This is a genomic window from Dyadobacter sp. HNCC25DJ185 (assembly GCF_056895195.1).
On the sequence record NZ_JBXHAR010000005.1, the window covers coordinates 57,672 to 115,342 of the forward strand.

53 protein-coding genes (2 of these 53 cut by a window edge) are annotated in these 57,671 nt (G+C 46.5%); 27 read left to right on the plus strand and 26 right to left on the minus strand.

From position 1 onward, the window contains the following. The 4 genes from AC1XUF_RS15240 to AC1XUF_RS15255 all read right to left on the minus strand — a co-directional run. A protein-coding gene (locus tag AC1XUF_RS15240) for a redoxin domain-containing protein (RefSeq protein WP_483342667.1) crosses the window boundary here: on the minus strand, window positions 1-658 show its 5' portion. 464 nt of this gene lie to the left of the window's left edge; 658 of the gene's 1,122 nt are visible here — the first part of the coding sequence; it begins with the start codon at window positions 656-658; its stop codon lies off the left edge, out of view. Window positions 659-747: 89 nt separating this feature from the next. Then, window positions 748-1,767 carry a M56 family metallopeptidase gene (locus AC1XUF_RS15245; RefSeq protein ID WP_483342668.1) on the minus strand — a complete coding sequence of 340 codons (1,020 nt, stop codon included), beginning with the start codon at window positions 1,765-1,767 and terminating at the stop codon, window positions 748-750. A gap of 1 nt (window position 1,768) precedes the next feature. Beyond that, complete coding sequence (locus AC1XUF_RS15250) at window positions 1,769-2,134, minus strand: BlaI/MecI/CopY family transcriptional regulator (RefSeq protein WP_483342669.1); 366 nt, start codon at window positions 2,132-2,134, stop codon at window positions 1,769-1,771. 194 nt (window positions 2,135-2,328) lie between these two features. Beyond that, on the minus strand, window positions 2,329-3,216 hold the full coding sequence (locus AC1XUF_RS15255; RefSeq protein WP_483342670.1) for a helix-turn-helix domain-containing protein: 888 nt from the start codon (window positions 3,214-3,216) through the stop codon (window positions 2,329-2,331). 408 nt (window positions 3,217-3,624) lie between these two features. Here AC1XUF_RS15255 and AC1XUF_RS15260 point away from each other — a divergent pair, with 408 nt between their 5' ends. From AC1XUF_RS15260 to AC1XUF_RS15285, 6 genes are all read left to right on the plus strand, one after another. Continuing rightward, window positions 3,625-6,846 (plus strand): SusC/RagA family TonB-linked outer membrane protein, encoded by a 3,222-nt coding sequence (locus AC1XUF_RS15260; protein ID WP_483342671.1) that lies wholly within the window; start codon window positions 3,625-3,627, stop codon window positions 6,844-6,846. Between the two features lie 17 nt (window positions 6,847-6,863). After that, window positions 6,864-8,297, plus strand: a complete 1,434-nt coding sequence (locus AC1XUF_RS15265) for a RagB/SusD family nutrient uptake outer membrane protein (protein ID WP_483342672.1) — start codon at window positions 6,864-6,866, stop codon at window positions 8,295-8,297. Between the two features lie 52 nt (window positions 8,298-8,349). Next, window positions 8,350-10,251: a hypothetical protein gene (locus AC1XUF_RS15270; protein ID WP_483342673.1), complete on the plus strand. Its 1,902-nt coding sequence runs from the start codon at window positions 8,350-8,352 to the stop codon at window positions 10,249-10,251. Window positions 10,252-10,341: 90 nt separating this feature from the next. Then, complete coding sequence (locus AC1XUF_RS15275) at window positions 10,342-11,424, plus strand: bile acid:sodium symporter family protein (RefSeq protein WP_483342674.1); 1,083 nt, start codon at window positions 10,342-10,344, stop codon at window positions 11,422-11,424. Further along, the gene (locus AC1XUF_RS15280) at window positions 11,414-12,511 is read left to right on the plus strand and encodes a phosphotransferase family protein (protein WP_483342675.1); all 1,098 of its coding nucleotides are present in this window, start codon (window positions 11,414-11,416) and stop codon (window positions 12,509-12,511) included. Before AC1XUF_RS15275 ends, AC1XUF_RS15280 begins: the two co-directional genes overlap by 11 nt. Continuing rightward, on the plus strand, window positions 12,508-13,242 hold the full coding sequence (locus tag AC1XUF_RS15285; RefSeq protein WP_483342676.1) for an HpcH/HpaI aldolase family protein: 735 nt from the start codon (window positions 12,508-12,510) through the stop codon (window positions 13,240-13,242). The genes AC1XUF_RS15280 and AC1XUF_RS15285 overlap by 4 nt, the downstream gene beginning before the upstream one ends. Before the next feature lie 92 nt (window positions 13,243-13,334). Here the strand turns inward: AC1XUF_RS15285 and AC1XUF_RS15290 are convergent, their stop codons facing one another. After that, complete coding sequence (locus tag AC1XUF_RS15290) at window positions 13,335-13,643, minus strand: alpha/beta fold hydrolase (protein ID WP_483342677.1); 309 nt, start codon at window positions 13,641-13,643, stop codon at window positions 13,335-13,337. Next, window positions 13,627-14,028: a DUF1398 family protein gene (locus AC1XUF_RS15295; protein WP_483342678.1), complete on the minus strand. Its 402-nt coding sequence runs from the start codon at window positions 14,026-14,028 to the stop codon at window positions 13,627-13,629. Before AC1XUF_RS15295 ends, AC1XUF_RS15290 begins: the two co-directional genes overlap by 17 nt. On the opposite strand from AC1XUF_RS15295, the gene AC1XUF_RS15300 reads away from it, so the two are divergent. From AC1XUF_RS15300 to AC1XUF_RS15315, 4 genes are read left to right on the plus strand one after another with little or no spacing between them, the layout of a single operon-like run. Continuing rightward, complete coding sequence (locus AC1XUF_RS15300; RefSeq protein WP_483342679.1) at window positions 14,007-14,369, plus strand: VOC family protein; 363 nt, start codon at window positions 14,007-14,009, stop codon at window positions 14,367-14,369. The genes AC1XUF_RS15295 and AC1XUF_RS15300 overlap by 22 nt on opposite strands. A 9-nt stretch (window positions 14,370-14,378) precedes the next feature. After that, entirely contained in the window at window positions 14,379-14,825 is a 447-nt protein-coding gene (locus AC1XUF_RS15305; RefSeq protein ID WP_483342680.1) for an EVE domain-containing protein, read from the plus strand. Then, on the plus strand, window positions 14,809-15,273 hold the full coding sequence (locus AC1XUF_RS15310) for a MarR family winged helix-turn-helix transcriptional regulator (RefSeq protein ID WP_483342681.1): 465 nt from the start codon (window positions 14,809-14,811) through the stop codon (window positions 15,271-15,273). The genes AC1XUF_RS15305 and AC1XUF_RS15310 overlap by 17 nt, the downstream gene beginning before the upstream one ends. A 54-nt stretch (window positions 15,274-15,327) precedes the next feature. Then, entirely contained in the window at window positions 15,328-16,197 is an 870-nt protein-coding gene (locus AC1XUF_RS15315) for an SDR family oxidoreductase (protein WP_483342682.1), read from the plus strand. Between the two features lie 305 nt (window positions 16,198-16,502). On the opposite strand, the gene AC1XUF_RS15320 is transcribed toward AC1XUF_RS15315, so the two are convergent. Genes AC1XUF_RS15320 through AC1XUF_RS15330 form a run of 3 tightly spaced genes read right to left on the minus strand, consistent with a single transcriptional unit; the run spans window position 16,503 to window position 18,819 of the window. Beyond that, window positions 16,503-16,907 carry a nuclear transport factor 2 family protein gene (locus tag AC1XUF_RS15320; RefSeq protein WP_483342683.1) on the minus strand — a complete coding sequence of 135 codons (405 nt, stop codon included), beginning with the start codon at window positions 16,905-16,907 and terminating at the stop codon, window positions 16,503-16,505. A gap of 30 nt (window positions 16,908-16,937) precedes the next feature. Then, window positions 16,938-17,738: a helix-turn-helix domain-containing protein gene (locus tag AC1XUF_RS15325; protein WP_483342684.1), complete on the minus strand. Its 801-nt coding sequence runs from the start codon at window positions 17,736-17,738 to the stop codon at window positions 16,938-16,940. A 46-nt stretch (window positions 17,739-17,784) separates the two neighbouring features. Then, the gene (locus tag AC1XUF_RS15330; protein ID WP_483342685.1) at window positions 17,785-18,819 is read right to left on the minus strand and encodes an SDR family oxidoreductase; all 1,035 of its coding nucleotides are present in this window, start codon (window positions 18,817-18,819) and stop codon (window positions 17,785-17,787) included. Window positions 18,820-19,456: 637 nt separating this feature from the next. On the opposite strand from AC1XUF_RS15330, the gene AC1XUF_RS15335 reads away from it, so the two are divergent. Then, window positions 19,457-20,713, plus strand: a complete 1,257-nt coding sequence (locus AC1XUF_RS15335) for a hypothetical protein (RefSeq protein WP_483342686.1) — start codon at window positions 19,457-19,459, stop codon at window positions 20,711-20,713. Window positions 20,714-20,786: 73 nt separating this feature from the next. Continuing rightward, a complete protein-coding gene (locus AC1XUF_RS15340) occupies window positions 20,787-21,194 on the plus strand; it encodes a hypothetical protein (RefSeq protein WP_483342687.1) in 408 nt (135 codons plus the stop codon). Between the two features lie 475 nt (window positions 21,195-21,669). Here AC1XUF_RS15340 and AC1XUF_RS15345 read toward each other — a convergent pair whose 3' ends face one another. Continuing rightward, entirely contained in the window at window positions 21,670-24,033 is a 2,364-nt protein-coding gene (locus tag AC1XUF_RS15345; protein WP_483342688.1) for a TonB-dependent receptor domain-containing protein, read from the minus strand. A 628-nt stretch (window positions 24,034-24,661) separates the two neighbouring features. On the opposite strand from AC1XUF_RS15345, the gene AC1XUF_RS15350 reads away from it, so the two are divergent. Continuing rightward, window positions 24,662-25,126: a hypothetical protein gene (locus AC1XUF_RS15350; protein WP_483342689.1), complete on the plus strand. Its 465-nt coding sequence runs from the start codon at window positions 24,662-24,664 to the stop codon at window positions 25,124-25,126. A 395-nt stretch (window positions 25,127-25,521) separates the two neighbouring features. Here the strand turns inward: AC1XUF_RS15350 and AC1XUF_RS15355 are convergent, their stop codons facing one another. The 3 genes from AC1XUF_RS15355 to AC1XUF_RS15365 form a co-directional block, all read right to left on the minus strand. Then, complete coding sequence (locus AC1XUF_RS15355; RefSeq protein ID WP_483342690.1) at window positions 25,522-25,938, minus strand: LIC_13387 family protein; 417 nt, start codon at window positions 25,936-25,938, stop codon at window positions 25,522-25,524. Between the two features lie 14 nt (window positions 25,939-25,952). Beyond that, on the minus strand, window positions 25,953-26,501 hold the full coding sequence (locus AC1XUF_RS15360) for a DUF5655 domain-containing protein (RefSeq protein WP_483342691.1): 549 nt from the start codon (window positions 26,499-26,501) through the stop codon (window positions 25,953-25,955). Between the two features lie 72 nt (window positions 26,502-26,573). Continuing rightward, window positions 26,574-27,401, minus strand: coding sequence for a helix-turn-helix domain-containing protein (locus tag AC1XUF_RS15365; protein WP_483342692.1), 828 nt, complete (start codon window positions 27,399-27,401; stop codon window positions 26,574-26,576). Between the two features lie 330 nt (window positions 27,402-27,731). On the opposite strand from AC1XUF_RS15365, the gene AC1XUF_RS15370 reads away from it, so the two are divergent. Together AC1XUF_RS15370 and AC1XUF_RS15375 are read left to right on the plus strand one after the other, a co-directional pair. Then, window positions 27,732-28,490: an AraC family transcriptional regulator gene (locus tag AC1XUF_RS15370; protein ID WP_483342693.1), complete on the plus strand. Its 759-nt coding sequence runs from the start codon at window positions 27,732-27,734 to the stop codon at window positions 28,488-28,490. 97 nt (window positions 28,491-28,587) lie between these two features. Further along, window positions 28,588-31,056 carry a TonB-dependent receptor domain-containing protein gene (locus AC1XUF_RS15375; RefSeq protein WP_483342694.1) on the plus strand — a complete coding sequence of 823 codons (2,469 nt, stop codon included), beginning with the start codon at window positions 28,588-28,590 and terminating at the stop codon, window positions 31,054-31,056. 67 nt (window positions 31,057-31,123) lie between these two features. Here AC1XUF_RS15375 and AC1XUF_RS15380 read toward each other — a convergent pair whose 3' ends face one another. Continuing rightward, a complete protein-coding gene (locus AC1XUF_RS15380; protein ID WP_483342695.1) occupies window positions 31,124-32,305 on the minus strand; it encodes a chromate transporter in 1,182 nt (393 codons plus the stop codon). After that, window positions 32,305-33,288, minus strand: coding sequence for a DUF1259 domain-containing protein (locus AC1XUF_RS15385; RefSeq protein WP_483342696.1), 984 nt, complete (start codon window positions 33,286-33,288; stop codon window positions 32,305-32,307). Before AC1XUF_RS15385 ends, AC1XUF_RS15380 begins: the two co-directional genes overlap by 1 nt. 263 nt (window positions 33,289-33,551) lie before the next feature. On the opposite strand from AC1XUF_RS15385, the gene AC1XUF_RS15390 reads away from it, so the two are divergent. From AC1XUF_RS15390 to AC1XUF_RS15405, 4 genes are read left to right on the plus strand one after another with little or no spacing between them, the layout of a single operon-like run. Further along, entirely contained in the window at window positions 33,552-33,830 is a 279-nt protein-coding gene (locus AC1XUF_RS15390; RefSeq protein ID WP_483342697.1) for a hypothetical protein, read from the plus strand. Window positions 33,831-33,871: 41 nt separating this feature from the next. Continuing rightward, window positions 33,872-34,951, plus strand: a complete 1,080-nt coding sequence (locus AC1XUF_RS15395; protein ID WP_483342698.1) for an efflux RND transporter periplasmic adaptor subunit — start codon at window positions 33,872-33,874, stop codon at window positions 34,949-34,951. Beyond that, complete coding sequence (locus AC1XUF_RS15400; protein ID WP_483342699.1) at window positions 34,948-36,207, plus strand: ABC transporter permease; 1,260 nt, start codon at window positions 34,948-34,950, stop codon at window positions 36,205-36,207. The genes AC1XUF_RS15395 and AC1XUF_RS15400 overlap by 4 nt, the downstream gene beginning before the upstream one ends. After that, complete coding sequence (locus AC1XUF_RS15405) at window positions 36,204-36,884, plus strand: ABC transporter ATP-binding protein (RefSeq protein WP_483342700.1); 681 nt, start codon at window positions 36,204-36,206, stop codon at window positions 36,882-36,884. Before AC1XUF_RS15400 ends, AC1XUF_RS15405 begins: the two co-directional genes overlap by 4 nt. Before the next feature lie 91 nt (window positions 36,885-36,975). Here the strand turns inward: AC1XUF_RS15405 and AC1XUF_RS15410 are convergent, their stop codons facing one another. The 10 genes from AC1XUF_RS15410 to AC1XUF_RS15455 all read right to left on the minus strand — a co-directional run bounded on the left by AC1XUF_RS15410 (window position 36,976) and on the right by AC1XUF_RS15455 (window position 44,597). Next, window positions 36,976-37,563: an NAD(P)H-dependent oxidoreductase gene (locus tag AC1XUF_RS15410; RefSeq protein ID WP_483342701.1), complete on the minus strand. Its 588-nt coding sequence runs from the start codon at window positions 37,561-37,563 to the stop codon at window positions 36,976-36,978. A gap of 123 nt (window positions 37,564-37,686) precedes the next feature. Further along, window positions 37,687-38,571: a hypothetical protein gene (locus tag AC1XUF_RS15415; protein WP_483342702.1), complete on the minus strand. Its 885-nt coding sequence runs from the start codon at window positions 38,569-38,571 to the stop codon at window positions 37,687-37,689. 125 nt (window positions 38,572-38,696) lie between these two features. Continuing rightward, window positions 38,697-39,158 carry an Hsp20/alpha crystallin family protein gene (locus tag AC1XUF_RS15420; protein ID WP_483342703.1) on the minus strand — a complete coding sequence of 154 codons (462 nt, stop codon included), beginning with the start codon at window positions 39,156-39,158 and terminating at the stop codon, window positions 38,697-38,699. A 295-nt stretch (window positions 39,159-39,453) separates the two neighbouring features. Continuing rightward, window positions 39,454-39,699 carry a hypothetical protein gene (locus AC1XUF_RS15425; protein ID WP_483342704.1) on the minus strand — a complete coding sequence of 82 codons (246 nt, stop codon included), beginning with the start codon at window positions 39,697-39,699 and terminating at the stop codon, window positions 39,454-39,456. Window positions 39,700-39,820: 121 nt separating this feature from the next. Further along, on the minus strand, window positions 39,821-41,083 hold the full coding sequence (gene hemA / locus AC1XUF_RS15430) for a glutamyl-tRNA reductase (protein WP_483342705.1): 1,263 nt from the start codon (window positions 41,081-41,083) through the stop codon (window positions 39,821-39,823). Then, the gene (gene adhP, locus AC1XUF_RS15435) at window positions 41,076-42,110 is read right to left on the minus strand and encodes an alcohol dehydrogenase AdhP (RefSeq protein ID WP_483342706.1); all 1,035 of its coding nucleotides are present in this window, start codon (window positions 42,108-42,110) and stop codon (window positions 41,076-41,078) included. The genes hemA and adhP overlap by 8 nt, the downstream gene beginning before the upstream one ends. A gap of 357 nt (window positions 42,111-42,467) precedes the next feature. Further along, a complete protein-coding gene (locus tag AC1XUF_RS15440; protein ID WP_483342707.1) occupies window positions 42,468-42,602 on the minus strand; it encodes a hypothetical protein in 135 nt (44 codons plus the stop codon). Window positions 42,603-42,631: 29 nt separating this feature from the next. Further along, window positions 42,632-42,823, minus strand: coding sequence for a hypothetical protein (locus tag AC1XUF_RS15445; RefSeq protein ID WP_483342708.1), 192 nt, complete (start codon window positions 42,821-42,823; stop codon window positions 42,632-42,634). A gap of 108 nt (window positions 42,824-42,931) precedes the next feature. Further along, the gene (locus AC1XUF_RS15450; RefSeq protein ID WP_483342709.1) at window positions 42,932-43,600 is read right to left on the minus strand and encodes a BON domain-containing protein; all 669 of its coding nucleotides are present in this window, start codon (window positions 43,598-43,600) and stop codon (window positions 42,932-42,934) included. 130 nt (window positions 43,601-43,730) lie between these two features. After that, window positions 43,731-44,597, minus strand: a complete 867-nt coding sequence (locus AC1XUF_RS15455; RefSeq protein WP_483342710.1) for a universal stress protein — start codon at window positions 44,595-44,597, stop codon at window positions 43,731-43,733. Between the two features lie 20 nt (window positions 44,598-44,617). Between AC1XUF_RS15455 and AC1XUF_RS15460 the strand changes: the two genes are divergently transcribed. The 8 genes from AC1XUF_RS15460 (at window position 44,618) to AC1XUF_RS15495 (ending at window position 56,347) form a co-directional block, all read left to right on the plus strand. Then, entirely contained in the window at window positions 44,618-46,474 is a 1,857-nt protein-coding gene (locus AC1XUF_RS15460) for an alpha-amylase family glycosyl hydrolase (protein ID WP_483342711.1), read from the plus strand. Window positions 46,475-46,512: 38 nt separating this feature from the next. Beyond that, complete coding sequence (locus AC1XUF_RS15465; protein ID WP_483342712.1) at window positions 46,513-47,031, plus strand: P-loop nucleotide/nucleoside kinase family protein; 519 nt, start codon at window positions 46,513-46,515, stop codon at window positions 47,029-47,031. Continuing rightward, window positions 47,024-48,037 (plus strand): phosphotransferase, encoded by a 1,014-nt coding sequence (locus AC1XUF_RS15470; RefSeq protein ID WP_483342713.1) that lies wholly within the window; start codon window positions 47,024-47,026, stop codon window positions 48,035-48,037. The genes AC1XUF_RS15465 and AC1XUF_RS15470 overlap by 8 nt, the downstream gene beginning before the upstream one ends. A 91-nt stretch (window positions 48,038-48,128) precedes the next feature. Beyond that, the gene (locus AC1XUF_RS15475; protein WP_483342714.1) at window positions 48,129-49,010 is read left to right on the plus strand and encodes a DUF6544 family protein; all 882 of its coding nucleotides are present in this window, start codon (window positions 48,129-48,131) and stop codon (window positions 49,008-49,010) included. A gap of 201 nt (window positions 49,011-49,211) precedes the next feature. After that, complete coding sequence (locus AC1XUF_RS15480) at window positions 49,212-49,823, plus strand: RNA polymerase sigma factor (protein ID WP_483342715.1); 612 nt, start codon at window positions 49,212-49,214, stop codon at window positions 49,821-49,823. A 199-nt stretch (window positions 49,824-50,022) separates the two neighbouring features. Then, entirely contained in the window at window positions 50,023-51,084 is a 1,062-nt protein-coding gene (locus AC1XUF_RS15485; protein WP_483342716.1) for a FecR family protein, read from the plus strand. A gap of 140 nt (window positions 51,085-51,224) precedes the next feature. Further along, window positions 51,225-54,713 carry a SusC/RagA family TonB-linked outer membrane protein gene (locus tag AC1XUF_RS15490; protein WP_483342717.1) on the plus strand — a complete coding sequence of 1,163 codons (3,489 nt, stop codon included), beginning with the start codon at window positions 51,225-51,227 and terminating at the stop codon, window positions 54,711-54,713. A 38-nt stretch (window positions 54,714-54,751) separates the two neighbouring features. Then, the gene (locus AC1XUF_RS15495; protein WP_483342718.1) at window positions 54,752-56,347 is read left to right on the plus strand and encodes a RagB/SusD family nutrient uptake outer membrane protein; all 1,596 of its coding nucleotides are present in this window, start codon (window positions 54,752-54,754) and stop codon (window positions 56,345-56,347) included. A 91-nt stretch (window positions 56,348-56,438) separates the two neighbouring features. Here AC1XUF_RS15495 and AC1XUF_RS15500 read toward each other — a convergent pair whose 3' ends face one another. After that, window positions 56,439-57,671, minus strand: partial view of a PAS domain-containing protein gene (locus AC1XUF_RS15500; protein ID WP_483342719.1) — the 3' portion only. The gene runs 2,076 nt beyond the window's last position; 1,233 of the gene's 3,309 nt are visible here — the last part of the coding sequence; its start codon lies off the right edge, out of view; it ends in the stop codon at window positions 56,439-56,441.

Sequence of the window (57,671 nt, forward strand, 5' to 3'; positions counted from 1 at the left end):
TGTAGTGAGCTACTTTTGAACGTTCATATATTCGCAGCAAAGAGTCTGCTGTATACAGATCTTTTTCCTGATGGGTACTGATAAACCGGTTTAATTGATTGATACTTGCGGCGGCAAGGGGATACTTTAACATCAACTGCCGAATGGCAATTTTTTCCTTCTCATATAATTTGGCCTCATTGTCTTCAGCTTGTCTGATTGCAGCAGTATCGTTCCGGCCTTTTGCTGTATTTAACTCGGTAGCAACCGATTCATAATCCGATGCAGAATAGATTTCATCGAATTTTTTACGGATGTATTCTTCTTCGGACCCGGTAACTTGGACGGACCACATAGCATTGGCGTCGCCACTTATGTGCATGGGTACGTTTTCGACGTAAAAGCCGGTACTGCGTCTTGCCGGGCCGACCTGCAGGATAAAATAAGTGGGCTCAGCGACCGTACCTTTGAAGGCAAACTTCCCGTCTTTATCGGCCATGACAGAATCCTGCCATGGTTTCCCCGAAAAAACAGATTCACCGCTAAGGTATAGCATTTGGTCTCCTGCGTTTTTTAGCTGACCATTGATGACGAATAGTGGTAGGCTCGTGTTAACTTTTTGTCCTAACGAAATGCTGCTATTTATAATAAGAAGCGCCAAAAATAATCTGTATTTCATATAATTCGCTTAAAGGTTGGTATAGACTTAAAATGGCACGTTCTTTAAACCTGGCAGATCTTCCCGGAAATTTGGAGATGTAGGCGATGCTATTTGCCTTGTTTCATGATCAACTGAGGACTTCCTAGTTCATGTTTAAGAAAACGCAGTTCTCCCGTTAGCTGTTGATTTTCTGCCCTTACCTGTAGTTGCAGAAATGCTGGGTCAACCATCTGCTTGTAAAAAGCATAGTGGCCGGCAATGTGGAGCTGAAAGGTATTTACCAGGCATAAACACGCAAGGGCCAAAGCAGGTACAATTCCATGCCAGGCTTTACTTATAGCTGAAGGTTCAGGCCGGTTCATTTCTACGATCCTTTTGCGTAGATCGTTACAGGTATAAAGGTTCGTGAGCCTAGCCGATGACTTATTCATACTTAACTTCAGAAGGCTATACTGGTATTGTTTTCGATTAGTGCCCAATCGAATAACTTCTTGGTCGGCTATGTACTCGAGATTCTGTTGGATGGCTTTACCAAGCATTAATATCACAGGATTAAACCAGAATAATATCGCTAGTATTCTTGCAACTACTATATCTATGGTATGCCATTGCCGGATGTGAATTTTTTCGTGGCGCAGAACCATCTCAATATCCTCTTTCGAATGTATATGAGGATTTAAGTAGATACACCTCCAAAAGCTAAATGGAGGTAGATCCTCTTGCAGCTCCCGGACTTGAACCCCAGGCACTTCGAGAATCTTAGAATGACTGTGAAGCCGTCTGAGTGAGAGAGCTTGCAGCAATAATCGCGCTGAAAGCACGACTAACCCACCTGTATATATGTATAAAAAAAAGCCTTGTTTCTGAATACCAATAAATTTGTCATATACCTTTATTAAAGCGCTTTGATCAGCTAAACGGGCTATTGCCGTATCCAGATACGGGAACTCTCTTACCAGCGGATTGATGTCCAGCAACAATAAAATGACCGGAATGATCAAGCCTGATATAAGATATGACCTGTTAAGCTGGTATCGGGTAGACCGGACCAAAATCGTTCGGTAAAGAAGATACCAAATGAGCATCATGGCATTGCCAATCAGTAGCTTTAAAAAAATTGGCGCCATCTCAGTCTGTGTTGTTGTTTTCGATCAGATTAATAATTGAATGCAATTCTGCGGTGCTAATTACTTTTTCAGAAGCAAAAAAGGATACTAGTTCTTTATAAGATCGTTTAAAATAATGGCTGATAATATCCCTCATCATCCATTTCTGATACTGTTCTGATCCAATAATTGGGTGATAAAGGTTAATGCCCCCAATCTTCCTTACCGACAAAAACTGTTTCTTTTCAAGGTTTTTAATTGTCGAAGCTGATGTGGTATATGCTGGCTTCGGATCGTCTATGATTCGAAGGAAATCACTTATAATGCCGCCATTAACTTTCCAAACAGCGCGCATTGCTTCTTCCTCCTGAATTGTTAATCTATCCATGTAATTACGAAATATTCGTAATATTACGAATATTTCGTAATTAAGGCAAGTATGCAGAATTTTTTTAATAAAGATATCCTGGCGCTAACTTCGTCCCGGTTTCCCGCGCCCGGAAGCCAGGCCTGTCGAACGGTTTCATTGGTCATCAAGTATCAAGTGATATATTTGATAATCAATTTGTTGTATAGTCTTTTTTATAAGACCCTGTTGTCGTCATTTAAATATTGCCGCCTGTATTCCTGGGGCGTACGTCCGGTGATTCTTTTAAAGTGTTCGAAAAAATTGGACTTATTATTAAATCCGCATGCATAGCATACATTCTCAATCATCGAAGCCTCATTTTCGATCAGCATTCGCTTGGCATGGCTGATCCGCACCTGGATCAGAAAATCATGAAAAGTCTTTTGCGTCATTTTTTTAAAGTAGCGGCAAAATGAGGTGACACTTAGGTTCGCAACTGATGCAACATCTTCCAGCGTAAGCTCCTGGTTGAATTTTTTCAAAGTGTAGTTGTATACATTGTTGAGTCGCTCATTTTCTTTGGTTGTGGATTTTTGGATTTCCTGCTGTGAAGCAATGGGAATCATTTCATCGTTGTCGACGAGCAGCTCGAGCATAGAAAGTATACACAGTACCCGCTGAAGGCCAGAGGCAGAAACGGATTTATTCATCAGCGTGATGATCTCGTTCTTCACACTGCCGGAAATCACAAGACCGGATTTGGCCTTTTGGTATAGATTCAGAATGGGCGCTGCTTCCTTCATCAAAAGGAACTCTTTGCCGATAAAATCCGGCAGGAATTGTACAACAATGGCTTCAGCTGTCACCGATTCGTCTTTTTTAAAATAGGCCTCATTGCACCGCCACATATGCGGAATGTTCTCTCCCAAAAGTAACAGCTCTCCTGCGTCGAAGTTGCTGATGTTATCTCCAACAAACCTGACGCCCTCTCCGCGGATGATGTAATGAAACTCAAGTTCCGGATGGTAATGCCATACTGTCCCGAAGTTGGGTAGCGTGTGGTGACGCACAATGTGCCCTTTTTGAACATCCCTGGGGACGAGAAAGAACTGTGGTTTCATGGTCAGGTAGAAGTTTCTGAGGTAAAACTAGAACATTTCTGATACTTTGAAGTTCAAAAGCGGGTCTGTTGATGCCAGAAGTCGGTGTTTTGTTCACCAATGGATAATTTTTTGGATAAAAAGGGTAATTTTTTGAACCTCCATGGATCGCCATTCATGCAATTTTGTATTGACATAATACAACAATGTAAATGGCCAGGATCCGGCGCGTTTTATATTGACACTTGCCTTTTACCGGAACGGCAGCTGACGTATATGTAAAGGCGTTGGCAAGTTTTGGCCACTGAGCTCAGGGTTGCCATCTTTCAATCCGCTTTCCTTGAATTTGGTATTTGTTTGCAGGCGGACGATGCGCGTCCGTCCGGCACGTGGTTGTTTTTTTATGAACCTCTAATTCTAATTAAATATATGATGGCAATACTACATGAATGCCCCTCAATCTTCAAACGGCACCGGCAGCTAAACCGCCTGTGGCAATCCTTATGTTTTCTGGTGTGCTTTGTTACTTTTCAGTTTTCAGCATTCGGGCAGCAGGAACTGGCTGTTTCTGGTACCGTCTTCGATGGAATCTCGGGAACCACACTGCCGGGCGTAAACGTGTTGTTGAAAAATTCACAGCAAGGTACCACAACCGATGTTGACGGTAAGTTCAAAATCGCAGTTCCCAGCTCGGGTGCCATCCTTATTTTTAGCTACGTAGGCTATGAATCGCAGACGATTACCATTACCAGCCAGACTCCGGCATTGGAAATCAGGCTAAAAGCTGATCAGAAAGCGCTGGACGAAGTAGTGGTGGTGGGTTACGGCTCGCAGCGTAAAAAGGATGTGACAGGATCGATTGTCAGGATAACGAGCGATAAATTTTTACAACCTTCCACGAATAGTTTTGATCAGATGCTTCAGGGGAAAGTCCCCGGCGTTCAGATCAGCCAGACCACGGGTGCGCCAGGGGGGAACGTGAATATCCTGATCCGTGGTGTGAGTTCAATCACTGGCGGCACCCAGCCATTGTATGTCATAGATGGTTTCGCGATCGGATCTGGTGGCGGAGGGTCCGATATGAGAAGCTATGGAAGCTCGTCGTTCTCTGCGGCCGGTATGGCGGGGAACACAGCGAACCGAGTTAATCCGCTGTCATCAATCAATCCGTCTGATATCGAGTCCATTGAAATTCTGAAAGATGCGTCTGCTACGGCTATCTATGGATCGCGGGGTGCGAATGGGGTCGTTATTATTACCACAAAGCGGGGTTCAGGTGAAAAATCCCAGATCAGTTTGGATGCTTCGTATGGATTTCAGGAAGTCGCCAACAAGCTTAAACTGTTGAACGCTAAGCAGTATGCCAGCTATTTCGCAGATGCGCGCGACAACGCCCGTGCCTATGAAGGAGGATCTGTGAATGACCCGAACGAAGTGCGCTCAGCCGCTACCAGGGTAAGGCCGGAGTTCCGGAATCCGGAATCTCTCACAACCAATACGGATTGGCAGGATGTTCTGTTCAGGGTTGCACCGGTCAGGAATGTCCAGTTGTCGTCGACCGGCGGGAGCGAAAAAGCGAAATACTTCATTTCAGGCGGGTACTTTTCTCAGGAGGGGATTATCATCAATTCGGACTACAACAGATTTAGCCTGAGAGTGAATGTCGATGCCCAGGTAACGAAGCGGGTAAAAATTGGCACATCTACGTCCGGATCTTTCGGGTTCGGGCGATTCGCCAATACCGAATCGCACTACGGGCAGGGGGGCCTTTTGACCAATGTGCTTTCGGCGTCACCGACCATCCCGGTATATGATGCAAATGGAAATTATTATTTTAACCAGGCAGATGTGACGGATGGTCTTGGTTTCCTGGCAAATGTGCTGGCCGTCAGTGAGGGTACACAGGACAGGCGTAAGGCGATGAATATCTTTACCAATAATTTTGTCGAAATCGGATTAACCGATGCCCTGGTTTTTAAAAGCTCCATCGGGGTGAATTTCGGAGCGAATACGATCAGACTTTGGCGGTCTTCGGCTGTCCCCAATTTTACCAGTCTGAATTATCCGGCTACCGCAGGCGTGACAAAAACAGAATCTCTGGACTGGTTGAACGAAAATACCCTGACATACTCAAAGGTTTTCAGGAACAAGCACTTTCTGAATGCAGTGGGAGGTTTTACAGCCCAGAAAAACAGCGTTGAGCGTTTGTCCGCGGGTGCAGCAGACTTCCCTTCCGAGTACGTGCAGTATTTATCAGCAGGTATCGTGAACGCCGGAACGCATTTCAACAGCGAATGGTCGCTGCTTTCGATGATGGCCCGTGTAAACTATTCGTTTTCGGGCAAGTATCTTTTCACGGCTACATTGCGGCGTGATGGAAGTTCCAGATTTGGAAGCAACAACAAATGGGGCGCGTTTCCGTCGGTCTCCGTCGGCTATAACATCTCGGAGGAGGACTTCATGAAGAATGCCAGGTTTATCAGTAATTTAAAGCTGCGGGCTAGTTACGGGATTTCAGGAAACAACCAGATAGGAAATTATACGCACATCGGATTGCTTTCCGGAACTCGTTATGTAGAGAATAATGCGCTAAAACCAGGCCTGGTTCCAAGCAGCTTGTCCAACGACGACCTGACCTGGGAAAAATCCAGACAAACTAATCTTGGACTGGATTTGGGGCTGTTCGCCGACCGAATCGCGCTGACGCTGGATGTTTACCGGGATCTGAAGACGAATTTGTTGCTGGCTGTTCAGTTGCCTGCGGCATCAGGGTTCAGCAGCTCTACCCAGAACATCGGTGACATTCAGAACAAAGGGATGGAAATTGGATTGAGGACAAATAACCTGAAATTCAAAAAGTTTGAATGGAACAGCAGCGTCACTTTAAGCGCAAATAGAAATAAGGTGCTGAAGCTAGCAACGGAAGGGGGACGAATAGCTAACTCAGCCTACCAGATCACAGAAGTCGGGTCGCCGATATCAAGCTTTTATCTGCTCAACACATTGGGTGTGTTCATGACCAAGGCCGAACTGGATGGAGCAGCCCTGCAGCATCCCAAAACGCAGGCCGGGGATCTTAAATTTGAGGACGTCAACGGAGACGGGGTGATTAACCAGAATGACCGTAAAATCATGGGAAGTCCCTGGCCTGACTTTACCTGGGGTTTTGACAATAACTTTTCCTGGAGGAATCTGAGCCTGAGCGTGTCCCTGGTAGGTTCTCAGGGCGCATATACATTTCTCGAAACAACACTGCTTGGATCCGGCGGGGTTCAGAACGCACTCGCGATCGAAGATCAGCGATGGAGGTCCGAAGACAATCCGGGTAACGGTATCATACCCAGGGCTGTCAGAAATGGCTATGCCACCAGCTCCGGCGGTAATGTCTCCCGCTATCTGTTTGACAATTCGTTTACGAGGATACGCAACGTGAATTTTGGTTTTGACTTGCCGAAAGAAGCCGCTTCGCGTTTACATCTGAGTAGTCTTAACATATACCTGAATGCGGCCAATTTGTTTACGTTCACCAAATACCCGGGTTATGATCCTGAGTCCGGTTCAGCAGGGGATAATGTTGTCAACACCGGAATAGATTTACTGAACTATCCGTTGCCACGGACCTACACGCTTGGAATCAGGTTTTCCTTTTAACCCACAAAACAAACATCATGAAAAACTACTTCCTACCGATATTTCTTGCGGCTATACTGACGTCATGTTCTGATTTTCTGGATCTGCAGCCCGAATTTCAAATCAATGAAAAGTCATTTTACAAGACGGCAAAAGATTTTGAAACTGCGCTTACGGGCAACTATGCCGGTCTCCAGGGACTGCACAACGGGCCTTTCCTGAATGTGGGAGAGCTCACTACCGATAATGCAAGAATTGAATGGTCTTCGCCTACACAGGCCGAAGCGGAATGCGACGAAGTGAATCTAACGGCGTCTAACGCAATCCTGAGTACCATCTGGACCAGCTGTTTCGCCATTATCTCCAATTCGAACAACCTATTGACCAGGCTTGACGAGGTAAATCTCGATGAAGCCCAGAAAAAGCAGTTCAGAGGAGAAGCGCTCTTTCTGAGGGCATACAATTACTTTTATATGGTAAGGATATTCGGCGATCTGCCCCTGGTGACGGTTGCTTTTCGAAGTCCGAATGAGATTATGTCTTTCGATATGTCCAGAAAACCAGCCAACGACATATATAGTTTGATCGTTGCGGACCTGACAGAAGCAGCAACATTGCTCATGGGCGTGAATAGTCCCAGCAAATCCCGTGCGTCCGCAGGCGCGGCCAAGACATTGTTGGGCAAAGTTTATCTGACCACGAGACAGTACGACAAGGCAAGGGATGTGCTTAAGGAGGTGGTAGACATGAAGCTTTACTCGCTCAGTACGGATTATCGCAAGCTGTTTACAGGCAATAACGATGATCTTCCTGAATCTGTTTTCGAGATAAAATATCTGTCCGGCAACCTTGGAGAGGGTAATTCATTTTCCAATATATTCTTTCCTTCCCGTTTCGATCTGGGCATGTTTCCGGGGAATATGCAGGGCTCGGGTCGGCTGGTCCCAACGAAGGAGGTCGCAAATGCTTATGAAGCTGGCGATGTGAGAAGAAATGTATCCATCGGCGATTCCGTTCGCCTGGTGTCAGGGAAATATGAAAAGGACCTGCATGGGTTGAAATTCGTTGATTTTTCAACCGGACTTGTCGGCGATGGCGGCGTTAATTTTACTTCGTTGCGCTACGCCGACGTCTTACTGATGTATGCAGAAGCATTAAACGAAACCGGCGGTACGGAGTCTGCCCATACCTATATCAATCAGGTCCGGACGCGTGCTGGGCTGCCTGCGCTGGCAGGATTGTCCCAGGCTGGCTTCACCCTGGCAGTAGAAAGAGAACGGAGGTCGGAGTTTTTGCTCGAAGGCCACCGCTGGTTTGATCTGGTACGGACAGGACGTGTAAAAGAAGTGATGAACAAGTACTTCAGGGATGCCGGGCTGAGCTATTCGGTTGCAGATCATGAACTTGTCATGCCGGTTCCTTTACGTGAAATTGATATTAATCCGCAGCTGCGCCAGAATCCGGGATTTTAATCCGCATGGGTTCAGCACCTCTTAAAGTCAGTAGTTAATATTCAACAAAACAATGATGGTATATAAAACAAGTCTGATTGCTGTATTGCTGCTGGTCGGCGCGTCATTTTTATTGATTTCCAACAAAGGAAGTAAGAAAATGAAAGAGACCAGAAACGGTAAAGCAATAGCACCCGTCATCGACATCCAGCCACAGCTAAGGCGCATGCACGATGTAGATAGCGTTAGAGCAGAAATACAGGAAATAAAAAAACTTGGTTTTGACAGAGTGTACATGGTTTTGTGCAACCCCGGCTACCCGGCATTTTCTGATCCGGGTATTGCAGCGACTCCTCTTGATAAAAATACAGGTAACAGAACGCTCGAATCCATCATTAAACTTGGAGACCCGAATTGGGTGTACCTCAATGAAGTAAAAAAAGCGGGACTGGAAGCCTGGGCGATTATAAAACCCTATGAGTCGGGTACAGGCAGCACAATTCCGCATGGGGGAAGGGCTCCGATGAGTCTCGCACAAATTGAGACCATAGGAGGTCAGCATGTCTATTTTGATAACCTTTTGTCCAAAAGACCTGACCTGCGGGTGATGAGAAAGCCCTTACCGGGGTCTATTCTCGCTCGTCTGAACGAGCCTGTAAAGGAGCTGGAGATTGCATTCTGCCTGGATGCGTTCAATAGCAAAACCGCCGTGGACAAGTTTTTCAAATTTGAGGGCATCAACGATACGGAGCTTAAGATACCAGACATTGGCGTTTGGACCAGTCGTGAAAACGGCCAATACAAAAAAGTTGACAACAACTTGACAGTGCAGACTAAAATTGAAGAGAGAGATATTTATGACGCCAACGAAAATCTATTGGCCACGAACAAAAGGCATCTTGTGATCCGGGTTAAAGGTTTGAATATTCCAAAAGAAGAGCCCTATATGGCTTTGACTTTGGAAAATGGCGGGAAGCTCTATACGATCCCGTACTCCATGATAAAAGCGTATTGCAGCTCCGGAGAAATTCCCGTGACGATAAGCCAGCACGCCAGGGCAACGATGAGCCAGACAGAGAGGGAGAAACCCTATAAAGACCGGGAATGGGGGCTGGAGCGACAACCGGTGACGGGTGCTGCGGCCAGGAGTTCCTTTGCCGACTGGGGTTTTGAATTTGAGTGGCACGGAGCTGGTTTCTGGGGGGATGGCTGGACAAACAATCCGGTATTTGGGGTTGCCAGAGGCAAGCGGGAGTACATGAAAGGAACTCCTTGCGAGGCCTATCCTGAAGTGAGAAATTATTGGCTGGATCAGGTAAAACGAGCTATGGATATGGGATTCGACGGCATCGACTTTCGACTTCAGAATCACTCGGGTATGGTGGCCGACTATGTCAATTATGGCTACAATGAACCGATTGTCAAAAAATACAAGGAGCAATATGGAGTTGATATCCTAAGAGACAAGGCTGATCCGCTCAAGATCATGAAAATCAGGGGAGACTATTTTTATGCATTTTTGCAGGAGGCAGCCGGGGTTATTCATTCAAAAGGTAAGAAAATTCAGATTCATCTGCGCCATGCACATGAAGAGCCAATACTGAGCGATGACTTCAATGAACTGGGGTTCTGGGCTATGCCAAAAGTTCTGCTCGACTGGAAGAAGGTGGTCGACCTGGCCGACGAAATTACCTTGAAACATTATTATCATAATCATTACAGGGCTGGTTTGGGAGAAAAGATCAAACGCTATGCAAAAGGTCAGCATAAAAGAGTGTGGGTGCATGCATACATACAACAGGGGAACGAACTGAATCCCGAATTTTTCGGTGAAATCGAAAAGGATGATTTAATCGGAGGGATTTTGCTGTATGAATTTGAAGATTCCATTTTTAAAGCAAACGTTTCAGCCAATTCAACGGCGCCTTCTTTGAGTACAGTTGCACAGCTTCTGAGGCAATTTGATTATAAATGAATGGTGATAGGCTACATAGCTACCTGTCCTGTCGTCGCAATCGCGAACCGGATCGAGTAATACTGACCGATACGCATTAAACAATCTGAAATGTCCATATATAAATTTCTGGCATTGTTGGCAGGGTTATGTTTCCTGGCCGGGATGCTGATGTCTGCAACCGGAAATATCAGCCACGCAGGCCCTCCTTTCATTCTATTTTTCCTGTCGCTCGCAGTCAGTTTTCGAGGCTATGAGCCTTTGAAAGGATTTGCTTACACTGCGGTGATATCGGCGGCGGTTACCGCGGCGCTGTTTTATCCCCAATACTTTACCGAATATAAGGGCTTCAAATTCACCACTGTCATCACGCCGCTGATCCAGCTGATCATGTTTGGTATGGGCACGTCCATGAGCCTGGATGATTTTGCGGGTGTGGTAAAAATGCCTAAGGGAGTATTCATCGGTGTGTTCAGTCACTTCATGATCATGCCGCTACTAGGTTTTGTGCTGGCCAACCTGAGCGGGCTGTATCCCGAGATCGCCGCTGGAATTGTGTTGATCGGCTGCTCGCCGAATGGAATGGCCTCTAACGTGATCTCTTATCTGGCTAAGGCCAACCTGGCGCTTTCCATCACCATCACCGCCATTTCAACATCACTAGCGCCCTTTGTAACACCCCTTTTGATGAAAATACTGGCGGGCGCATTTGTAGAGGTGAATGCCGGGCACATGATGTGGGACATCGCGAAAATGGTGATCATGCCCATCGCGGCGGGGCTTCTTTTCAACAAATTACTGAGCGGGAAAGCCAAATGGCTGGACCAGGCCATGCCTTTGGTGTCGATGTCTGGAATTGCGTTTTCGATCGTGATCATCACCGCCTCAGGCAGGGATAACCTTCTGGAAATCGGACCACTGCTCTTTCTGCTGGTATTGATCCATAACCTTTGCGGATACTTGCTCGGGTACTGGTCGGCCAGAGTATTTAAAATGAATGAACGCGATTGCCGCACGATCGCCATTGAAGTAGGTATGCAAAACGGGGGACTCGCCTCGGGCATTGCCAAGGAAATGGGCAAAATAACTACGGTGGGCCTTGCGCCCGCCGTTTTCGGTCCATTGATGAACATCACCGGTTCCATCCTCGCTTCGTGGTGGCACCGCAAAACTCCCGAATCCGATGTCCAATAGAAAAGCGATACATTACTGGAAGTGCGACCGCCCTTCCGCTTTTTACACACTGACCAACAACAGGCTCACCGATTCGGAATCGGCAGAAATAGAAAAGGCACTCAGCATTCTGCTTCAGAAATGGTTTGGAAATGAACCTTTCGTGCTGCGAAAGGCCGGAGGACAGGGAAATCATATTACTTACGTCGCGGAAGCGGAGTCCGGCATTTATTTTCTTCGGTTGGAAAACGGCCCGGAAGGTGATGATTATATGGAAATTGAAGCCAGGGTGCTGGAAATGGTGCGGGAAACCGGCGTTCCAACGCCCAAAGTATATGCAGTGGATGCAACCCGAAACGAGGTGCCCTTTTCATACCAGATGCTCGAGTTCAGTATGTATCCGGATCTGAACAGGTTATACAAGGAAGGCGAGCTGAATTTAGTCAGTATCGCAAGCGAAATCGGAAAGAGCATTGCCAGGTGGCAGTCGGTTACTCCGGAAGGTTTTGGTCCATTCGACCCGGGAGTGCTCAGAGAACACGGAAAATTGGAGGGATTGCATCATACCTATCCTGACTACTATTTTCTTAATTGGGACAAACATCTTCATTTTCTGGTCGCAGGCGGGCTTCTCTCTGAGAAAGATGTATTTGACATTCAATTGCTTGTGCAGGGGAACCTTCGGTATTTGGACCTAGATCACGGATGTCTTGTGCACAAAGATCTGGCGTTATGGAACATCCTTGGAGACGCACATGGAATCAAAGCATTCATTGACTGGGATGATACGATCTGCGGTGACCCAACTGACGATTTGTCCCTGATCGCCTGTTTTCATTCCGGGGAAGTTGTGAAAGCGGCCATAGGAGGCTATGCCCAGATTAGCGAGTTGCCGGAGCATTTTCTGCCGAGGTTCTGGTTGCACCTCCTCCGGAACATGGTAGTGAAAGCGGTCATCAGGGTAGGTGGCGGCTATTTTGACAGGAAGTCTGATTTCTTTCTTCTGGGCACGGGCGACACAGGGACATCGTTGAGGGATTTTACAAAACAACGTATCGAAATTGCCTGTGAAGGACTTCGGAACCTTAAACAAATCAAAGACCTATGAATGATCATCCTTCACGTGTTCTGGGAGTCGGGACATGGCTATCGATCGGATCGCCGGTGATTACAGAAGTTGCCTCCGAATGTGGTTTTGACTGGCTTTTGCTGGACCTGGAACACGGCTGTTTTAGCGAATCAGCCGTGCTTGCCTGTCTGCAGGCTGCCAGAGGAGCCGATATCAGGCTGATTGTAAGGGTAGGGTCGTTGGATGCTGCGCTGATTGCCAATCTGCTGGACTGGGGTGCCGACGGCATTATGCTTCCTCATGTTTCTACTCCGGAACAGGCAGAACTTTGCGTTCGTGCCATGCGCTATCCGCCGCACGGAACACGTGGATTTTCCAGCTCAGCCAGGGCATTCCGGTATGGATTGAAGGTTCCAAAAGATATGGCCAACTGGATACCGCCGCTGTTTATTGCTCAGATTGAGGATCTGGAAGGGGTGGAAAAAGCCGAAGCGATTGCCGGTGTTCCGGGTGTCGATATGCTTTTTGTTGGCCCGGCCGATCTCAGGCTCGATCTTTCGGTTCGTACGGGTGCTCCTTCCTTTGACGATGCGCTGACCCGTGTCGTGCAGGCTGTAAATGTCCATGCAAAGCAAAAGGGTATTCTGGTTCGGAACCTGGATGATATTCCGTCATTGAGGAACGCCGGCTTTACTTGCCTTGCGCTTGGATCTGATATGAGTTATCTGAGAGATGGTTTTCTCAAGGCACTTGAACGGACCATATGTTGATGCTCTGCCGGGGCATTATTTGTTGGTTTCCGGGAAGCACCTGGATGTAGAGGCATTTAGTCCCCCCGCTCTAAGGAAGCATTGCGTATTTCTCAATTCAATAAAAAATCTTCTACCAGTTTTAAATACTTTTCTGTTTCTTCATATAGGGGAGCGTGTCCTGAAAATTGCATTTCCGTAAACTTTGCATTTGGAATTAGCTCGGCAATTTCTTGTCCGTCTTTTGGTGGATTTAAACCGTCATACTTCCCACTTATTACAAGCGTGGGTGCCGTTATCTTTGGTAAATCTTTTCTGAAGTCAAAATTTGTTAAGGCCGGTATTCCTGTTGGATACTTTTGATAATTCTTTTTCTTCTTTGGCAGAAAGGTGCAAACACGCAACTCATCTGGGCCTTGCACGGCACTTTAACAGCTTCATATCGGCAAATGAAGGTAGCTGAAAAAAACGACTTTTGCTGTATGATAATCGACTGGCGCAGTCGTCACAAAAAGTGGGAAAGTCTGTTTTTCCCTCCTGACGAGCTTTCAGGTCCGCCTTGAACCGTTCGGCTTTTGAACGGTAGGCAATCGTCAAAGCGTCATTTGGCCGAATGGTGATGCGATTGCTTGAGCGGAAGGAGATGTAAGAATATTGGGAAACGCAAATGTCAGGCGAAACCATTAATCCAAAGTAACTGAGCCAGTACAACACAGCGGTCATAAAATAAAGCTTGCTTTTTGTAGTCGCGTATATTATATTTGCGACAACAAAAATGATAATCGATGAGAAAATTAGAATTTGCATCCCTTCAAGTTAGGGATATTGAAACCTCGAAAGAATTTTATACTGCAAAACTAGGGTTCGAGGAGGCCGGAATTCCCAACCCGCAAGCTTGTGTTTTTAGGTACAACAAGGGTGAGGCAAGTTTTGCCATTAGAACGCCCATCGGAAACCTGGATGGAAAGGAACTGGGTGTCGGTGCATCACTTTGGTTCGCAATCGATGAGGAAATAGAAGACTTGCAAGCCAAGTTATTGGAAAAGAATGTGAACCTGGCGGGGCCGGTTCAGACAACACCTTTCGGGAAAATCATTATCGCCAAAGACCCCGACGGATATAACATCACCTTTTTGAAAGCAAACTAAGTGATCGATATGAACGGGGATATCAAGTACTGGATCATCGTGGCATCGAAGGACCATGTCAAAAGCGCGCTTACGCAGGGGATTGCCCAGGCCTGCCATGGAAAGGTATCTCCGTTGAAAAGGATGCGTAAGGACGATTTCATTATCTATTATTCGGGAAAGCAGACAATGGGAAGACCCGGGGTGTGCCAGGAATTTACTGGTTTAGGAAAGGTTATCGATGACGAAATCTATCAGTTCCGGGCGTCCGGGGACTTCTGTCCATCCAGACGTAATATTGAATATTTGCCCAGTCAGGATGTTTCCATTTTGCCGTTAATTCCACAGCTTCATTTTATCCAAAATAAGAAAAGCTGGGGCTATCCATTCCGATTTGGCCTCGTCGAGATCGATCGGCATGACTTTGAACTGATTTCTTCACGGATGCTACAAAAAGACTATGTCCAAGAAAATTGAATTTCATTTTAAGAAGCCCGAAGACAGTCCAGGTTATCTTATGGGACAGCTGACCATGTTATGGCAGAGAAAACTCAAGCGTGTCTTAGACCCTTTAGACCTGACACACACCCAGTTTGCACTGCTCTGTGCGCTAGCCTGGCTTTCCAGAGAGAGCGATGCAGTAACACAGGTCGATATTGCAAATCAGGGGAATGCTGACAGGATGATGGTATCAAAGGTTTTGAGGACACTGGAAGAGAAAAAGTTTATCACCCGCCACGAGCACCCGACAGACACCAGGGCGAAGACGATCAAACTGACTCCTGAGGGCGAAATGGTACTGCAAAAAGCCATTATCTGTGTGGAAGCTGCCGATCTTGACTTTTTTTATAAGTCGCAAGCAGACCTGACGACTTTTAATTCAACGATGGCGGCACTGATCGAACAGAACAATAAAGAAATGTAAATTAAGGTCAATAGGATTCAGCAATCATTTTTAATCACATAATCATAGCCTAAAATGAAAATAGCAATCACCGGTGTCACGGGTCACCTGGGTCAAATCGTTGTGAACAAACTTAAAGAGAAGATCTCTGCCAAGGATATTGTCGGACTTGTGCGTTCATTGGAAAAAGCTTCGGCGCTTGGTCTTGACATCGAAACACGACTGGCGGATTTCGAGAAACCGGAAACGCTTGAAAGTGCACTGGCCGGTATCGATACACTTCTCCTTATTTCAGGAAGTGAAATGGGCAAGCGTCCTGCCCAGCATGCAAATATCATTGATGCAGCAAAAAGGAATAACGTTAAATGGATTATTTACACCAGCCTCCTTCATGCCGATACATCATCGATCAGCCTTGCCGCCGAGCACCTGGCAACCGAAGCGGACCTGGCAAGTTCAGGTATTTCCTACACGCTAATGCGGAATGGTTGGTATACAGAAAACTATACGCGTTCTATCGCAGGAGCTATTGCTGGAGGCGCTTTCATTGGTAGCGCAAAAGATGGAAAAATATCGTCTGCGGCCCGGGCTGATTATGCCGATGCTGCTGTTGCTATCCTAACCACAACCGGGCACGAAGGAAAAGTATATGAACTTGCCGGAGATGACTCGTGGACATTAAGTGATCTTGCCGCCGAAACGTCACGTCAGACAGGCAAAGACATTGCTTATGTTGATATGCCGGAAGCTGAATACGCAAGCACACTTGCCGGTTTCGGTTTGCCAGAAGCGCTTTGTCAGGCTATTGCAGGATGGGATGTCTCTGCTTCTAACAATGATCTGTTTGATGACGGTAAAGTACTTTCAAAACTTATCGGAAAACCTACCACTTCACTTTCTGCTGTGGTTGCGAAAGAACTCGAAGCAGCTCATGCTGGCAGCTAACTCCTCGATTGTTATTTTTAAACCACCAGTAATGTAGCTTGGTTACTAAACTAGTTGTTAACACGGTAGTGTTTATTCCCGGGAAGTTGACCATCCTCACTTCGAATCCAAACTAGTATCGGCATCCGACAGGCAAATGGTTGAATAATTCTAGCTGGAATGCTAATATTTAGGTGCGCTCAATTCAAATTCTGAAATTTTTAGGAACGAAAGAGCTTTGACCGTCTCAGCGAATGTCTGATTGCCTTCGATCGTCAAAGTTCTTTCGTTTGTTTCACCACGGGGCTGGAAGGTTTTAACAATCTTTAGTTAAGCGAAATGCCTTTAATGTCCCGAACAACCGGAACCATATTCAGAGCTTCGCGGATTAATTTAATTTTGCCATTTTCGGCTACAACACGGCCCATGTAGTGCTGAGCGTAATCTTTGCCATTTGAAGCAATGACAGCCGTTGCTTCGTACTCGCCGAAAGCCTGATCAGGTGTATCAATATGGATTTGAATATTTTTAAATTTAAACCCAGGGAATGTTTTGGGCAGGTTACTTAAGAAATTGTATAACACGTCCCTCCCTTCCCACCGGGATGGCATGCCAAGGCTGGCCAGGTAAGGCAGCTCAAATACCGCATCGTCGGCGAAAAGTTCGATCTGAAAATCAGGGTTCCCTATGTTTTCCAGGTAATCCAATAATAATTCTTTTGCAGTTTTCATGTCTTTATTTTCTGAATGTTAATGTTGCTTTCAGGAAATGCCGGAAGGACTGACCCCAAAATGTTTTTTGAACACAAAGGAAAAGTGGGAGAGGTCTTCAAATCCTACTTCCGCATATACATCGGTTGTTTTGAGGTGTTCTTCTTTTAATAAATAATAAGCTTCGTCTAATCTTTTTTGCTGCAGCCACTTCGCTGGTGTAGTTGAAAATTCCCTCAGGAAATCGCGTTGGAAAGTGGAAATGCTTCGGCCTGTGAGATTAGCAAACCGTTCCAGGCTTAAATTGAAGCGGAAATTTTTCTCCATAAAAGCTTTGAGGTTGATTTTGCCAGGCGTTTGAAAGTCGAAAAGTATGTCCTTTAATTCGGGTTGTACTTTCAGTAAAACAGTTAAAGCTTCCCTCAATTTAATTTTCACAAGGTCATTGTTTCCGTCGCTGAAATAAGGCAGCGATTGCTGCAATGAATCGACAAAATTTTGAAGAAGCGGATGTTTTTTGAGCTGAAATGAGGGCGGGACATACTGCGTTACTTCTGCACTCAGATGATTTTCGAGCGCAAACTCCCTTAAAGTTTCTTCATCAAATTGTAGTGAGAGCGATCTGAAAGGCTCACTTTCGCCAGGCTGCTTCACAAATTTGGCTAATCTGTTGCGAACATTAAAGCGGAAGTCTCCCGGCTGGAAAATCACTTTTTCCCTTCCATCCTTAACGGCCAGGGTTCCGGTAATCTGATAAGCAAATGCATGTCGGTTAACAATATCTTCTCCATTCACTGATTTCTTATAATAACAGGAGATCAATATTTGAGGTGGTTCGGCCAGTGATATCATTGTACTAAATTCGAAAGTTGACCTCTAAATTCTGTTATAGTATTCATTAAACAACCTTAAATTTTACAAGACTCTCTGCGGTGTCAATAAGCGTTATTTCTTTGGGCCGCGGGGTCCAGTTGAGGACAGATTTGGCTCTCGCATTTGATAATGTTTTCACAATGCCCAGCTGTGGGGCAATCGGTTTCAATTCCGGCCTGAACCATGAGGCGAATTTAACCAGCCAATTGGGCAGGATTTTACCCGGCACTTTGTCAACCGGCAGATTCTTGTCAGCTTTCAGCAATCTGGCAATATCCGGAAATGAGATCACGCCATCCGAAGTTGCTAAAAATCGCTGACCATTTGCCGACGGATTTTTCATCGCTTTGATATGAATATCCGCTACATCGCGAACATCTACAATGCCGAACGATAATTGGGGTGTCCCGGGCATTTTTCCTGAAAGTAACTGTACGATCAGCCCGATGGAGCTGCTGAAAGTTTTTCCTAAAACAGGTCCAAAAACTCCAACCGGGTTGATCACGACCAATTCCATGGGGCTGACATTTTCCTTCATAAATTCCCAGGCAGCACGCTCCGCAATCGCCTTGGATTTGATGTAGGCTGGTAAGTTTGTATTGGGGTCGGTCCAATCGGCCTCCGTAAACACATGGTTCTCAGGATTAATGGAATAGCCTATGGCTGCAAATGAAGAGGTTAGTACCACCCGTTTCACCTTCGCGGCTTTTGCTCCACGCAGCACTCTTAATGCACCATCCCGGGCCGGCTTTATAATTTCGTTCTCGTCTTTGGGCCCGCCTGCCGGAAATGGGGACGCCACATGAAGAACAAAATCACATCCTGCCAAAGCCTCATCCCAGCCTTCGTCGCTCGTGAGGTTGGCAGCAAAAAAAGTGAGGTTGTCCAGGTTTTCAGCATTGCCGGCTAACAATGCTTCCTTCAAGGCATTTGTTTTATCCAGTGACCGGATTGTCGTTTTGACTGTATACCCCTCTTTCAAAAGTTGTATGATGCAGTAACTGCCTACAAAGCCGGATCCTCCGGTGACCAGTACTGTCTCGTTAATAGTTTGTTTCATTGGGTTGATAAATAACAGGGCAAATCTCAACCTTATTTATCAGTCGCATTTTGTTGTGGCGTTCATTTTTTGTTTGTTGTGGCGTTCATGATTGTATTTAAAAATCAAGCATGTGGTTTTGGAGAAAACCCAGTTGCTGGCAATTGACCAGTGTACATGTGCCTGAATTAATTGTTATGGAGAATTGAATTTATTGCCAGGAATAGCGGAATGTCTTGCCTGACAACCTACGCTGTCATTGGCGCGAGCTCATTGAATGAGGGCTGTTTCTCCGTCTCACGTCCGGGCGTTTTGTGAGAATTCTCCCTCAGAGGGTTTTACGACTCTGACAATTGTTGTAAGCGGTCGCAAAAAACCGGTGTCAGTCTCAGAAAACGTCCGGAATTTGGTTCAAAGGGAGAGCTAACACGCCATACTGTTAAGTACCAGGAATGTGGGGTTTTGTGAGAATACTGAAAATGCTCTTAAAATTGAAGCGATGTAAGTGCCGAATCTGAGGCCATTTCATCTGAGGCGGTCTCTAAATTTATGATAGCTTTGCCGACTGATTCCAACTATGTTTTTTAGCCCATACAACCATTCTTCATTTAGTTTCCCTCTTTGATCCATATATAATATTCTAACCAAAAACGTCGGCATGACAGTGGGAAAGAAATCCGCTTTGTTATTTGTGATCTTATCTTTTGCCCTGGCAAACACATATGCGCAGGATAATACACCGGTCATATTTTCCGAGGAGGCGGATACTTCGTTTGTAAGTCAACACTTTATCGACCAGTACGAAGCGGTTTTTATGACTTTGGTGCCGACAAGGCATATGTTCAAATACGGCTCGGGGATCTATCCGGTCAGTAATATCTTTTTACGTCCGGGCCGGATCGGTATTCTCACTGGCGAAGCAGGGTATGAGTTTAAAATCTCCCCTGCATTCTCAATTGGTGCGGATTTTAGCATTACAAACAAGACGACCAGCGACCCGAAAACCCTCAAAACCTATGGTGTAACTGCCAAGGGGCGGTGGTATTTCGATATGAACAAAAGGATAAGGGAAGGAAAAAATGCAAATAATTTCAGCGGAAACTTTTTTGCATTATCATTCGACAAACGCACCAGGTACACATTTGAACCACATTCCTTAACAAGCCTGGGGATAGAATTTGGGGTTCAAAGGCGATTATTCAACGACGGCAGGGCGGAGTTTACCATTGGTTTAAATTACCAAAAGTACAGCAGCAACTATTTTATCAGCGATGCCGGCTTATCAACAGAAATGATAAGCGACATGGCGTTAATCACACACACAAGCCTAGGTGGCGCCTTTGGCGATTGGAAAAGAGCCCGTCAGCGGCCATTGTGCGAAATCCTGCATTGCGAACAGGAACTGAATCAGCAATGGAAGATTCTCTGGCCAAACATTTATATCTCTTCCCGGATAGGAAAAGCGTCACTTGCCTTTGGTTATGAACGGAAGCTGGCAAGGTCACCTCTTTCCGTGAATGCCCAGCTGAACCTGGATTACCGCAATATCCGTATCATTCCCGCCGCTGTTTATCCTGATTTTAAAGATAACCTTTACCAGATTCAGCCATCACTGGAACTACGGTACTATTTTTTGCAGAAATATGCCACGAGAAGGGGATTGGGCGGAAATAATCTGTCGGGTTTGTATGTTGGCCCGTTGGCTGATTTCATTGATTTTAATTCCACATTTGGTGCGGAAAGAAAGTCTTTTCAGCATGTAGGTGCCGGCGCGGTTTTAGGATTTCAAAAGACCCTTTTTCAGAGAGTATATTTTGATCTTTATGGTTCGTGGAGCTGGAATATGCTCCACACGAACGCAATAACAAAAACCGGCCAGGGCTCATTAAGATTGGGACTGGGCTGGGCAATATAATGATAATACTGTGCTGTCAAATTTTACTTAAATATGTTAACTCATGAAATCCGGGAAATCAATCTACTTATACATGTTTTTATTGTCCGTTATTTTTTCGTGTGACGACAGCACAGTCAATACTTATACGTGCGGAGCACCATCACGCATCACAGCCGACCAGAGCTGTAATACCGGGCAAGGGCTGGTGTTGACCGCCACCATTGAGAATGCTACATGGGATCTGGAATGGACAATAATAGCCGTAAAAGATTCGGCAGCAAAAGGATGGACGGGAAGTGACCCGACATTTCAGGCGAACACCAAGTCGAAGTCATACGCCGTGCCCGATAGCATTATCAGAAATTATAAAACATTGATTGTGAGGGCGGCTTCCAAATGCCCTGACGGCAGCAAGCTGTATTCTATATACCATCGGTTTATTCAAACCCGCCCCACTAATAGTAGTTGCGTGGTCTGGACTTTCAACAATCAGGAATAGCTGTGATGTAGGTAGCCAGCGGCCAGATATAGGAAGCGGCTATGCCGCGATTGCGAGTGGATAACCGCATAGCAGTGAATGCTTCAACTGGTAGGCATAATCTAAAAAACTACGGATCGATCCCATATTCGTCACATGAGTAGCGTTTGAAACGAGTATCTCCAAGTTTCTTGTTACGATCTTCGACAAAACTCCAATACTCATTATTTATGTCAATCGTATAATTGTCATTGAGATTAACGGCTCCGTTGCTTGATTTCCTCACAAAACCTCCCGATCAGTTGACTGATTTATACCAAGATAAACAGGGTATGATTGTCTTACATTCGGGCGTTTTGTGAGATCAGTGACCGATACATTGTTCAGAAACGTGGAAAATGGATTCGAGGATGCTGGAATTGATACATTGAATTTTTATGAGGACTATCCAGATCAATACTGCCTGAGAACTATTGTTTACTGCAAAAATTATTTATTATTGAGCTCGTCTTTTCTCATCAAAACGGATATCCTTGTTGTTTCCGGAAACCTTTGATCTGCCGAATGAATAGGTCAGGTTGAGCGTAAAGGTATTATAATTATAATCGGTTTTTGTGGTTTGTACAAATTCACTATAATGAAAATCGTATTTGCTTACGGTACCAAGAAAATAAGCTGGACTGATGATCAAATTATTCATAAGCAACTTTATTTTAGCTCCCATTCTTAAACTACGTTGATTGTAAGTGTAAACATTTCTATCGGTTGACGGAAGGTTTTGATTATAATTCAGATAAAAACTCACCAGACTAGTTGCATTGAAACTATTATTAATACTAAATGAGGCAGACGTTCCGCTCGGCGCGCTGAGAGCCGCAATTTTAGATTTTGGCGATGCGTAGAAAAAAGAGGCGTAGATGCTGTTGTCCCACCATTTGGATAATGACCGGTTAACGGATACATAGGCCCCCAGGTTATCCTGAGTCAAAAAATTTCCTCTGCTTGTAATTAATGTCGGTCCATCAACAGTTGTGAGGTTTGAAATTATATCGCTGGTATGTTGTGTGAATACGGTAAAGGAAAACATGCCCTTATACAGATAGGCAAGTTCAGCATTATTGCTGTATGATGGTAAGAGCAATGGATTCCCGATATTATAGGTATAAATATTTGTATAATAAGCAAACGGATTTAAGGAATTTAGGCTTGGCCGGTTAATCCTTCTCGAATAATTCAACGAAAAAACATGGTCCTTACTGGCTTTGTAAACGATATAGGCCGTTGGAAATAGGGCACCATAATTACGTTTGTTACGCTGATCTAAGGTAGGCGAATAACCGTCCATGAAGGTATACTCATAGCGCAGCCCAGCTTTGGTTGCCCACTTTTTTGACAATTCAGATTCGATGCTCAGATAGGACGCCAGGTTGCTTTCTGTATAGTTAAATTCATTGCTGCGTGTTTGATCCAACAAGAAACCTTCGTCGGTATAGTTGTAGTATTCTACATTAGCATTGTTGGTAAAATTTGCAAGTTTGATACCTGTTTCTATTTTGGCCCATTTGTAGGGTAATGTTAAATCTGATTGAACAGACCAGATATTGTACTTTGATAAATTATTATTTTGAACCGAAGCATAGGTATTTTCAGATTCAGAAATAAAATCATTTCTCATTTCAGGTCTGTTCATGAAAAAGTTGATCGAGCTACTTAATTTCTTTCCAGTCGAGTCGAGCTTTAAATCGTGGTATATATTTAGTGTTTGCGTAAATAATGGCCGGGAAAATTTTCCTGTTGTGTTTAAAACCGAATCGATACGATTGCCTGTTACAAAGGCATAGCTATTACTAAATGTTGTGTTCGATTTATTATCTGCAATATTATAAATGAGCCCGATGTTATTGTGTTTGTTTAACTCATAATCCACACTTATGCCTGTTTGTAAACCGGGTGAAGTTCCCAAACGTTGCTCATCGCTACTAATCTCGCTGGGACGCCCGGTTATATTGAACGATTCCTTGATAATGTAGCGATACTTTGATTGGTTAAATGTCAAAGAGCTGCTCAGTTTTTTTGATCGGAAAAAAAGGGCCAGATTGTTAGCATAGGATGGATAGTTGTTCTGGGAATAAGATGTCCCTAATGAGCCTCGCCAGCCCAGGGACTGGTTTTTCCTTAAAATAATGTTGATCAGCCCGCCATTTCCCTCGGCCTCATATTTTGCCGGAGGCGTGGTTATAATTTCAATTTTTTCTATATCATCAGATCTTAATGTTTTTAGGTAATTGACAAGCTCGTTGCCTCGAAGCTGCACCATCCTCTCGTTAATCATGATCGAGACACCACCCTTGCCAATAATAGAAATTCCGCTTTCCTCAACCTTTAACATGGGTACCCACGCTAGCGCTTGAATCAGATCTGTTCCTCTTGTTACAATTGAGTTGGATAGGTTAAAAACCATACGGTCTATTTTTCTTTCAAACAAAGGCTTGTTACCTTTTACGGTAATCTCATTAAGGGTATTTGTGCTGGCAATAAGCACTAGGGTAGGGATTGTTAAATCGGCGGCATCTATAGCAAATGGAGCTGATTTCCCTTTTTCATAACCGATAAAGGAAGCCATAATGAAGTAGTTCCCTTGTTTCACATCGTTAAATTCATATCCGCCTTTTTCATTGGTAAATTGTGTACTAACTGTAACTGAATCGGGCAATCTGATCAATGAGACAGACGCAAAGTCCAAGGCAGCTTCATTAACATTTTCAACAATCTTACCCTTTATTTTTGATGATTGAGCAAGAACAAGCGCTCCACTGTTGGTTGATATAAACCAAATAGAAATTAATACAAATAATCTCATGTAAGTTTTTAATAATTTATTATGATAGATCAATACATGATATGGCCAAGTGATGCTTCACTTATTTGTCATATCTAATGGTTTCCTGATCCGCGTCTTAATAAGATTTTCCTAACGCATTCCGGACACGATGGATAATAACTTACCCCTCAACAACATAAAGGAGGTTGTCGTAGTCATATCTGGTCCGAAAGAGAAAGCAGGTTTTAAGTACCGCAGATTTTGAATAATGTCCTGTTTAGAAAAACTGATGCTGCCAGCGCTAAATCATCAGATTCCCCGCGCGGCAAGTCCTAAATCACTCGAATGCGTAAGCAGGTCATGGATAGTTGAACTCTTTGAATGGACAAGCTTACGATCCTTTGTCATGGTATTTCGGACACATTAGATGGTTTTTGCATACGGGCAGCCAGCGATGCAATTTTTGAAGAAGCGATTGTTTGGGACATTAAACGGCCGGCTCCAAAGATGGGCGAGAACAGAATAGCATACATTTTTTCCGTGACTAAACAAGATTGATACGTTGTTATCGTGGAAACTTTCGAAATGCTGAAAGGTTACAGGAAAATGAAACTAAAAAGCGGGCTGGTACCAGCCTGAATATAACTTATAATATTAGGCCTTAAACATGAAGAGTTTTGATGTTCTTAAATATGGATTGATAGGAATACTTGGCCTACTTTCGTGCGGCGACCCTGCACCGGGAACTTACTTTAGCGTCATAGCTTGTGACGGCTGTCTGGCTGAAAGGAGTGTCAATACGCTTGCTAACACAACTTATATTTTTCCAGACTCGGTGATGCAAGTGTTCTATCGTAATTCCGATTCGATAGTAGTGCGAAGAAATGGAAGACTCTTAGTAAAATGGGACAACCTCAAATTCGTTGGCTACATTGGGGATGAAAGCGACGGAAATGGTATCTGGCAAACGATGGTAGGAGTAAAAATCTACAGTATGCGTATTGCTGGTGAAAACTATAAGACCATCGAAAATAAGAACAAAATCTTATCCATTCTTGTGAGCAATGTAATCGAGGGTTCTTATGATGCGAAAAAAGATACGGTGCAAACTAGATATTTTCGCAACCGATAGTTCATTTCCTTTCTGGAAAATTTGAAAGCTGGGGCACGAATTAGGTGCTCTGGCTTTTTTTACGTAACATCTGATATTTGTAACTCACATATATATGTATGTTCAATCTACGGTAACTGTCCCATGTCGCAGACAGTTCAGATTTAAAGAATATTCGCCATTCAATAAAACCGAGTAGGCGAATACAGCGTACTCCATACGCTTAGGCAAAAGAGATCTCAAATTGTCGTCTCGGAAATCAATGTTTTCGTTTTATTAACCTGTTATGATTCGTGAGATGATGATATGATATATTGCCTCCACGACTTTAGCTAACACAGTGGCTGGTTTGGTAGTTATGCGGATGCGGCCTCATTAAATATGATCAGGCACGAAAGACCTGGTTGTAATCACTTTTATTTCAAACGCACTGCGGCCAGGCTGCTTGACAAGCCCGCAGCGAGGCAGGTTATGGCGGGTACCGTGAAGAAATAGAGAAATCCCGTAGCGGAAAACCCAAAAAGGCATAAGATGATAACAATCAATATTTTCCTGCAAAATTCAGGCTGTTTCTCGGTGAGTGTTGAAGTTAACCATAGGATGCAGGTGATCGTTAAGAGGGTCAGTATTAGGTTCAGGCTCATACCTGTGTAGGTCTGATCATAACTCCTTGCCTGGCCAAACAGATCAAATTTGTGTTCCGACATCGCTTGCTGTACCTGCCTTTCAAGTGGATCATCAGTATCCTTTCTTTGAATATGCCCAACAGAATGGCCCAATGCAAAAAACAGGACAAGGCCGGAAGATACGCGGATCAATAATTTCGGTTTCATATTTCGGTTTCGATTTATATAGCCCGGTTGTAAGCAAGTAATGCCCAGTTTATAACTTCTTCATCTACCTGCTCCGGTAGTTGGAGTTTTATTTTGTGCGTGCACATGGCACCCGGGCCCTTGATCATCTCCAGCTTTCCCTCCGGTTGCTGGTCTTTGATAGTCAGTTCGAGTTCAAATCTGGATTTGGTCGCGGGCTTGAGACAGGCAAATTGCTTTTTTCGTCTCAAACTCACGTAGGTGTTTTTAGGTGCCACTTGTATGTCATCGCCAAATGCGAGGATCTTGTCCAGCAATAAGTCAAACAGCGGCTTCAGGGACTCCTTTCCTTCATATTGCTTCAGTATCAAGGTCCGATCGTCCTGTGATCCGGAGTCGGACTTGTTGGCCTTGTGCACGATGATGTCCGCATAGTTCATTCCCAGGCCATACTGGCGCATCAGATAGTCGACCAATTCCCTGTGTCTGGTTAACCCGCTGCGCTCGTTTCGGAGTACTTCGATCCATTCGTAAAGTGATCGGCCCGTTTTAGCAGGCATATTTTCAATCATTTTCTCAATCATAATCTGCTCGGTTATTTTACCGTAAAGATCGGATTGCCGAAAGCGGGGTTATTGTAAAAATCGGAAGTGCAGCTACTCTTTATAGAAAATTTTCCCAAAATCATTTTTGGCGTTTGTCAGGTGCTTGGGCGCCATGCCTGTGAATCTTTTGAAATCTTTAATAAAATGGGATTGGTCGTAATAATAGGTGTAGAAGTCGGTGCTAAGAAAACAATGTTCCTTTTCCGTTGCCAGTGCCTGGTAATATTGCTGAAAGCGGATAATAGAAGCGAAGTTCTTAGGGCTTACGCCAAGTTTTTCTGTGAATTTAAGATTAAGCCACCGACTGCTGTATCCCGTTTCTTTTTCGAGCCGTCCCACGGCGATCGTCCCACGGGACGCAATTATTCTGTTGACACAAAATGAAAAAACGGGGTCGTGTTGAGAGTTGGCCAGACAGCGCGTGAAAAAGTTCTGTAGTATTTCCACTTTTTGTTCGATGCGGTCCGCATTGGTGATCTGCTCCTGCAGCAGCCTCGCTGTACCACTCATGATGTCGCCGAGATCATGGATCTGATTTTTAATGTCTGAATAACATAAACGGAAAATTCTGTAAGCGCCGGCAGGACTGAACTCGACTCCAATCGTCCCGGAAGACGCTCCTTGAAAATAGGCGGTTTCTACAATGGAGGGAATATCGGAAATACCTATGAGTGTGAGCTGGTTTTCCTTTGAAGTGTGTTGGCAGCCAGCCATTTTTCCGGTAAGTCCGTTCTTGTAGGGGATGACCATTTTGATCAGCCCATTTGGAACAACTAATTTCATATCATCACCGGGAATCGGTTCAGAAGTTTCAAAAACCCAGAGTTTTTCAATATAACCTTTTAATGGAGGATTTATGGGGAAATGGACCAGTCTCATGCAATGGCTTGTTTAACTGCGAAAATTATCGCTTTATCTATTTAAGATCAATGCCATCTTCGCTTTCAAGCCATTTGGTCCAAGCACAGCCCGCATATTTCACATACCCGGGACGCAACTTTCAGGTGTTAATCCTTTGCGCGTAAAGTTCATATGGCAGAACCTAAGTTTTTTTGTCACAAAGACGGTAGCAACCTCCGGAAATGACGGTGTTAAGTCGTAATTTCCGGTCATTGAAGACGGCCCGGACATACAAAGTATTATGTTTTATTGATGGACATTCCGATTAAAAACAAATTGAGCGAAAAAGAGCTCTTTAGAATTAAGAGAATGAAAGAGGTGATTAAAACCACCAATCCCCATGGCCATAAAGACTACCTTGAAATCATTTATCTGGAACAGGGGGCAGGTGTCCATCAGATTGATTTCAACCGATTTACGGTAAAGCCACCAAGTTTGTATCTGGTGTTGCCGGGGCAGGTCCATAGCTGGGCGCTGACAGAAATACCTAAAGGTTATGTGGCGATGATCCAAAAGGATTTCCTGCTGGACCATCCCCTTTATGACAGCCTTTTTCAGACTTTCCCGCTTCCTTTTGCAAGCGGATTTGATCTTGGAGGGTCAAGTGAAACATTCCTCGGTATTTTCAAAAGCATTGAGCAGGAGTATATCAAAAGCGAGCCCAATTATCAGGCTGTGATCCAGACTTACCTGCTCTTGCTTTTTAATTTACTTAAAAGAGAGGCCGGTACCCATCAGGCGTTACCTTTCCCTCCGCTACTCAAAGCTTTTTTCCTGTCGCTGGATGCGGAATTCAGGGCAAATCATGAAACCAGTTTCTATGCGGCTACCTTGAATACAACTTCTAAAACGCTCAACGCGGTTTGCAGAAAGTTTCTCGGAAAGACTGCCGGGGCTGTAATCAATGAAAAGTTGACGGCCGAGTCCAAAAGGTTGCTTTTATACTCACACCAAAACCTGACAGAGCTGGCATTTGAGCTAGGTTTTGCTGATGCTTCGCACTTTAATAAGTTCTTCAAACGTCAAACAGGGGTGCTACCCGGCGTTTACCGGAAGGGAATTTCCTGAATATACCAGAAATCGGCGTTAATGTACAAAGTCTATCGTTTTAGTGGGATTAAATTTGCCAGTCTGCTGCAAAGGCAGAAAATGCAATTTACTCACCATGAAAGCCTGCCCATTTACATTCATCATTGTCCTCATTGTCCTCATTTCTCTTTTACAAGTCCATGCGCAAACTGCCGTAAACATCACAGGCAAAGTGGCCGACAGCCAAACCAGGCAGCCATTGGCTTACTGTTCTGTTGCACTTTTCCAAAGTAGGGATTCAACCTTGGTCACCGGCCTGCTCACAAGTGAAAATGGTGTATTTCAATTTGAGAATATAGCGGTTGGGCACTATTATCTGCAAGCGCAATACATTGGATATAGCAAATCAAAAGTTTCATTACCTGCTTTTGAGGTCGGCCAAAATCTGATTCAGGTTCCGACGATCATCATGCAGCAGGACACAAGGACACTTCGTGAACTCGATGTCACAGCGGACCGTCAAATACTTGAAAATAAAATAGACCGACAAGTTTACAGGGCTAACAAATTGTTCAGTAGCCAGGGCGGCACGGCCATCGATGTCTTGAAAAATACACCGTCGGTTACCGTCAACAGTGAAGGCGATATGACCTTGCGCGGGTCATCTGGATTTTTAGTTTTGATTAATGGGAAGCCGGTGCAGACCGATCCTGCTACGATGCTGAGCCAGATACCGGCCAATACGATTGAAAATGTAGAGGTAATTACTTCGCCGTCGGCCCGTTTTGATCCGGACGGGAAATCAGGTATTATCAATATCACGACCAAAACGGCAATTGCGGGGAGCCGGTCTTTTTCTGCCAATGTGCAGGGAGGCTTGCCTGCTCTTTATCGATATGGCAATCTGAAAAAACCGGTTCGTTTCGGGGCCGACGCGACATTCAGTATGCATTCGGAGAAGTGGGACTTTAACCTGAGCGGCAATTACCTGCGAAACGATATTGCCGGACAGCGTACCGGTGATGTGCATACGACAATTAACAATGTGTTCACATCATTCCCCTCCAACGGCGAGCGAAGTTTTGTCCGCTCCAACTACACGGTGCGAAGCTCCATTTCCTTTACGCCAAATACTCGCCATGTATTTTCGGCAGGATTTTACAGCGGCTATCGTTCCCAATCGCGTCGCGCCGATATTATTTACAATAACTCAAAAACGGACCTTACAAATGGAGAAATCATGGGGCGCATCACTTACTTCAATTCGAATGTCGCGCGCAAATCGGGAAGGATCACGCTGGGTAACCTGGACTATGTACATATGTTCAGGAACAAATCGGCGCTTACCGTTTCCGGATTAATTGAAAATGCCGACATGGATGGGCTCACCACCAATGTGAACCTTGAAGAACCAGGCAGGAATAAAATCCTGCAAAGCAGCCGCAACCCCAGTGAAAACCCGCTGACTGCTTTCAGATTTAGGGCAGATTATGTCATCAATATAGGTAAGGGAAAACTGGAAACGGGCTACCAGTACAGGGACCAAATTCAAAAGGGAAATTTTCAGTACCTCGAAAGGGATTTGGAAAGCGGGTCGTTTATCGTCGTGCCTCAATTCAGCAGTGCCACCCAGGTGGTTAATCACATCCATTCGGTGTACGGACAGTATGCCGCAAAATCCGGAAAGCTGGAATATATGGGCGGCTTGCGCTACGAATATGCGGCGCGCGCTTTCACTGCGGGTAACCAGGACACTCGGAATCTGAACCTCTCCAATCTTTTTCCGTCGGTCAATTTGCAATATCAGGTTGCCCAATCGCTCCGCGTCAAAGCCGGATTCAGTAAACGTGTGCAACGGGCGACCAATAGTGAACTTAACCCCTTTCCCGAACGCGAACATTCCGAAACGCTTGAATCGGGCGATCCAAACATTTTGCCGGAGTTTATCGACCTTTCCGAGCTCGGTATCGTAAAGGATTTCAAAGAAGGAAGTGTGTTTGCAACCCTTTATAACCAACGCATTAAAAATGTGGTGAACCGTGTCAACAGTGTTTATAATGATACGATCCTAAACCGCATTTATACCAATGCAGGCCTGGCAAAGTCCTGGGGGCTGGAAGCGGGAAGTTCCCTCAATCTGACAAAATGGTGGCAGGTTTACGCAGGCGGAAATCTATATTACTACAAGATCAAAGGGTTGCTGTTTAATGAAGTGGTGGTCAATACAGCCAGTTGGGTCTACTCTATTAATGCCAATACAACCTTCAAGCTTTCCCCGACATTCCAGCTGCAGGTGTCACTTAATTATCTGGCAAAAAGGGTCACCGCGCAAGGGGAAGATTCCCGCTTTGTGACGCCCAACGCATCGGCCAGAAAGACCTTTTTAAAGGGCAGACTTGCGGCGACATTTCAATGGCAAAATGTCGATCTGGGGTTGTTGGGCTCCAACAGGCAGCGGATCACTACATTTGGAAAAGACTTTTTTACAACGACCCATTATATCCAGGAGACTGATATCCTCCTCCTGAACCTGAGTTATAACCTCAATCAGATAGCTAAAAAAGCCAAACTGCCATCGAGCGAGTTTGGTGAGAAAGAGTTTTAACCCATTGCATTCCTGTGGTTATCCTGGTAACCGAACATTGGAATGAGGAAGAAATTTTTAGTACCTGTCAAAAATAGGTTTTGATGCAAAGGCCAAGAATCGCCGCTACAAGGATGATGTAAGGTTCCTGCAACTTTTTGATGTAAATCAAAGCCATGATGGTGGCCATTGCGATGATAGCCGATGGCAGGTCAACAATCGAGCGGGTCGCAATCACACATACCGACCCAACCAATGCCCCGACCACGGCGGCGGTGATGCCCTCAACAAAGGTTTTGATGCTGTTGTTTTTAGATATTTTTTTAAAATAGGGTGCGGGTAAAACCGTAAAAACGAAGCAGGGCAGGAACACACCCAGGGCAGCTACCAGCGCTCCGGCAAATCCCGAAACCAGAAATCCGATAAAGCCTACCGTGATCACGACTGGCCCGGGTGTGATCATAGCCACTGCAACCGAATCCAGAAACTGCTGCTCGCTGAGCCATCCCATCTCATTGACCACTCCGTTCTGAAGAAAAGGAATAATAGCCAGGCCGCTTCCAAAAACGAATGCTCCCGCCTCGGTGAAAAAGAGACCCAGCTTAACCAACTGGGCCGGTTCGTATTGCCAAAAACCAGTACCTGCCAGAAGTACTACGGAAAGCGTCGCATTTCCCCGTTTTGGCCACTTTGGAGGCGCCTTGATAATCATATAAATAAACCCTGATAATATAAAAAGCCAGACTTCTTCACGCTGGGTAATGGCTGTAACGACCGCCGTGACCAAAAAGAAGAGCCACAGAATCCATCTGCTTTTGAAAGCCTCCAATTCCAGCTTGCTGATTGACTTGACAGTCAGTTTGTAACAGCTTAACGTGACGATGCCGATCACAGCGGAGCCGATGCCGTAAAAAACAGATTGCATCCAAGGCAGGCCGCCGTAGAGCTTGTAAGCCATCCCAAGCAATACAACCATTACGAAAGATGGAAGCACAAAAGCCAGTCCGGCAAGTGTAGCCCCCAAAACGCCGTGATGCACATGGCCCAGATAGATACCTAGCTGGGCAGCCAGCGGACCGGGCGCAAGCTGGGCCAGGGCCAGGCCTTCCCGGTATTCGTCGTCGCTAAGCCACCTCTTTTCTTCCACCAGATCGCGGTGCATGTAGCCAATCAGCGCGACTGGTCCGCCGAAGCCGAAAGTGCCCAATTTCAAAAAGTATCTTGTGAGATCTGCCAGGCTGTATGCGTTGCTTCGGATATCTGTTTCCATCAGTGATTTGAATGCATTTCTTTTTTCTTTCCCAGCACGTCCAAGGCTGCCCGAAACCCTGCAGCGAGTTTACTGGCCGGACCACGGCCGTAATAGTGCAGAAAAATGATCCTGGGATCCTCTCCAAACATATGATTATGAAGTGCGACCACTTCCAGGTCATTAGCCCGCAGTGTTTTGATCACGGTATTAACCTCGTGTTCCAGCATGGCAATGTCTCCGGCAATATGAGCGCTGTCTTTATTGCCGGCAAAGCTCGCCCAGGAGTTAAGCCCAATTGCGGCGGTCATTTCTGCGCCCATCGCGATGACGGTCAGGTCGTCGCGTCCGACGGTGTACTTATATGTCGGTCCGTTCACAACGCCGACGTATTTTACGACACCGTCCAGAGTAGGGGTATCGAATAACTCCTTTCCTGTGGCTGCCGGTGGTACAGCCGGTGCTGGCTGGTTGGCTGGCGAAATGCTGGTATCCTTAATCGCGGCAGCGAACTGTTCAGCAAGCTCCTGCGGGGTTCCCATCCCATGAAGGTGCATGTAAAAAACCCGTGGCTGCTCGTAGAAGAAATGGTTATGAATTGCGCCAATTTCGAGTCCGTTGGCCTGTGCTGCTGTGATGAGCGGGTTTACTTCTTCTTCCAGCAACACGGTGTCGCTCATTAAAACGGCAGATTTTCCATCGAGCGTTTTTTTGATCGAAGCCCATCCGCCAAAGCCAAAGGGGATCGGAACGGCTTCTCCCTTCACGGTTACCTTCAAATCATTCCTCGGTAGCGGGGTTGTATGTACGGCCTGACTTTCATTGTAAGTCCCTTTTTTGCCCATAGCCGTTTCAATGGCACGCACTTCCTCAGAAGTGAGTGCTGGTGTTTTTGCCAGACGATCATGTGCCAGTGAAACTTTCAGGCCTAATACCTGGGCAGAACCGATCAATCCGCTTGCGCGGAGCCAGTTTCTGCGTGAAAAAAATGGGTCGTTGCTCATATCTATCGTCCGGTGGTTGCTGTCGCTGCAATATTAACGGGTGCAAGGGCCAGATGATAGAATGAAAATGACGGATTTGAACAGAGATTACTTTTCTGGTAAAGTTTTCCATGATGAAGAAGGTTAATTGCCGGAATAGGATTTCTCTGGCGAAGTGACCATTGTCATGTTTCTGAATGGTTGAAAATCATCAAAAATGGATATAGCCAGGATTAGCTTTGCGGGCAGTCAGTAATAGCGATTTTCAAAACATCATCCAGATCATGAAAGCTGAAAAACTCGAAAAAGTGGAGGAACTTGTAGCAGCACTTAATGAAGAGCTGAAAATTGACGAAGCCAGCGAAGAAACCAGAAAACTGGAAAAGCAAATACGCAAAATTGCCAAAGGCCTTGTAGAGGATATGAATACAGTTCTCAAAAAGAAGATTTCCAGGGAAGAGAAACTTCTGGCCCAGGAGGTAAAACGTCAAAAAAGAGCGAACAGAATTTTAGCGGCCCGACAGATTCTTAAAGGGAATGTATTTGCTGCTACTGCCAGCTGATCACATGGCCCTTTGCAATTTCAAACTATCAGAGGTCGTCCATGAACAATATTTTGATGCTTGTTTTAAGCTTTGCATTACTGGCCTGTAAAAACAAAACGGGCAGTATCAGGCCAGTCAGGTCACCTATTTCTGAATCGGTTTATGCATCCGGCATTGTAAAGAGCCGTAACCAATACCAGGCCTTTGCCGTCGTCAATGGCATTATCGACAAGGTTTTTGTGACGGAAGGGGAATACGTTAAAAAAGGAACGCCCATACTTTCCATATCCAATCAGGCCCAGAGATTGTCTGAGGACAATGCGCAGCTTGCTGCAAGATACCTGGATTTTAATGCGAACCAGGGAAAATTGCAGCAGGCTAAGCTTTCTATTGAACAGGCTTTGTACCTGATGCAAAATGATTCGACCCTGTATTTCCGTCAGAAGAATCTGTGGAAGGGCAATGCCGGAACGCTGATTGACCTGGAACAAAGGGCGCTTGCCTATCAGAACGCACAAGCGGCATACCGTTCAGCAGTGATTGCCTATGACGACCTGCGCCGCCAGCTGGATTTTAACTCGCGGCAATCCAGGAACTCCATGCTTATTTCATCGAGGCAGGCGCGTGACTTTACGGTAAAAAGCGAGGTGGATGGATTGGTATACAGTCTTTTGAAATATAGGGGAGAGATTGTCACTCCCCAGACGCCCGTGGCGATCCTTGGCGAAGCGGACCATTTTATTCTCGAAATGCAGGTTGACGAGTACGATATCCTTAAAGTAAAAAAAGGCCAGCCTGTTATCGTGGCCATGGACAGCTATAAGGGAAAAGTTTTTAAAGCCACGGTAACCAGGGTTTTTCCGATGATGAACTCGCAGAGCAAGACATTTTTAGTGGAGGCCGAATTTATAAATCCGCCGGCACCGCTTTATCCCAATATCACTTTTGAAGCGAATATTGTGATTCAAACCAAATCAAGTGCGTTGGTCCTCCCCCGAAGTTTTGTGTTGGACGATTCGGTTGTGATGGACAGAAGCGGCAGACGGATAACCGTGAAAACCGGCCTTCGAGACTACGATAAAATAGAAATAATCTCCGGCGTCGGTACCAATGACCAACTAATCGTTCCTGAAAAATGACGTACGGGCTGCTGCTGGACATTTCCCGCGCTTTACTGCTGGCAAGGTGGAAACAGACACTTGTTGCAGCGATCGGCGTCACATTTAGCATCACCATGTTTATCGGACTATTGAGTTTCATGTCCGGCCTGAATGACCTTCTGGATGGACTGATCCTCAACCGCACTCCTCATATTCGTTTGTATAACGACATCAAATTGTCTGACAAGCAACCTATTGATATTGCGGAACAATACAACGGTTACCGCAATTTTGTTCATTCGGTAAAGCCAAAAAATGAAAGGCAGGAAATTTATAACAACGCGGCCATCATCAAGGCGCTGAAAAATGAGCCGGTTGTCCTGGGCGTAGCACCGAAAATTGTTGCGCAGGTTTTTTATAACATCGGAGTGGTTAGCCTGAACGGCACCATTAATGGCATTGACCCGGGGGAGGAGAACAGGTTGTTCCTGTTTCAGGATTATGTGACCAGCGGGAATTATCAGGATCTGATACATGTCCCCAACAGCATCATCCTTGGAAAAGGAATTGCTGAAAAGATGCTGGCCGACATCGGGGAAGTCATCCAGGTTACGACTCCGAAAGGTGAACGCATACAGTTGAAGGTTGTAGGCTATTTTGAATCAGGACTGCAGGAAATCGACAAGGTTCAAAGTTACACTTCGATTGGTACCGCACAAAAGCTGCTGGGCGAACCGGATAGTTATATCACTGATATTCAAATCAAGCTGAAAGACCTCAGGCTGGCACCGCAACTCGCCCGGCAATATCAAAAGCGATTTGATGTAGATGCTGTTGATATTCAAACCGCAAATTCCCAGTACGAGACGGGCAGCTCAATCAGGAGCCTGATCTCTTATTCAGTAGGTATTACGCTGCTGATTGTTGCGGGTTTCGGTATTTATAATATCCTTAACATGATGATTTACGAAAAGATGGATTCGATTGCCATATTAAAGGCGACCGGTTTTTCAGGCAGGGACGTCAACTGGATTTTCACGGGTATAGCCGCCAGTATAGGCGTCTTTGGCGGTGCGCTGGGACTGGTATTTGGTCTGGGACTTTCGGCCATCATCGATCATATACCTTTCAATACCCCTTCGTTGCCCACGATTAAAACTTATCCGATCAATTACAGTCTGAAATATTACCTGATCGGCGGGATATTTTCGGTACTCACTACCTATCTGGCCAGCTTCTTTCCATCCAGAAAAGCAAGCAAAATAGATCCGGTGGTTATCATCAGAGGAAAATGAGCAGTACTATATTGCAGACGAGAAATATCTTTAAATCTTTCCGGGACCCGGTGGAAATCCCGGTACTGAAGGATATTAATCTTTCTGTCAGCAAAGGCGAATTCATATCTGTAATCGGAAAGTCGGGATGCGGCAAATCCACGCTTCTCTATATATTATCTACAATGGATACCGACTATCAGGGAGAACTGGAAGTTGACGGCGAGCTAATGCGCGGTAAAAGCGAAGCCGAACTGGCCGTTGTCCGGAACCAGAAAATCGGCTTTGTATTTCAATTCCATTACCTGCTCAATGAGTTTTCGGTATTGAAAAACGTCATGTTACCCGGACTGAAATTGGGGAAATATTCAGTTAAGGAACTTGAAGAACGTTCGTTTGAGAAACTGAGGGTACTTGGAATTGAAAAGGAGGCATTAAAATGGCCTAACCAACTTTCTGGCGGTCAGAAACAGCGGGTAGCTATTGCCAGGGCGATGATCAACGACCCGCTGATTATCATGGGGGACGAGCCAACGGGTAACCTTGATAATAAGAACAGCGAAATCGTGTTCGAGACATTTCAGCAACTGGCCTCCGACTTTGGCCAGACCCTGCTGATTGTCACGCATGACAATGAATTTGCTGCACGGACCCAACGGACGATCGAAATGCAGGATGGGAGAATTATCAATGGTTAGCAGAGGTGGGCCGCTCAGCTGGCTGTCGTAGCAGTCTGGGTTTAGGGTCGGGGACCATTTCTCTCAGATCGGGAAAAGCCCGGTAGGCCAATCATGGATTTTTGAACGTGGCGGTTGGAATTTTGTCTGTGATTTTTGTTAACAATCGACTCCTTTCACTGGGCTTCAGCGACCGCATACCCGAAATCCTGGTTGTTCTGACCGGATTGAAACCGCAAAATTGGAGTGTGGCGTTTTTAAGCATACCGAAATCGCTGTTCCTGTATTGAAACCAGATCCACCACCAGGGCGCGTCGGATGTAACGATTAGTTCAGCGCTCCGGCCTTTCAATAATTTATCCCAAAGCGGCCCTGTTTCGTGGTATTTAAAGGCGAATCCCGGGCTAACGGCCCTGTCCAGAAAACCCTTGAATAGGGCAGGGACCGATCCCCACCACATCGGATAAATGATGACCCATTTATCGCACCAGAGAAGGTTCTGCTGGGCCTGTTGTAAGTCGGGCTCCAGTGACTGGTTGCCTTTATAGCCTTTCCAGAGGACGGGGTCAAATTTCATCTCCCCGAGCCTCTGTATTCTTACCTGATGCCCTTTTGTTCGGGCTGTAGACAAATAGGTTTCGGCAATCTGTCCGTTAAAAGTGTCTTTGTCCGGGTGTGCCAGCAGGATGTATATTTTCAAGGGAATGGGGTATTTTTATCATTTTAATTATCGGCGTCAGCACACACCTGTGGGCAGACTTGGGTTTCCGGTACCATTGCATGCATTTGATCTGGCAAATTCATCTTCTTTTTGCGGTCCGGGTTAATAGGTCTCATACTCGTAATAGAGCGTTTCCTGCAATTCCTGCGGCAGGCCAAACGCTGGTGCGGCGAACGTCTGACGGCTGGCCGGCATGTCGCTGACATGATAGGTATAGACGTAGTTGATTTGCAAAAAACCTTTGACGAGGGACATAACCATATTGTTCTTGCTTAGGTGAAACAAGTTGTCAATTCCGCCGTAATAAGTATAATGTTGGAAGTTACCGGTCGTCGGTGAAGCTATTTTTACTGGTGCCGGAATGATGTAGTTTCCGAAAAATGGATTTTTGTGACCATCGTACCAGAATAAGGTATTGAGAGTACTAGTTCCCGGAACTGCATGTACCACCGTGGTTTCTGTGTGTAGCGAGGATAAATTGTCGTCAGCGAATGCATAGTTGTTCAACTGCTCATAGGACAGTGCGTAGTAATAATTGAAAGACCGTTTGCTGGTGTGAAGCTTTCCCGAGTCATCATAAGTAAATGTCATGTCATAAAAGTCACCGGGCGCGCCGGTATAGTGGATGGCTGAGACGTGCCCTGATGGATCATAGCTATAAACATAACGCTCTGATCCGGAAGAACTAAGCGTTCTTTCCATTTGGGATAACCTTCCCCAATTATCATAGAGATACACGCTTTTCTCAGTGGGCGAGATGCTGCTGTCGGGAGTTTGATAGGTAAAAATGGAAGTGATTTTTTCACCCGGATCATATGAGAATTGGCTGATGAATTTGATTCCGGGCTTGTCCGGCACCATTCTGGTCAGGCTCTTTATCCGCCAGCGTTTTTCCTCAGGGATCTCATGGTCCGTACAGGAAGTAACTAATCCTAGTGACAAAAGCGCCGAAAATGACAGGAGTGTGAGTAAAAGCGTTGTTTTCATGAGGGGTGCGACTTTTATGGCTTGATGATATCTTCAGTATAGCTAAGAAAAGACCGTCGACGGCGCACGGCACCTGCGGGTTTGCCACAATCCGTAGGTGCCGTGTGGCCGACGTGTTCGTTTAGTTAGGCAATTGCAATTTCCTTTTTAGGTGCCGGCAAACTGACCTCTTTTTTGGGAAGCGTCAGCTTGAGGATACCATCCTGATACTGCGCATCAATGTGATCAGTTTGTGAATTATCGGGAAGCAGGAACGAGCGGGAGAAGCTTTGATAGGAGAATTCCCTTCTTCTATAGTTGTCCTTTTCTTCATTGGTTTCCTGCTCTTTCCGGGAACTGATGGTTAACGTATCGTTTTCTACCTCGATTTTAAAATCCTTTTTCTCCAGGCCGGGGGCCGCCAGCTCAATGGTATATGCCTGATCATTTTCGGCGATGTTAACCGATGGGGTTTTTGCCGAAAGACCGAACCTGGAAAGGTTGTCATCAAAGTCAAACAAGGACGGTATACCCAGGGCACTGGTGTCGAAAAAGTCGTTTAAAAGCAGCCTTGGGAACAAGGCCCCGTTTCTTTTTACAAGTGACATAGTTTTGTTTATTTAGTTTGAACAATTGTTTATCAACATTGTAAAAGTACCTGAGCGGTAAGTGGTTATGAATGATGGCCGGCATTGCCGGAACTGATCATGATCAGATTTGGAGTTAGATATAAGACTTGATCATTAATGATCAGGATCGGAGAATCGATACTGCGGCCAGGCAATTCGCTGATTGGAACAAAGGAACCACTAGGGCAAATCATCCGGCATACTGCGCACCCTGGCGGGCAGTGTGCCACCATACTGAAATAGGCAGATAGCGCAGTTGCAGTAGCCTGAGTGCTCAGGCAATCTCAATCAATTTCTCGCTGCAAAACTGGGACCTGCCTTCCGACCAGATCAGCTGTGCCAGCCATTGCCCCTTTTCCAAAACTTCTGTCGAAACGGCGTGTACCGGTTTACTGGTTGGCGCGATCCTGAAAGAGATGTTTTCAAAATGCTTGGAGGATTTTGTGAAGACGATCTCCGCCTTTGTAAAATAAACCGGTAATACGAAGGTTACTTGCTGGGAATTAGGTTTGTAGGTCATATCGCGGAATCGTAAAATGTGGCGTTGGAATTACATTTAAGGTGTATTCATTGATTGTACAATACTACCGCCGCCGACAAACAATTCTCATGACTAGCGAAGCCATGAAACATGACATTGCTCATGACATCACTGTTTCCGCCTTTTGTTCCAAGTTGAAGAGATCATGCAATGCACCGATCAGCGTTTCTGCCTCACCTCTTCTGCAGGCTGCCTTCAATTGCAGTACAGGCTGCTTGATGATCTTTTGCATCATGCTGCCTGTAATAAGTTCCAGCGTTTCGATCTCCTGGGAAGACAGCTTTTTGGCGGAACGGGCCATTTCTTCCTTACGGATCTGTTCCAGTGCCCGCTTTAATTTCTGAACAGCGGGTCGTATCAGCAGCTGCTCCGACCAAGCGGTGAAATCGGCTATAGCCTCCGAGATGATCTGCTGAACCATGGGGATGGCCGCAATTCGCTGACTAAGCGTTTCGCCGGTCCTGCTGCGTATCGCGTCTATGTTATAGAGCAAAATGCCGGGAATATCTTCCACCTGCGGGCTCACGCTGATCGGCACCGACAAATCGATCAGGTATTTAAAGGAATATCTCCCGACATGAGCCAGCTTTTCTTTTGTGAAAAAGGGTTCTTCCATGACGATCGAGGAGATAATCACGTCGGCAAGCAAAATCTCATTTTCAATTTCTTCAAAATCGGATATGCGGTGCCCGTACTTCTCCCCAAGCTCTTCGGATTTGCTCCTGGTGCGGTTGACCAATGTAACTTGTGATCCGGATGGCAGGTTTTTAACCACGTCGGTCCCTATTTCACCCAGGCCGACGACCAGGATCCTCGGGTTATGAAGGAGACTTTTCACGAGTTCTGCCGTCGCATAGGACACGGAGCAGGCCCCGTCCCGGAAAGCGGTTTCCTGGATCACCCTTTTATTGGCGAAAAAGATAGTATGCAGCAGACGGTGCAAAAATGGCCCTGCCAGATTAAGGTCCACGGTCCATTGGTACGACTGCTTAACCTGGCTGGCAATCTGCATGTCGCCAACTACCTGCGAATGCAGGCCAAGTGCGACCTCGAACAAATGCCGGACCGCATCTTCGCCGCATGCGATCCGCTCAAAATAATCGAGATAATGCTCTTCTTGACCTTCCAGTCCTTTTTCTTTCAATAAAAGCCCGATTAACTCGTCGTTGAGATCCACTTGCGATGAATAGTAGATTTCGGTTCGGTTGCAAGTTGAGATGACCAATATCTCACCGAGCCGGAAGTACTCCTTTATCCGCAGTATCAATTGTTTCGCTTTTTTTTCATCCAGCGTGAACATTCCCCTGATGTGCAAAGGCGCATTGCGATAAGACAGGCTTATCGCCTTAAACAAATTATGCATCGGCGATCTTCATTACAACACGGCCCTGGATTTCACCTGCTTTCATGTGTGCAAAAACATCGTTTATGTCTTCCAGCCTGGCAGTGCTGACTGTCGCTTTTACCTTACCGTCCAAAGCAAAATCAATCGCTTCATGCATATCTTTTCTGGTACCAACAATGGAGCCACGGATGGTATATCGGTTAAGAGTGGTTTCAAAAATAGGCAGGTCGAAACTTCCCGGGGGCAGTCCGTTCAGTGCGAGTGTTCCCTTCCGTCTCATGACCGAAATGCCTTGTTTGAATGCGATCGGTGACACGGCCGTAACCAGCACGCCATGCATTCCACCGGTTTCTTTCTTGAGGTATTCCCCTGGGTCTGTTTCTAATGCATTGACTGTCAGATCAGCACCCAGGCTTTTAGCCAGTTCCAGCTTATCATCCGCGACATCGATTGCCGCCACGTGCATTCCCATGGCTTTGGCATATTGAACCGCCAGGTGCCCCAACCCTCCGATGCCGGAGATTGCGATCCATTCACCCGGTTTGGTTTCGGTTTCCTTGATCCCCTTGTATACGGTTACGCCAGCGCAGAGGATGGGCGCCATTTCGATCATATCCGTCCCCGACGGCAAATGGGCAACATACCTGGCATCGGCAAGCACATATTCGGCATAACCGCCGTCGACGCTGTAACCGCCATTTTGTTGGGTTTCGCATAGGGTTTCCCAGCCTGTGATACAATAATCGCAGCAGCCGCAGGCACTATATAACCAAGGTACACCTACAATATCGCCTTCCCGGACATTGCTCACCTCCGGCCCGACAGCGGCCACATAGCCTATTCCTTCATGTCCCGGGATCAGCGGAAGTTTGGGTTTGACAGGCCAGTCACCGTCGGCAGCGTGCAGGTCCGTGTGACAAACGCCACTGGCGATCACTTTCACCAGGATCTGATGATTGCCAGGCGTTTTTACAGGCATTTCTTCTATCTGCAAGGGTTTTCCAAACTCGCGGACAACCGCAGCTTTCATTGTTTTTGGTAGCATTGTGATGATGTTTTCAGGGACTGACTTACTTTATGGATGTAAATTTCAGCCCTAGATAACCTTATCGTCAGGAGCTTGGTCAGCGAAGAAACTGACTTTTGTCAGTTTTGATGGTAGCTGGATCAAGATGCATTGCGCGCTCTGGCCAGTTGATCACACGCATGGATTGTGATTAAACCGCCTTTCATATCAGGCAGGCAATCATCTTTGAAGTCCGATAACTCTCGGATCACCGTCTCTGTTTTTGAAATCGCTGTTTGGGGTTACTGGCGGCAGTTAAAAGTCCTCACCCCTTCATGCGGCCCTCGTAAGCCGCAATCCATTCATAGACGGATAATTTGGAAGTGAATTCAGAGATCAGCTCAAATGGGATATGCTCTTGAAATGCACGCAGCCTTTGCCCATATCAGGTTTTGACATCACTTGTTTAGCATATGCTTCTGTAAGCCAGTTGAGCAAGCCAGGGTCGGCATATACTCCCAGGTGATGCATGGTGACGAAATTTTTTTGTGCGAAAATGGTCATGAACGGCAGTGGCCGGGCCGGGTTGCAATGGTACCTGCCTCCGAGCAGCTAAGCGGAGGGCTTTCCCTGAGGCTGTAGAAAAATCGCAGGTGGGTAGGTATGTTCTGCATGAAGATGAATTTGGGCTGGAATGCCGACGTGTTTCTTAACTTGAAAATCAGCAAATCGCCCGGACTGAGGTTTGTCATTGTAAATCATTCTGGTCAGCAGAATGCTGTCCTGTATTTGATTCAAAGAGCAAAAAAATAAGCCTGCGCACAGCAGGCTTATTTGGAATTACCTATACTCAATCGTTCCTAAAAAGCAAATTCTTCTTCTTCTACCAATAGGTTGTTGATGACCTGGTTCACGCCGGTGGCCGCCCAGGCAGCTTCCTCTGCATCTTCTTTTTCGTTCCAGGAGCGCACAATGCCTGTCAGTGTGACTTCGTTCCCGGTGACCGATACTTTTACTTTCCCCGAGTCGATAGAGGCATGGCGGTGGAAGGCAGACTCGATCTTTTTAGTGATGTCACCTGCTACCGGCCTGGCTTTGACGATCATGTCATTGATCACCAGCCGGACCCCGGCCAGGTTCTCAATGGCATTGACCGCCATATTGCGCTCGTAAGACCAGTCGACCTGACCGGACAGTGTAACAAAGCCGTCTTCGACTTTGATCTTGATTTTTTCGCTTGCCACCGCCGAATGCCATTTGAGTGCATTGGCCACTGCCTCGGCCAGTTCGGTATCGGTTTTTTGCTTTTCGGGGTAAATGTGCACGATGATGTCTTCGGCCACGGCTTTCACGCCGGACACTTTTTTTGCGGCTTTCTCTGCGGCCAGTTTTTTCGGGTAAGAGTCCACCAGGCCCGACAAGGTCACGATCCCGTTTTTGACGGATACGCCTATTTCAGCTGCATCCAGAACCGGTTGCCAGCGCAACTGATCCATTACATTTTTCTGGATTTCAAGATCCGTTTTCATGGTTGCAAATATTTTAAGTCCCTACATTGAAATGTTACAAATCTATTTTACGCGGCTTGTCATCCCAATGACGTGGGTCAGCCATAATTGTGCTTTTGATCTTTGCGCCGGCCCCCAACGCCTGCGTCTTTTAGTCCAGGATTACCATAGGCGGCCTGAATTTGGTATGGGAAGATTTCTGATGGTAGACCAATAGAGGTACCTGTGTTCGGACGGTGAATTTTTTAGTCATAGAGGGGTTTAAGACCTTTTCTAAAAACCCGTGGTGGCGGTGTGAAACGATCAGCAGGTCTGCCAGTACCCTGTCGCAATAGCCTTCCAGGGTTTCCATCACGTCCTCGCCGTTCAGGATGGTGATATCATCGCGGCGGATGCCGAGTTCCTTCTCGATTTCGTCCACATATTGCCCGTCCGGCTGAATATTCAGCTGCTGGTCTGAATTGACCTTCACGAGCTTGAGCCTGGCACCCAGCTGCTTGGCCAGTGCGACGACGCGCAGTAAAGTTTCCTTTTCGTCGAATTCAAGCTGCGTGGCATATACGATATAGTCAAAATGCTGCACTTTGCTCTCGGGGGGAATAATCAGCACGGGGCATTGTGCATGGAGGGCAATGCCGGTAGCCGAGCTGCCTATCATCCTGTCCAAAAACTTTCCGTGGCCTGTGCGGCCCATCACAATGAGATCGGCAGAATTACCCTCAGCTTGCCTTAGTACCGCAGGTTCGACGCCGTCTGTATCCCAGATGGCATCGGTGCGGAAGCCTTCCCGCTGTGCAATGGACACAAGTTCGTTGAGCTTGGAGCGATAATCGTCTTCGAGCTGCTGGTAAGTAGGAGCTGTTGCAATGGATTGGGGGACCATGTAATCGCCTACGTATGGCTGAAAAGCATACATGATCAATAGTTTGGCCCCGGTTTTGCCTGCGATTTGTTTGGCGGCGGCCAATGCCTTGTCGGCATTCCCGGAGAAGTCAGTAGGTACCAGTATTGTTTTCATGAGTATGATGCATTTATTGAATGAGGATTGCTCTTTTTCAGTGTGTTACAAAATTGGAGGTAGTGAGGGTGTTTGGAAATGACGAAGGTCATCTCATTTCAGGACGCTGGTCAGCCAGGCTGGGTGGGCAGGGCCATAGCTTTGTGACAACAGGCAAACCCGGTGATAAAATGACTGGCAACGGCACAATCAATTCTATTTTTGACATCGATCTTTCGGCAAAGCCAGGAAAAACCTATTGGGCCGACGGCAACCGCGAATGGCGGGAGGAATTCATCTACTTTCTGCTGGTTGACCGTTTCCACGACAACCTTGAGAGAAAGCCTGTCGATAAACCTGGACGACGGACCGGTTTCGGGAATGCTTCCCAGCTTCAAAAAGTTTGCGGCGGCACACTTAACGGAATAACTCAGCACCTGGATTATATCCGGGACCTGGGCTGCACAGCTGTGTGGCTGAGCCCGGTGTTTGAGAACAATGCCTTCTCCTACCACGGCTACGCGATAGAGAACTACCTGAATATTGACCCAAGGTTTGGAACAAAAAAAGACCTGGAAGACCTTGTTGAAAAGGCACACAGCTATGATATCAAAGTTTTTCTGGATATCGTGCTGCACCACTCCGGGGATAACTGGACCTATCCCGGTGACGAAAAATATTACTACTACCAGGGAGCCGTGTTTCCTTTTGAAGCATGGCGCTCGCCCGACCTGCCCGTCCCGGTTGAGCTGAGAAATCAGGAATTATACTGGCGGAAAGGGCAGATCAGGAATTTCGATGCCTACCCCGAGACCAGGGAAGGTGATTTTGAAAACCTTAAGAGTTTTAAAAACGATTCATCCCCGGAAGCCCTGTTTGTACAGCAGATACTTACCAAAATACACTGCTATTGGATCAGGGAAACGGACATAGACGGGTTCCGGATCGACGCGGTTAAGCACATGGGGGAGGAAACCGTCAGCCAGTTCTGTTCGCACGTGCGCGAGTACGCTTACAAGCTGGGTAAGCGTAATTTTTTTCTTTTTGGGGAATTTGTGGGTCCGGAAGAAATGTACAACCGGTATATCGGCCCGAAAACCTCAGTTGTGGTAGAGGACAAGGCGATTTATTTTGGGCTGAATTCTGTCCTGGATTTTCCTCTTTACCACATCCTGGCCGATGTAATCCGGGGGGTCTCCAAGCCGCAGAGGCTGATCGAGCGTTATGAATCGCTTCGCAACAACGCCATGAGCCGGGGCGAATTCGGCGAATTTCTGGTGACCTTTATCGATAACCACGATCAGCTGGGGCAGGTGGTCAAGCGGCGATTTGGTAAGGAGGCCTCCGAACACCAGATTATCGCGGGTATTGGCTTTTTGTTGTGCGCACTTGGCACACCGTGCATTTACTATGGAACCGAGCAGGGCTTCGAGGGCTCCGGGGAGCAGGATTTTAATGTGCGCGAGGCCATGTTCAGCCTGGAGAATCCGGCATTGAATGCTTTAAATAAATCTTGCCGTATTTACCAGGAAATAGCCGCCCTGGCCAGGCTAAGAAAGGAGAATGCGGCACTGAGGTTCGGACGCATGTATATGCGTAAACTTTCGGTGGATGGTAAGAATTTTCTTCTTCCCACATTTGAAAAATGTCTTCTGGCTTTTTCCCGGGTACTTTATGATGAGGAAATTATAGTCGCATACAACAGCTCACAGGACGAGGAAGACATAGAGTATGTCCTGGTGGACCCGCTGCTTAATCCCCAGGGAAGCATTTTCAGGTTCATTTATGGAGCAGAAGGTAGTGTGAACGTACTTTTGAACGAAGAGGGGAATAGGCATTTTATTAAACTAAAGCTGGCGCCTGCCCAGTTTGTTGTGCTGAGCAATAGTAGTTTGTGATGGGCTAAATATTTTCATCCAGCATTACAATGTTCAAAATGGAGGATACGCAGTCTGGACTGGTCATTGTTGTTTCGGGGTTGCCGGGGTCCGGCAAAAGTTATTTTGCCGAAAGGCTGGCCGAAGCATTGGAAGCTGTTTATTTAAGCAGCGACAAAATCAGGAATTCGTTACAGGCCAGGGGAAAGTATGCTTTGGAAGATAAAATGCATATTTACCAGGTTATGGCTGAGATGACTGCCCAACATCTGGACCAGGGAGAAACGGTGGTGGCGGATGCTACTTTTTACCATCACGCGATGCGAGCCTTGTTCTCAGAAATCGCATCCAGGCATCATGCCAACATTGCCTTTATTTTAATCACAGCCAGCGAAGCATTATCGCGCCAGCGGCTGGGCAGGCCGAGAGCGGACAGTGAGGCGGATTTTGGCGTTTACGAAAGTATGAAAGCGCTTTTCGAGCCGTACGCGGGTGAACATTTGGACCTGCGGTCGGGCACGGATAACCTCCCTGAAATGCTCGCAATAGCCACCGCTTACCTGCAACAATATGAATGAACACGACATACATATCCTGGCAAAAGAGGGGCTGTACCAAGGCAGACCGCTTCGCGCAAAGCTGGAAGAGACCCATATATCCTGGATTCTGCTGACTGGTGAGCTCGCTTTCAAGATCAAGAAGCCGGTGAAGCTCTCTTTTTTGGATTTTTCTGAACTAACCACCCGGAAGGCCCTTTGCGAAAAGGAACTGATGTTAAACAAGCGTTTTTCACCCATTTACCTGGATGTACTTGCCGTCAATGCAGATGAGAATACGTTCGAAATAGGAGGGGATAGCGGAAAGCCAGTTGATTATGCCTTGTTAATGAAGCAGCTCCCGGCAGAAAAGAGGATGGACCGCCTGCTTGCTGAGGAGAAAGTCACAAGCGACGACATGGTTGCCCTGGCCGAAAAAATCGCTTCGCTGCACCGGAACGCGCCGGTGGTTCATTCGGCATTTGATCCGCAAAAACAGATAGAAACATTCAATGACATTCTAAGCACCAGGCTTTTTATTTCAAAGCATTTAATAGCCGGGTCGCAGGCCATGGTTGATCGCACAGTTGCGCTCGGCGAGGCATTTGTCCATAGGTATGCCGGCCGGATGGCGGAGCGGGTGCGGCTTGGATTTAAAAGGGATGTGCATGGGGATCTGCACAGCGGGAACATTTTTATCGATGGGGCCCCGGTGATATTTGACTGTATCGAATACAATGATGCCTTCCGGCAGATCGACGTATTGAGCGATATCTCGTTTTTGTGCATGGACCTGGAAGCCTTTGGTAAGCAGTCGCTTGCCGAAATTTTCCTTACGATTTACTGCGATCAATTTCCGGCCTTTCAGGAGCCCGCCGATAACCTGATCTTCCTTTACTACAAATGCCTCCGTGCAAACATCCGGGCAAAAGTAAGTGTGCTGGGCGCTATGGAGTCGGAAGGCACCGCCCTTTTTCAAAACCATCTTGAGGCGGCCGAAAAATACCTGCGACTCATGCATGATTACATCACGCAATTGCAGGCATAGGCTGATGAATCTCATAAATCAGGCATGTGAAGGTCATATCAACCGGTTTCCAGCAGGTTTATTTTTATCATGAACATAAACGGATAATCTTATGAGCACATCGCGAACCCACATTTACTCGGAAGTTGCTTCGACTGTCAGTGAAGAATCGGGCCATTCGACCACGCTGAAAGCAGCCCTGGGGCTGATCGCCTTATTGTTTTTGGTGTTTTTTATGGGGCGCCTGAACCTTTACCTCAAGTTCAGTGACGAGGTAGCGCAACTGTTTGTAAATTCAAATGACGTTTCATCGCAAAAATACCATGTAGGGCAGTTGAAAGGGCTTCCGCAGCCTGTACAGCAATACTTTCGGCACGCACTGAAAGACGGGCAACCCTATATCAGCAATGTACACCTCCTTCATCAGGGCGTTTTCAAGACAGACTTGAAAAAGGGTTGGACCAATATTTCAGGAGAAGAATACTTCGCGGCGGACCAGCCGGGGTTTGTCTGGAAGGGCAAGACGGCCATGTTTACCGCCAGGGACATGTACATAGCCGGCAAAGGAAGGCTTGTCGTTTCCTTGTTCTCGCTTTTCACCATCCAAAACCAGCATGGCGGGAAATACGACAAGGGAGAACTGCTGCGCTGGCTCGGGGAAAGCGTTTGCTTTCCTACGAACCTGCTGCCGGGCAAAAATCTGAGATGGTCACCTATTGACAGTACCTCTGCGATGCTCGAATATGCGCACAGGAATTTATCAGTTTCTTTTACAGTGCGCTTCAACGGGCGTCATGAGATTGTTGAAATGCGGGCATTGCGCAATATGGGCGACGGCCCCAGACAACCCTGGGTTACGAAATTAAGCCAGTACCAAAACTGGAATGGCGTCATGATACCGACGATCCTGGAAGCGGGCTGGGAGTTGAGCGGGAAATACCAGCCTTATGCCCGGTTTACAGTCCGCGACATCACTTACAATGTGAAATTCTAATCAACGATTTTGAAGGCTTTCAGGAGTTCAGCGGGCCGGGCAGCTTTTCTTCCAGGAGAATCTGCCCATCGGCTTTTGAAACAAGGCGGATGCGCCGAAAAGAACAAAATGACAGCTCGGCGCCTTGGTTAAATTTCGATTAAATAATCCGGCATAATAGAATTATTGCAATAAATAATATAATTTTGGAAAAATGTATATTTGACACCTAACAGAGGCAATCTGATGTTGGAAGGTAAGCGGTTATCTGAGCAAAAGCTGATAGTAGCCTTACAAAGCGGGGATGAGGAGGCTTTCACGGCCATTTATAAGGAATACTGGTATCGCATGTTCCTGGTCGCTTACAGGAAGCTGCAGCACAAGGAAATTGCAGAAGAGCTGGTCCAGGATATTTTTACCCGGCTGTGGAAAGAGCGGGAAAGCATTCAGATCCAACATCTTGATTATTATCTGTTTTCGGCCGTCCGCTATGAAGTGATCGATCATATCCGCTCTCACGGTCAGGAGGATAAATACCTCGAATATTATCAGACTTTTTCCCATTTTCAGGATTTCAGTACCGAAAATACCATTGCGTTCAACGACCTTGTTGAAACGATAGACAAAGGGCTGGATAGTTTGCCTGAAAAATCGAAAGAAATATTTAAACTTCACCGCATAGAGCAATGGCCCATTGCTAAAATCGCCAACCATTTTGACCTGTCGGAAAAGGCCGTCGAGTACCATCTTACCAAGGCCACCAAGTCTGTCAGAACCTATGTCAGAGAAGCTCTTATTTCCCTGGCTCTTATCGCATCATCTTTTCTTTCCTGAATCTGATAAAATGACCTGTCGGGGTTGAAAGCCGACTGAGACTTTTCGAAGAAAATAGCCTCATTTGCCTCCTTTTTACATAATCTTTCGAAGAAACTTTAAAATTATTTAGGGCTTTTTGATTTGTGTGCGGCTTGTATGTTAGAAAGGACTTCAAAAGTCGACCCTAACATTAACCTATGTAACAAGCCCGGTCAAGATGGATCAGAAAGAAATACAAGCACTTCTTTTAAAATACAGGGAGGGAAAAAGTACGGACAAGGAGGCCGGCCAGATCCACAGATGGTATGAGAGCCTGAATGCGGAATCGCGGCTATCGCTTGAAGAAGGGGAGAGGCAGCTTCTCGAAAAAAGGATGCTGGACCACATTTGGAAGGAAGTTAACGAACCGGCGCATCAGGAGTCCGTGGAGTTACCCGTTGCAAAATGGTGGCAATCGTTTCCTTTTTATTACGGCGTTGCTGCCGCTGTTACCGTCTCCATCGCCTCCCTGTTGTTTTTTCAAAAATCGGGCACCGCTGATTTTCATCAGCAGGAAGCTGTTTTAATCCAATCCGGCACGGCGTCTCTCGTCACTGTAGAAAACACTGCCGACGCAGAAGAGCGGATTGTACTCGAAGACCAAAGCGTTGTGCTGCTCTCGCCAGGCAGCAAGATCATTTACCCGCAAAAGTTTGGCACGAACAAAAGAACGGTGCAGCTGGTTGGAAATGCCTTTTTCAAGATTACCAAAAATCCTTCAAAACCATTCTGCGTATATAGTGGAAGGTTGATCACGCGGGTTCTTGGTACCAGCTTCAGAATCAAGACCAACCGGGACGACCAGTTGGTTGAAGTTGAGGTCGTAACGGGCCGGGTTTCGGTTTTTGAGAATGAGGCTGTACTTAAAAGCGACAAAAAGGCCCGTCAGCACAACAACGGTGTTGTACTGACCCCAAACCAAAAAGTGGTTTACTACCTGGAGAGCGGGCATCTCATGACTGGCCTGATAGAAAAGCCCGTCCCGGTCGCCGGGGTCGTCGGTTCTCCAAAAGCGATTTTCAATAATGCAGAACTGTCCGGTATCATCGCCCAACTACAAAATGACTATGGAATCGAAATCGTCGTGGATAATGACCGACTTGAAAATTGCACATTCACGGGCGACCTGTCTGACATGACTTTGTTTGACAAGCTGGATTTGATCTGTAAATCAAACGAAGCGGCTTACGAGGTAAAGGGAACGCGAATTCTGATCAGTGGCAAAGGGTGCGACAAATAAATCCAACATCATCATAAAAAGAGGCCGCAAGTGGTGGAACACAAGCGACCTCCAAAGACATCTCCTACACTCATAATATCCGGCAAGATAAAGGAAGGAGAATATTCACTTAGTTTTTCTGTAAAAAACCATTCTAAACTATGAAAAAAAATCGTCACCGAAAAAATTATGCCTCTCTGTATCTGATTATGAGACTATCGCTAACTCAAATGGTGTTTTCTATCGCCTTTGCGGGTTTCACCTATGCAGGGCACGACGGGAAAGCGCAGGAGATATTGGAAAGAACTATCACTTTGCACGCGGACAAAGCGGAACTCAAATCTGTATTGAGCCAGCTGGAAGAGAAGGCCGATGTGAAATTTGCGTACAGCAATAAGGCGATCAGGGCGAACAGGGAGGTGGTGATACACGCTGTAAATCAAAAACTTTCTGCCACTCTGAATGCGTTACTGGTGCCATTGGACATTTCCTACCAGGTTACATCTTCCGGGAGAATATTACTGATCTCGAATAAGACAAATGCCATTAAGGAACAGCCTGCTGCTCAGTTTAAGGAAAAAGACGGCGCGTTTCTTTTCAAGATCGATGGAAAGGTAAACGACGAGAAGGGGGAAGGGCTCCCGGGCGTGAGTGTCAGGATTAAGGGAACTCAGCTTGGAACGCTTACCAATGCCGACGGCGGTTTCGAACTGGACGTAACGGATAGGTCGGTTGTTCTCAGTTTCAGTTTTGTCGGTTATAAAACGCAGGAAGTGGCTGTTGGGGATAAAACCTCTTTTACGGTTAGTATGGTCCCAGACGACAAATCATTAAACGAAGTGGTAGTGATTGGTTACGGTTCGGCCAGAAAAAAAGACGTAGTTGGTTCCGTTGATATCGTCAATGCTAGGGACGCCGGATCTACCACAGCCACCAATACCTCGCAGTTGCTGATCGGAAAATCTGCCGGCGTGCAGGTGTTGCAGTCCAATGGTACGCCGGGTGCCGACGCGCAGATCCTGATCAGGGGAACGGGATCTTTCACAGGGGTGGACCCGCTGTATGTAATTGATGGTATCCAGGGGAGTAAAACGATGTTCAATACGCTTGCGGCCCAAGATATCGAGAACATAACCATCCTGAAAGATGCTTCGTCGACGGCGATCTACGGGTCGGCTGCTGCGAATGGTGTGGTCATTATCACGACCAGGAAAGGATTGTCGGGAGCACCAAAGGTGAATTTCAATACCCAGTGGGGCGTTGCCAAAGCCTGGAAACAGCTGGATCTTTTGAACACTTCTCAATACATCGACTTGTTAAAAGATTTTGCAGCCACAACGAATTCTGCATTGCCGGCAAAATTCAGCTCCTCGGAAATTCTTCAGACCAACACGGATTGGCAGAAGGAAATTTTCCGGTCGGCACTGGTATCTCAGAATGACGTCAACATCAGTGGCGGAAGTGAAAAGGTAACCTACAATTTCTCACTGGGTTACATGAACCAGCAGGCGATCGTTAAAAACTACACCGACAAACGCGTTAATTCCAGGTTCAGTCTGGATGAAAGGCTGGGCCGGTTTCATTTGGGGCAAACGCTGAATATCCGATATGTGAAAGACGTAGGCCAGCTGGCCAGCATTTCCGACGCGGTTTACTATGCGCCTTACAAACCAATATTTGACCCCAATGTGTTGGGAGGTTATTCCAATACCACCAATGTCGATGATTTCAGCAATGGCAGTAATCCGCTTGCGGCAGTTAACCTCAACAAGCCTATAAGCTCCCAATTCGTGTTTTTTCCTCAGTTTTTTGCAGAAGTGGAGCTGATCAAGGGACTTACTTTCAGGACACAGCTGTCGGCTGAAATCGGGGGCGGCAAAAGCAGCAGTTACCAGTATACCTATGCAAGCGGTAACAATCTGATACAGCCCCAACAGGCAACTCTGGGGTACAATAACTACAACTTTTATACCATTGAAAATTACTTTTCTTTTAACAAAACGTTTGGCAAACACAGCGTATCGGCCACGATCGGTAACAGCTACCTGGATCCGGGTTCCTCATCGGGCCTGAACGCCACCGGTACCAAAATACCAAACAACAGCATCCAAAATATCAGCGTTGCCCAATCGCAGGCTGTTACCGGAACATCCTACGGCTATGCCCGTTCTTCCGTTATCTCCTATTTCGGACGCGGTGTTTATTCCTACAATGACAAATACATATTAACGGGAAGTTACAGACGTGACGGTGCCTCCAACTTTGGAGCTAACAACCGCTTCGGTAATTTCTATGGTCTCGGACTGGCCTGGAGGTTTATCGATGAGGAGTTTATCAAAAACAGTGCTCCATTCCTGAGTGATGGAAAACTCAGGGTAGGGGTGGGCCGTACAGGGAATAACACGATCCCGACTACCGGTGTGACGTCGGTGCTTACATTCAGCGGCAGTCCAAATGGCAACCTGGTTTATTCCCTGGGAACCAACGAAGGCTTCAATCCCGGAACGACAATCAATACGTTATCAAACCCGAACATCAAATGGGAATCAACCGACCAGACCGACATTGGTCTTGACCTGGCATTTTTGGGAAATAAGCTGAACGTTACCGCCGACTGGTATAACCGGAAAAGCAGCGGGCTGCTGGTAAGCGTGCCGGTATCTGGAAGTACAGGCGCTTCTTTGAGCGGAGGCCAGCCAAGCAAATATGCCAATGCTGCCAGCGCACAGAATAAAGGTGTGGAATTCAGTGTCGGCTATCGCGACCAGACGAGTGGTGGGTTAACTTACAATGTGAGCGCCAATTTTGCCCATAACACAAACGTCGTCAATTCATTGGGCAGCGAATTCGCAGCGCCTATCCAGGCGGGGTCATTCAGCAACCTGCCAACTTTTACATACACGGCTGCCGGCTCGGCGATCGGGTCTTTTTATGGTTATAATGTCGATCACGTAGCGAAAGATCAGGCTGAAATCGACGCATTGAACGCAAAGGCAATCGAAAAGACCGGAGATGCCGCAAGTAAATACCAGGCAGGGTTGCTGCCAGGCGATTTTATTTTCAAGGACATCAACGGGGACGGTGTTGTGAATGATCTGGACCGCAAAATCCTTGGTAACCCCATCCCCAAGGTGGTTTATGGTTTCAATGCAGGTGTTAATTTCAAAAATTTCGACCTGAACCTCGTGCTTTCAGGCGTATCCGGATTGAAGCTGGTGAATGCCTTTAAGTTTGTGACCGTAAATGAATCAACAGGACACAATGCATCTACCGCCATATTGGACAGATGGCAAAAACCTGGCGATGTAGCCGCACTGCCGCGGGCCGGCCAAAGCGCCACAGGCGACGGTAACCTTCGGCCCTCGGATTGGTGGCTGGAAAACGGAAGTTACCTGAGGTTCAGGAATGTTACGTTGGGCTACACGTTGCCACAGCAGGTAATCCATGGCATTGCAGGAGGAAAGGCGGTGAAGAGGATCCGAATTTATGTGGCTGCCCAAAACCTGTTGACCATCACCAAATACACCGGTTATGATCCTGAAGTAAGTACACAAAACGGAGGAAGCTACATCTTCTCGCGCGGTATCGACGACCGTCAGCAGTTGCCGCAGCCAAGAACATTCCTTGCAGGCTTACAGCTTGGTTTCTAATCATTTAAGACTTTCCAATTAACAGATATTGAATTGATATGAAAAAGATAATAATCTATTTTCTGGTATTGATCGCGGCGGTTAATATCGCGGGCTGTGATAAATCCAAACTCGACCTGACCAGCCAGAGCGCTTATGACTACTCCACTTATTTTACATCTAATGATGGTCTTAACCAGGCCGTGATAGCCACTTATTCAACGCTTCTTCATCAGGGGTTGTGGTCCAGGGAGTATTACTTCATATTCGACCTTCTGGGTTACGAAGCCAAAAAGACAACTAATTTGCAAGGCGACATGGCCCAGCTGGCGGATTACTCGTTTGGTACGAGCCAGGCGCAGATCGCCCAGCTCTGGAACAGCCTCTACCGGTTGATCTTGCGCGCAAATGTGGTGATCGACAGAACGAGCGTTTGGACACCTACAAATGCGGCCGACCAGGCCAATGCCAAGCAATACATTGCAGAAGCAAGGTTTCTGAGATCATACGCTTATTTCAATATTGTCAACCTGTGGGGAAATGCGCCTTTGATCACGGCGTATGACAGCACGGTTGCCAACAATTATTTCCCCAGGGCAAAAGCTGCAACCATCTGGAACGAGATAGAACAGGACCTTACGCTGGCTATCGCAGACCTTCCGGTGAGTTACGATGCCGCTACGGGCCTGGGACGCGCGACAAAAGGTGCGGCAGTGGCACTGCTGGGCAAATCATATTTGTACCAGAAAAAATGGGCGCAGGCGCAAACCACACTGGCGATGCTCACCACCGCTCCGTACACTTATTCGCTTGACCCTTCGTACGATAACCTGTTCAGTACGCACAACCAGAGCAGTCCTGAAAACATTTTCCAGGTGATGAATGCGGCATGGACAGACTGGGGGATTGGTAACCAGTACTATGTATTTGGGGGGCAGGAAACCTGGGGCGGAAAAGCGACCCATTCCGACAGGGCGCAGGAGTATGGATTCAAAGACTGGTTCAACGTGTATATTCCAACCACGACGGTGAATGCTTTTCATTATGCCAATCCGCAAACCGGAGCTGCCTATGTGGATCCAAGGGCTGCCTCGACATTTTATGGCGACAAGGCCAGCGGCGGGGATACCCAATACTGTCAGAAATGTGATGGTGGCGCCATTCCGTTCCCTTTTAAGGCGGATGACCCGCAGGGTTATTACGTCTGGAAAAAATACCAGTACTACAATGAAGTTGCGTCCTATGGAGGTCCTGCAAGCTCCATCAATGGGCAGGTAATCCGTTACGCGGACGTACTTCTGATGCTGGCAGAATCATACATTCAGCAAGGTCAGACCGGTGCGGAGCCGCTCAAATGGATCAATCAGGTCAGGAAACGGTCGGGTGCTGTGGAGTACACCAGCCTGGGAAGCCAGGCAGCGGCCATGTCTGTCCTGATGCTGGAGAGGCAGCTGGAGCTTTGCGGCGAGCAGTCGCGTTACTTCGACCTGATCAGATGGGGCATTGCAAAGCAAACCATTAATGCACAACGTGCCAAGGAACCGGGCGACGGCAAGCAGCCATTTCAGGATAAAAATGTATTGTTCCCAATACCTGACGTTGAGAAAAACTACAATCCGAATGTGGCCAAGGACATTGCCAACGGCTGGAATTAAGATGCATTGAAGTGGCTGTAAGCCGCTGAAAATGGATTGAGTGCAAAAAAGGAGAGCCCCAGATAAATGGGAGCCCTCCTTTTTTATTTTGTCAGATCGCCTTATTGGGCAGAAATATGCTGAATGTCGCGCCTTGTCCGATATGTCCCGACGCCATAATGGCTCCTGAGTGATTTACGACAACTTTTTCGCATATAGCCAATCCGATCCCGGTACCGGCATATTCGGTTTTTCCATGGAGCCGCTGAAAAACCTGAAAGATCCTCTCGGCATAACGGTCGTCAAAACCAATACCATTGTCAATGACGTCGATACGGTGATATGAACTGGCATATACAATCAGTTTTTCAGGCTGGGGGAAATCGCCCTCTTCGGCCAGGGAGTATCTGATCTGGATTTTGGGCGGGACGCTGGCCCGCCTGAATTTGATGGCATTACTCAGTAAATTTTGGAAAAGCTGCCTGAGTTGCGATTTATCCCCCGAAATAACGGGTAGCTGATCCACCGAGATTTCCGCTTTTGATTCCAGGAAAGCCAGTTCGACCATACTCAGCGCCTCGTCGACCACGACGTTAAGCGAAATGGTTTCCAACCCCACCGGCGTTACCGAAATCCGTGAAAAGGACAGCAGGTCCTCGATTAGTACCGACATCCGGTTGGCGGCGGACTGCATTCTGATCACCAGGTCCTTGCCGTCGCCGAGCTGGTCGGCATAGCGTTTAGCGAGCATCTCTCCGAAGGATTGAATCTTTCGAAGGGGTTCCTGAAGATCGTGGGAGGCTACATAGGCAAACTGCTGGAGATTTTCATTGGAGCGCTCCAGTAAGTTGTTGGATTTATTGAGGTCTTCATTGATAGCCATATATTCTTCATTGATAGAAGCCAGCTCTTCATTGGTCGCCTCCATTTCTTCATTGCTGGCCTCCAGTTCCTCGGTGCGCTCTTGTACCTGCCGTTCAAGGGCGAGTTGAATTTTGCGCTGGATGGTTACGTCTTGCGCACTTCCAATCATGGTCAGAGGATGGCCGTTATCGTCGAAAAAGACCTTGCCCTGATCGTGTATCACCCTTTCGCGACCATTGGACAAGGATTTGATCCCAAATTCCATGTCGTAGGTTCCCGCACTTCCGGGAGAAACGGCCCGGTTGATGGCCTCCTTCACAGCCGGCAGGTCCGAATCATGAACAACCGAATAGAATTTTTCGAAAGAAACGGGACCCGTTTCCTCTATTCCAAACCAATCCTTCATCCTGCTGGAATAGTCGAGCAATCCCGTACTCAAATCAACCTGGTAAGTGCCCAGCTCAGCGAGTTCGATGGCATT

Excerpts from the sequence above, each read along its gene's own strand:
- AC1XUF_RS15245 (WP_483342668.1), bottom strand. The coding sequence starts at position 1,767 with ATGGCGCCAATTTTTTTAAAGCTACTGATTGGCAATGCCATGATGCTC.
- AC1XUF_RS15250 (WP_483342669.1), bottom strand. The coding sequence starts at position 2,134 with ATGGATAGATTAACAATTCAGGAGGAAGAAGCAATGCGCGCTGTTTGG.
- AC1XUF_RS15255 (WP_483342670.1), bottom strand. The coding sequence starts at position 3,216 with ATGAAACCACAGTTCTTTCTCGTCCCCAGGGATGTTCAAAAAGGGCAC.
- AC1XUF_RS15260 (WP_483342671.1), top strand. The coding sequence starts at position 3,625 with ATGATGGCAATACTACATGAATGCCCCTCAATCTTCAAACGGCACCGG.
- AC1XUF_RS15265 (WP_483342672.1), top strand. The coding sequence starts at position 6,864 with ATGAAAAACTACTTCCTACCGATATTTCTTGCGGCTATACTGACGTCA.
- AC1XUF_RS15270 (WP_483342673.1), top strand. The coding sequence starts at position 8,350 with ATGATGGTATATAAAACAAGTCTGATTGCTGTATTGCTGCTGGTCGGC.
- AC1XUF_RS15275 (WP_483342674.1), top strand. The coding sequence starts at position 10,342 with ATGTCCATATATAAATTTCTGGCATTGTTGGCAGGGTTATGTTTCCTG.
- AC1XUF_RS15280 (WP_483342675.1), top strand. The coding sequence starts at position 11,414 with ATGTCCAATAGAAAAGCGATACATTACTGGAAGTGCGACCGCCCTTCC.
- AC1XUF_RS15285 (WP_483342676.1), top strand. The coding sequence starts at position 12,508 with ATGAATGATCATCCTTCACGTGTTCTGGGAGTCGGGACATGGCTATCG.
- AC1XUF_RS15300 (WP_483342679.1), top strand. The coding sequence starts at position 14,007 with ATGAGAAAATTAGAATTTGCATCCCTTCAAGTTAGGGATATTGAAACC.
- AC1XUF_RS15295 (WP_483342678.1), bottom strand. The coding sequence starts at position 14,028 with ATGCAAATTCTAATTTTCTCATCGATTATCATTTTTGTTGTCGCAAAT.
- AC1XUF_RS15305 (WP_483342680.1), top strand. The coding sequence starts at position 14,379 with ATGAACGGGGATATCAAGTACTGGATCATCGTGGCATCGAAGGACCAT.
- AC1XUF_RS15310 (WP_483342681.1), top strand. The coding sequence starts at position 14,809 with ATGTCCAAGAAAATTGAATTTCATTTTAAGAAGCCCGAAGACAGTCCA.
- AC1XUF_RS15315 (WP_483342682.1), top strand. The coding sequence starts at position 15,328 with ATGAAAATAGCAATCACCGGTGTCACGGGTCACCTGGGTCAAATCGTT.
- AC1XUF_RS15320 (WP_483342683.1), bottom strand. The coding sequence starts at position 16,907 with ATGAAAACTGCAAAAGAATTATTATTGGATTACCTGGAAAACATAGGG.
- AC1XUF_RS15325 (WP_483342684.1), bottom strand. The coding sequence starts at position 17,738 with ATGATATCACTGGCCGAACCACCTCAAATATTGATCTCCTGTTATTAT.
- AC1XUF_RS15330 (WP_483342685.1), bottom strand. The coding sequence starts at position 18,819 with ATGAAACAAACTATTAACGAGACAGTACTGGTCACCGGAGGATCCGGC.
- AC1XUF_RS15335 (WP_483342686.1), top strand. The coding sequence starts at position 19,457 with ATGACAGTGGGAAAGAAATCCGCTTTGTTATTTGTGATCTTATCTTTT.
- AC1XUF_RS15340 (WP_483342687.1), top strand. The coding sequence starts at position 20,787 with ATGTTTTTATTGTCCGTTATTTTTTCGTGTGACGACAGCACAGTCAAT.
- AC1XUF_RS15345 (WP_483342688.1), bottom strand. The coding sequence starts at position 24,033 with ATGAGATTATTTGTATTAATTTCTATTTGGTTTATATCAACCAACAGT.
- AC1XUF_RS15350 (WP_483342689.1), top strand. The coding sequence starts at position 24,662 with ATGAAGAGTTTTGATGTTCTTAAATATGGATTGATAGGAATACTTGGC.
- AC1XUF_RS15355 (WP_483342690.1), bottom strand. The coding sequence starts at position 25,938 with ATGAAACCGAAATTATTGATCCGCGTATCTTCCGGCCTTGTCCTGTTT.
- AC1XUF_RS15360 (WP_483342691.1), bottom strand. The coding sequence starts at position 26,501 with ATGATTGAGAAAATGATTGAAAATATGCCTGCTAAAACGGGCCGATCA.
- AC1XUF_RS15365 (WP_483342692.1), bottom strand. The coding sequence starts at position 27,401 with ATGAGACTGGTCCATTTCCCCATAAATCCTCCATTAAAAGGTTATATT.
- AC1XUF_RS15370 (WP_483342693.1), top strand. The coding sequence starts at position 27,732 with ATGAAAGAGGTGATTAAAACCACCAATCCCCATGGCCATAAAGACTAC.
- AC1XUF_RS15375 (WP_483342694.1), top strand. The coding sequence starts at position 28,588 with ATGAAAGCCTGCCCATTTACATTCATCATTGTCCTCATTGTCCTCATT.
- AC1XUF_RS15380 (WP_483342695.1), bottom strand. The coding sequence starts at position 32,305 with ATGGAAACAGATATCCGAAGCAACGCATACAGCCTGGCAGATCTCACA.
- AC1XUF_RS15385 (WP_483342696.1), bottom strand. The coding sequence starts at position 33,288 with ATGAGCAACGACCCATTTTTTTCACGCAGAAACTGGCTCCGCGCAAGC.
- AC1XUF_RS15390 (WP_483342697.1), top strand. The coding sequence starts at position 33,552 with ATGAAAGCTGAAAAACTCGAAAAAGTGGAGGAACTTGTAGCAGCACTT.
- AC1XUF_RS15395 (WP_483342698.1), top strand. The coding sequence starts at position 33,872 with ATGAACAATATTTTGATGCTTGTTTTAAGCTTTGCATTACTGGCCTGT.
- AC1XUF_RS15400 (WP_483342699.1), top strand. The coding sequence starts at position 34,948 with ATGACGTACGGGCTGCTGCTGGACATTTCCCGCGCTTTACTGCTGGCA.
- AC1XUF_RS15405 (WP_483342700.1), top strand. The coding sequence starts at position 36,204 with ATGAGCAGTACTATATTGCAGACGAGAAATATCTTTAAATCTTTCCGG.
- AC1XUF_RS15415 (WP_483342702.1), bottom strand. The coding sequence starts at position 38,571 with ATGAAAACAACGCTTTTACTCACACTCCTGTCATTTTCGGCGCTTTTG.
- AC1XUF_RS15420 (WP_483342703.1), bottom strand. The coding sequence starts at position 39,158 with ATGTCACTTGTAAAAAGAAACGGGGCCTTGTTCCCAAGGCTGCTTTTA.
- AC1XUF_RS15425 (WP_483342704.1), bottom strand. The coding sequence starts at position 39,699 with ATGACCTACAAACCTAATTCCCAGCAAGTAACCTTCGTATTACCGGTT.
- hemA (WP_483342705.1), bottom strand. The coding sequence starts at position 41,083 with ATGCATAATTTGTTTAAGGCGATAAGCCTGTCTTATCGCAATGCGCCT.
- adhP (WP_483342706.1), bottom strand. The coding sequence starts at position 42,110 with ATGCTACCAAAAACAATGAAAGCTGCGGTTGTCCGCGAGTTTGGAAAA.
- AC1XUF_RS15440 (WP_483342707.1), bottom strand. The coding sequence starts at position 42,602 with ATGCATCACCTGGGAGTATATGCCGACCCTGGCTTGCTCAACTGGCTT.
- AC1XUF_RS15445 (WP_483342708.1), bottom strand. The coding sequence starts at position 42,823 with ATGACAAACCTCAGTCCGGGCGATTTGCTGATTTTCAAGTTAAGAAAC.
- AC1XUF_RS15450 (WP_483342709.1), bottom strand. The coding sequence starts at position 43,600 with ATGAAAACGGATCTTGAAATCCAGAAAAATGTAATGGATCAGTTGCGC.
- AC1XUF_RS15455 (WP_483342710.1), bottom strand. The coding sequence starts at position 44,597 with ATGAAAACAATACTGGTACCTACTGACTTCTCCGGGAATGCCGACAAG.
- AC1XUF_RS15460 (WP_483342711.1), top strand. The coding sequence starts at position 44,618 with ATGAGGATTGCTCTTTTTCAGTGTGTTACAAAATTGGAGGTAGTGAGG.
- AC1XUF_RS15465 (WP_483342712.1), top strand. The coding sequence starts at position 46,513 with ATGGAGGATACGCAGTCTGGACTGGTCATTGTTGTTTCGGGGTTGCCG.
- AC1XUF_RS15470 (WP_483342713.1), top strand. The coding sequence starts at position 47,024 with ATGAATGAACACGACATACATATCCTGGCAAAAGAGGGGCTGTACCAA.
- AC1XUF_RS15475 (WP_483342714.1), top strand. The coding sequence starts at position 48,129 with ATGAGCACATCGCGAACCCACATTTACTCGGAAGTTGCTTCGACTGTC.
- AC1XUF_RS15485 (WP_483342716.1), top strand. The coding sequence starts at position 50,023 with ATGGATCAGAAAGAAATACAAGCACTTCTTTTAAAATACAGGGAGGGA.
- AC1XUF_RS15490 (WP_483342717.1), top strand. The coding sequence starts at position 51,225 with ATGAAAAAAAATCGTCACCGAAAAAATTATGCCTCTCTGTATCTGATT.
- AC1XUF_RS15495 (WP_483342718.1), top strand. The coding sequence starts at position 54,752 with ATGAAAAAGATAATAATCTATTTTCTGGTATTGATCGCGGCGGTTAAT.